The sequence below is a fragment of the Fulvivirga sedimenti genome (genome assembly GCF_020328055.1).
This window is the reverse complement of record NZ_JAIXNE010000002.1, coordinates 1211103-1268773: the sequence shown is the minus strand read 5'-3', so window position 1 is coordinate 1268773 and position 57671 is coordinate 1211103. Positions and strand designations below refer to the sequence as shown.

The following is a 57671-nucleotide window of genomic DNA, read 5'->3' as shown; positions in this document are numbered from 1 at the left end:
CATAATTGAAAAAGACAATACCGGTTTTACCCCGGGCAATCTCCTGATCACTTTCTGTATTTTCAAGCTTGTAAAAGAAATCCATCCCGTAGGCATTGAAATCATCCACGGCAATGGAAACCCTGATCTGATCACCATGGAAGGCTTCTGCACGATAAACAACTACGGAATCGGTGACGATCATGCCTGTTTCATGTGCCATGTCAACCTCATTTTTATACCCCATTTTCTTAAGCATCCTGAGCCGGGCCTCATGCATGATGGTAAGAACGCGGTCATTACCCAGGTGGCCACCATAATTTATGTCGCTTATCTGTATAGGGATGATCGTTGAAAAAACTCTTTTTTCCGGGAGGATCAGCGTAACACGGGCCATAGTTTAATGTTATGAATTTGTAACAAAAGTGTTTAAATCTGGCCGTTATACAAAATCATACTAAATTTGCTGCTTCATGAAAAAAATTGTTTCCATACTGCTGTTACTCATGGTAGTCCTCACCACCTCTTCCCTGGCACAGCGTCAGAAGAGCTTTGGATTGGCCTATCGCAACGGCTGGCTGCTGAAACATCATGAAGAACTGCGTACCGCGTTTGTTGACGCACACCCTGTCGGGTTTGAATTTACCTACCTGTCGAAGACCACCGGTGATGATGAATGGGAGCGGGTCTGGAATTATCCCGATATCGGTATCAGCCTTGCATACCTGAATTACGGGGATTCACGGCTGGGGCAGGCATTAGTTACATCCTTCTTCATTCAGAAATATATCGGAAACCCGGATAACAGACTTCGGTTCAGTTTTAAGATAGCTCCAGGCGTCTCATTTTCCGACGAGAAATATGATCCCGAAACCAATCCTGAAAACACTTTCATTTCGACAACCATTAATGGCGTTATGGAAGGTAATTTTCTGGCACATTATCAGCTCACACCCCATATGGCTGTGAATGGCGGGATTGTTTTTACGCATTATTCGAACGGGGCCGTACAGGTACCCAATTCAGGTTTTAATATTCCGTCGCTAACGGTCGGAATGCTATATACGCCCAACCCCGATCAGTACAAGCGAAATACTGATCCTGTAGGGGCCTTCCAACGACGCACACGATTTTCGGTGCAATTCGCTCCTTCGGTTAAAGCATACAATGAAGAAGATCCTAAAAAGTATTTTGCCTTTACAGCATCGGTCAATGCCATCCGGTACCTGAATCACAAAGTGGCATTAAACGGGAGTGCCGACGTATTTTACAATTCATCAATCCCGGATCGCACCGGTGATCCTGGTGCAAACCGTTTCCGTCTCGGACTTGCCCTTGGGCCTGAGCTTACCACCGGTCCGAATTCTGTCGTATTCCAGCTGGGTTATTATGTTTATCGCCCTGAGGAGGTTGATAAGTCATTTTACTGGCGAATTGGCATTAAACATCATTTCACAGATCATTTCTTCACCGGCTTCGCTCTCAAGGCACATTTGGGAAAAGCGGATGTGATAGAGTGGGGGGTTGGTTACAGACTTTAGTCAGTAGTCAGTAGTCAGTAGTCAGTAGTCAGTAGTACCTGGCTTGCGTCATTTTTATTTAGAGACTTTCAGGAATTAATCCTGGAAGGCAGTACATTATTTCTTGATGGCTAAACTGCAAAATCACCTGAATATTCCAGCCTATCTACATCCCCTACTCCTAACTCATAACTCTACACTAAAACTACTGACTACTGACTACTGACTACTGACTACTGACTACTGACTAATTTTAAATTCCTTCGGTGGCTCCACACCCTGCAGATGCTCGACAAAGTAATCCCAACGGCGGCGCATCATGTAGTATGAGTCGGCACCGAAACCATGGCGGGCATTCGGGAAAATGATCAGATCAAAATCTTTGTTCGCCTTCACGAGTGCATCGACAACAAGATATGTATTGTACGGAGGTACATTATCATCCAGTCCGCCATGTGCCAGCATAAGTTTGCCCTGCAGGTTTTTGGCGTAATTCTGATTGGCCTGTTCCTCATAGTTATCACCCTGGATAAGTCCGATATAACGCTCTCCCCAGTCATCCTCATAGTTTCTGTTGTCATGATTTCCTGATTCGGAAATTCCCACTTTATAGAACTCAGGATATCGGAACATTGCCGCTGCGGTTGCAAAACCACCTCCTGAATGCCCCCATATGCCAACACGGTCTGTATCGATGTACGGATGCCGTTCGGCCAGCTGTTTTATGCCTGAAATCTGATCTTCGAGGGTATTGTCGGCCATATTTCCGTAACATACGTCGTGGAATGACTTCGAACGACCCGGGTTACAGGTTCCGTCGATCACGATCACCACGAAACCCAGCTCTGCAAGAGCCTGGTGGTCACTGCGTGATGCAGAGAATGATCTGCGGCCAACACCACCGCCTTGCGGACCCGGATAGATATAGTTTACCACGGGATATTTTTTCGATTCATCCAGTGTGGTTGGAGTGAACATCAGTCCGTATAAATCCCACCTGCCGTCACGCGATTTCACCTTAACGGGTGTAGGAGCTTTCCATCCTGTAGCGGCAAGTGCAGAAATATCAGCTTTTTCAAGAACCATGATCTCCTTGCCTTTGCTGTTACGCAGTACCGACACGGGCGGAACATCCGGCTGTGAATAGGTATCAACGAAGAATTTTCCATCACCGGAGATACTTACTGAATGGTGACCGTTGTCCGGGGTTAGCAATGAAAGTTTTTTCCCATTGAAATCAATGCTGTAGAAATGTGCAAAATAGGGATCACGTCCTTCTTCCCGTCCCTGCGCATAGAAGTAAAGCATTCGGTTTTTCTCATCTACCCTGATAAGTTCCGTCACAACAAAATCCCCGCTGGTGATCTGATTTTTCAGTGCTCCTGTTGTAGCATCGTACAGATATAAATGTCCCCAGTCGCTGCGCTCGGAGTACCATATGATCTCGTTGGTTGCATCGAGGTAATGCCAGTTCACCGTTCCCTGGCCGGATTCGTACTGGGTGTCTACCACCTCTTCAAAAATATCACGTACTTCACCTGTTGTGGCATCCGCCATGCGGACTTTCGCTTCTTTATGATCGCGCGAGGTAGAAACAAATACCAGTTTGCTCCCGTCGGCGCTCCATTCATTGTCATCAAAAGCTCCGGTGCAGGCGATGTCGTCGCACAGCGTTCCGCGGCGTGCATCCGGCTCCATTTTCAGACGGATTACTTTTGGCTCATCCACATTGATGATCACGCGGTGAATGCGAATTATATCCTCATCCTGTGGTATCGGATACTTCCATGCCTGCAATTCCGGCTCTCCAACCTTTGTTGAAACCAGGTACATATCACTCACATGGCGCTGGTCCTGCTGGAAGGTGACCAGCTTTTTTGAATCCGGTGACCAGAGAACTACCGGACGGTCACTTTTTCTCCATCCCGCATTATCCGTGGCATACCCGAAGTTTTCGGTGCCATCCGTCGTGAGTTGTGTTTCCTTATTGGTTTCAAGATTGCGCATCCACAGATTCCAGTCACGAATAAATACGACCTTCTTTCCGTCGGGTGAGGGAATCTCATTCCTGTTGATGGGTGGGGTTGTATTCTGTGCGCCATTATTTTCCTCTCCCAGCAGTTCGGCACGGGACGAAGCTGTTTTCTTACTTTTTTTAGCCGGATTGACCAGAACGAACTGATCTCCGCCTGGAGTGGAGACATTATACCAGAAGGTGCCATCTTCCCGCCATACCGGGCGGACACCATCATAGTGTACCTTGCTGTTGGTGTTGAACCAGAGGAATTTAGTCGCCTGCTCATAGTCGGCAGCGGTTTTAGCCTCCTGGGCGTGGGCACCAAATACGGAAATGATAAGAAGTGCCCCCAGGCTAATGCGAAGTGTTGTTTTGTTGATTTTCATTGTTGCTTTGTCAGATCTGGTCCTAATATTAAGATTTCTAAAGCTGAATTCATTACACTCTGATATGAACGTTGGTTTTTTGATGCTGAACGGAAACATACTAGTCAGTAGTCAGTAGTCAGTAGTCAGTAGTCAGTAGTATCTGGCTTGCGTCATTTTTATTTGGGCGACCAATTAGAAATTATCCGGAAAGACTAAACAATCATCAGGGAATCCCAGCTTATTCGCCACGACCTATTCATTACTTGCTACTCCCTACTCACTACTCCCTACTAATTACTCCCACTACTGACTACTGACTACTGACTACTGACTAAAAAAGCGTTGTTCATTTTCGGACAATATGTCTACAATAAGTGGTTTACCATCGTCAAATTCAGACAGAATGTCCTGAAATTGGAAGTGGAACCTAATTTGATCGTATGGGAATAGAGTAAAACAAGTGATATGAATTTTAATAATTATACCATAAAAGCACAGGAAGCGATTCAGAAAGCTGCTGAAATTGTTTCCGCAAATCAGCAGCAGGCGATTGAGCCGGGGCATCTGCTCAAGGCCATCCTGTTGTCGGATGAAAATGTGATTTCGTTCATCATTAAAAAGCTGAACGTAAACCGTGCTGTCCTTGATTCAAAGCTCGAGGACATTATCAACAGCTATCCGAAAGTTACCGGACAGCAACCATATTTATCAAATGATGCACATACCGCGTTGCAAAAAGCGGAGTCTTTCCTGAAGGAATTTAAAGACGAATTCATCTCTGTTGAGCATCTTATCCTGGGATTATATGAAGGCAAAGAGAAAGTTGCCCAGCTCATGAAGGATACAGGGTTTGAGAAAAAAGGACTCCTGGCAGCGATTAAAGAATTGCGGGGCGGCAGTTCGGTGACCGACCAGAATGCGGAATCAAAATACCGCTCACTGGAAAGGTATTCAAAGAATCTGAACCAACTCGCTAAAGCGGGCAAGATCGACCCTGTAATCGGACGGGATGATGAGATCCGCAGGGTGCTTCAGATACTGTCGAGACGTACGAAAAATAACCCGATTTTGATCGGTGAACCCGGTGTGGGAAAGACCGCCATCATCGAGGGTATGGCTCAGCGGATCGTTGACGGAGATGTACCCGAAAATCTTAAGGATAAAATCCTGATTTCCCTCGATATGGGATTGCTGGTTGCCGGTGCCAAATATAAAGGTGAATTTGAAGAAAGACTGAAATCGGTGATCAAGGAAGTAACGGATTCCGACGGTCAGATCGTCCTCTTTATTGATGAAATTCACACATTGATTGGTGCAGGTGGGGGTGAAGGCGCAATGGACGCGGCCAACCTGCTCAAACCGGCACTGGCCCGTGGCGAACTGCATGCAATCGGTGCGACCACACTGAAGGAATATCAGAAACACATCGAAAAGGATAAAGCCCTTGAAAGGCGATTCCAGACTGTTGTGGTTGATGAGCCGTCTCCGCAGGATGCCATATCAATTCTTCGCGGGATAAAGGACAAGTACGAACTGCACCACGGTGTGCGTATCAAGGATGATGCGGTAATTTCGGCCGTAGAGCTTTCACACAGGTATATTTCCGACCGCTTTTTACCAGACAAGGCTATTGACCTGATGGATGAGGCGGCAGCGAAGCTTCGCCTGGAGATGGACAGCATGCCTGAGGAACTTGATGAATTGAACCGGAAGATCATGCAGCTCGAGATTGAGCGCGAAGCTATCCGCCGCGAAAAAAACAAGGAAAAGGAATCGATCCTTTCCAAGGAGATTGCCGACCTGTCTGAAACCCGTAACGACCTGAAGGCCAAGTGGGAAAATGAAAAGCAGGTGGTGCATGGTATCCAGCAGAAGAAGGAGGAAATCGACAAGCTGAAATTTGAAGCTGAGCAGGCTGAAAAATCTGGTGATTTCGGACGGGTCGCAGAAATCCGCTATGGCAAAATGCTGGATACACAAAAGGAACTGGAGAAGCTGCAGGAGGATATGAAAGCCATGCAGGGTGAAAGTTCACTCCTCAAGGAAGAGGTTGACAGCGAAGATATCGCTGAAGTGGTAGCCAAATGGACCGGAATACCCGTTTCAAAGATGCTGCAGAGCGACCGCGAGAAATTACTCCACCTGGAGCAAGAGCTGAGCAAGCGGGTTGCCGGACAGGAAGAAGCGATTGCCGCGCTGTCAGATGCAGTCCGCAGAAGCCGGGCAGGGTTACAGGATCCAAAGCGCCCGATTGGTTCGTTCATTTTTCTGGGAACCACCGGTGTCGGTAAAACAGAGTTATCAAAAGCCCTGGCGGAATACCTGTTCAACGACGAGAATGCCATGGTTCGAATTGATATGTCGGAGTACCAGGAACGTCACTCTGTGAGCAGACTCGTAGGAGCGCCTCCCGGTTATGTGGGTTATGATGAGGGCGGACAGCTTACTGAAGCCGTTCGCAGAAAGCCTTACTCGGTTATTCTGCTCGATGAGATTGAAAAGGCGCACCCTGATGTATTCAATATTCTGCTGCAGGTGCTGGATGATGGTCGACTTACAGATAATAAGGGACGTGTTGCAAACTTCAAGAATACGATCATCATTATGACTACGAACATGGGTTCGCAGATCATTCAGGAAAATTTTGAATACATGAATGAGGAGAACGAGGAAGAGGTGATCGAGAAAACAAAACAGGATGTATTTGAACTTCTGAAAAAATCAGTTCGTCCGGAATTTCTCAACCGAATTGATGAAACCATCATGTTCCGTCCGCTTTCCAAAGAGGATATCCGCAAGATCGTTGGAATCCAGATAAAACTGGTTCAGGAACGACTCGCAGAGAACGGTGTAAATCTGGAGGTTTCAGACAAGGTGGTGAACTACATTGCCAAAAAGGGATATGATCCTCAATTTGGTGCCAGACCACTCAAGCGGGTTCTTCAGCGTGAAATACTCAATGAACTGTCGAAGGAAATCCTTGCCGGTAAAATTGATAAGGACTCGATTGTTGGAGTTGACATGGGAGACAACGGAACGATAGAGTTTCTGAACCTGGATAAGGTTGAAATTGAATAGTGTTTTCACCGGGCGTGTGCCCGGTAGATTGTGTTAGTCGAGCCCCTGCAATTTGCAGGGGCTTTTTTTATCTACAAATTCGTATTAGCGACATCCGGCGGTGTTACACAGTGTCCCGTATTTTAACAATTCGTTATCCCCTCTTTCCAGGCAGGCAGGCGAACTCAATTCAGGATGACGAGTGAGGGTAGTCTTCTGTTGGGGATTCCTCAACAATATTTCACAGTCTTACAAATTGTAATCCGTCTACACTAAAACCTGTAATAATATTTTCGTCGTTTCGTTCAAAAAATATGCTTTGCCCGTCCTGATCATCGAAAAACCGATCCGTATCTTCCGGATAAAGCGTAAATACATTAGTGCCAACTTTACCCTTGAGCAGTTCCCCTTCCATAAGTATTTCGACCTCAATACCCCGTTCTTCTGCCACATAAGTACCGGCATAGGAATTTAAATCTGCTGTGCTCATATCAATGACAGTCCGAACATCCGGAAGATAAACATTCCATCCGTAAGCGGCATCCACGGAACGGGCAATTTCATTCATCAGTGGACCACCAAGATCACCATTCGTCATGATCGCCATACCCTGACCGCCGGGACCCGCGAATGAGAACAGCATGCAGCGATATCCTTCATTCGCGCCTCCATGCCTGAAATACAACGAGTCTCCCTCACCTCCGAGGCCCGGACCCAGCCCCCAGTCATTGATGTGTTTGGTAAGGATCATTTTGGCAGTTTCCGGCTGAATGAATTCCGTCTCACTACCGTTATAAGCCCTTTGAACAGCCATGGCCCACCTGCCGAGATCCGAAGGTGTTGTCCATAATCCGGCAGCAGCCATCTCAGGATATGTATGCCATTTCCCGGTTACAGGTTGTCCGTCAGGGCGGTGTCCGACTGAAGTATTTTGGTGCATGTCCTCTGGTAAAGGCTGCTGATAGATACTTCTTTCCATACCTGCGGGATCCAGTACATTTTCCTTCATAAATGCGGAGAACGAAGAATTGAAATTTGTTTCGATCACATATTGCATCAGCGTATAGCCTCCGCCGGAATAACGCCATATTGCCCCGGGAATCGTATCCGGAAGTATGGCATCAGAATTCGCCGGCGTTTCCCCTAAAAGAATTTCCATGGTACCGGGAACAGGTTCGTCCGAGGCATAGCCCCGAAAACCATGAACTGTAAGGCCGGCATTGTGGGTAACTAACCTGCGCAATGTGACGTGTTCATTCGGATCATACGGGTTTTCCGGAAGCTTCCATCCGGTAAGGTATGTATTGACATCTGCATCCAGATCCAGGTCTCCCGATTCAATCAGTTTCATCATACCGGATGCGGCAACGGGTTTTGAGATCGATGCCGCCTGAAACCGGGTATTTTCATCCACTGCCTGGGTTCGTCCTGAATCCAGAAATCCATATGTCCGGGTCCATTGGATCTCGTTATTTTCGAAAAACGCAATGCTTACTCCCGGCACCCTGTAATGTGCCATCCGCTCCGAGATCGTCCAGGCAGGCAGCTCGGATCCTTTGATGACGATACCTGGGATCAGTCCGTTTTCTATTGCGGTTACATCGGGCTGATCCTGGATTTCCGCGGGCTTTTCGCTACATGAAAATGTGAGAAGGATGACCACGAGAAAAAGATTGTGGAATTTCATAGCATTGATTTTTCGAACAAGTTAAGGGAATTTGTTTTTCTTATCATTGGATTCAAAGAAAAAGAGCCCTTCAAGGTCAGAGGCTTCGTACTATTTCCTAACTTTCGGAAAGAACTAACATTTTTATTCATTGCGGAACAGATTAGTCTACGAAGGAGCCAGTCAGCTCGAATATGAGATCCGGCAGATTGTACGGAAAGCGGAACAGATCGCAGCACTGGGTATTCCTATTACCTGGGAAAATATCGGTGATCCCATACAAAAACACAATACGATTCCCGGCTGGATCAAGGAGATCGTATCGGGTCTTGTTATGGAAGATTCCAGTTACGGGTATTGTCATTCGAAAGGTGTTCCTGCCACAAGAGAATTCCTTGCAAAGCGCAATAATGCTTTGGGAGGCGTACAGATCACTGCAGAAGATATTCTGTTTTTCAATGGGCTTGGCGATGCCATTTCAAAGCTATATCAATACCTTCCCCCGACATCCCGGATTATCGGTCCGTCACCGGCCTATTCAACCCATAGCTCGGCGGAAGCAGCCCATGCCAACAGTGCACCGCTCACCTATCTGCTGGACCCTGAAAATTCCTGGTATCCGGATCTGGAGGACCTTTACAACAAGGTTAAATTCAATCCAAATATCTCGGGTATCCTGATCATCAATCCGGATAATCCGACAGGCATGATCTATCCCCATGAATACCTGGAGCGAATCGTGTCGATTGCCCGGGAATTTGATTTGCTTCTCATTGCCGATGAGATCTATTCTGCCATCACTGCAAGCGGAAATCAAACAGAACTTCTTTCCCGCATCGTTGGTGACAGACCTGCGATCTCCATGAAAGGTATTTCCAAGGAGTTGCCATGGCCAGGGTCCCGGTGCGGATGGATGGAATTCTACAACCGAAAGAAAGACCCGCAGTTCGATGGTTTCTGCACGGCACTTGAAAATGCCAAGATGGTTGAGGTATGTTCGACAACCTTGCCGCAAAAAGCCATCCCGGCTATCTTTACCGATTCCCGCTACGAGGATTACCTGTGTACGAAAAATCAGGCCATCGCCAGCAGGGGCGAGATTCTCAGCAATCTCTTTAGCAACATGCCGCAAATTTATTTTTCACCCACGCGCGGAGCATTCTACAACACCATCATTTTCAATCCGGCCTTTTTGAATGGAAAACAGCGCCTGGATGTACAGAATGCCGCGGCCAGAGAATTGGTGGAGTCCTGGGTGAACCCGGAGATGCCTCCGGATCGCCGGTTTGTTTATTACCTGCTTGCTGCTACCGGAATATGTGTCGTTCCGCTTTCTTCTTTCCAGTCCGACCTTTCGGGATTCCGTATGACCTTACTCGAACAGGATGAAGAGACCTTCACAACGACCTTTACCCGGATCCGGGAAGCAATAATCGAATTTACCTCGGAAGGCTGACATTATTTGTCCGCATCAGGTATTTACTTGCCTGCATGCACCTGTTACGAAGATCTTATCGTCGAGCTATGAATTACCTGAAATTCGCGATGGATTTTTCTATGGCTGAATTTCGGGGTATCCTGGGATTGGTGATCATCGTGGTCATTATTGATGCATTGAAATTACTGAATTTTCAATGGCCTCTTTCCGATCAGGAAGCATCCCTCTTTACCCGTTATATTGTAGAATCCGCGCCGTTAACTCCCGCGGTCAGCCGGCCGGTTGAGCCGTTCATGCCGGATACCGTCTCCTTTCAGGGACTAACATCAATGGGAATGCCTGAAAATGTGGCTTCAAACCTGATTGCCTACAGAACCAAATCAGGCGGATTTCGTGATAAGGAGCAGATAAGGTCCATTTACGGGATGACCGACAGCCTTTTTGGAATGATTAGTGATCATTTGGTTTTCAAAGAACGGCAACGAATCAACCTGAAAAAGGACCGTAATAGTCAGCCAACGAACCGTCCAGGATGTCCCGATCCGATGGATGTAAATCTGGCAGATTCGCTGATGCTGAGCCTGCTGCACGGCATAGGTCCGGTTCTATCTTCCAGGATCATTTCCTATCGTTCGTTATTAGGCGGGTACGTTGATATTCGTCAATTACTTGAGGTATACGGATTAAAAGACGAGACATTTGAACATATCCGTAGCCGTATTTACGTAGACACGGATTTCAGACCCAGAGCAATTCCATTGAAAACAGGAACTTATCGCGAATTATATAGTCATCCCTATCTCAACTCAAGGCAGGCGGTTATGTTGCTTCGATACCGTCAGCATCACGGAGATTCCATATCTTTTGAAGCACTCCTGGATAACCCGCTTTTTTCAGCTGATGAGGCAGAACGGTTACGGCCATACCTCATTATTACAGACACAGTCCCCGCTTACCGTTAGTTTACTCCAAATCTATTACTGCAATGATCGACAGGTAATCTTGCCGGGTACTGCTAAAAATAATATTTAGATATACCATTAATCGTTCGGCACCGTTCAATAATTCAATTAATTTCCTAATTTTCGAATTCGTATTGAAGGTAGCATGCAGGAAATTCTCCGTTCATATTTAAACAGGCTTACGAATCTCTCGGGCAATAACAGGTCACTCTTATTGCTGCGGTTGCCGGCAAATCAGTTCATCGACCTCCGTGATTTTGAGTTCCTGGTCAAGGATGGTTCCTTCAAAATAATTGAATCACTTATTTCCGGGAAAGAACAGCCGTTATGTCCATTGATGGATTCGCGCGACGATGAAGCCAATGCGATGAGCCGGAAGATTCGTAAACTTGACCGTGAAGACCGGTTCATTTTTGATGAGCGTGGCTCAAAAGATCTCTATGTAGGCTGGCCGTTTGTACATGGAAAGCTTGCTAACGATACGATTGTCCGTGCACCCCTCTTGTTCTTCCCCGTGGAAATCCAGCTCAAAAAAGATCAGTGGGTGCTTGTGCCGCGCAATGACAGTGGAACGATGTTCAATAAGTCATTTCTCCTGGCGTACAGTCACTATAACCAGATCAAGCTGGATGAGGACTTGCTCGAACGCACCTTCGATGACTTCGAAATGGACAGTGCAGTGTTCCGTACCTCCCTGTATCAGCTGCTCAAGGAAAGCAATGTGGAGTTGCACTTCAACCAGGATACCTTTATGGATACCCTGATCAGCTTCGAGGATTATCGCAAGGACGATTATGAAAAGAATCATTCCACCGGTAAGCTGAAGCTTTATTCTGAAGCTGTGGTTGGAATCTTTCCACAGGCCGGATCCTACCTTGTTCCCGATTACCTGCATTTGCTTGAAAATGAGCAGGTAGAATCGATGGATGAATTCTTTGAAAAGCGGGCGGTTTTCACCGAACGTGCCGGAGGTGGTCAGGTTCACGAGGAAAAGGTTCTGAATATTTTTCCAATGGATGCCCACCAGGAAAAAGCGCTGCAGGCAGTGAAGCAGGGTTTCTCCCTGGTAGTGGAGGGACCTCCGGGAACCGGAAAGTCACAGCTGATCTGTAACCTGATCGCCGATCATATGGCGGCCGGCAAAAAAGTACTCGTGGTTTCCCAGAAACGTGCTGCACTGGATATCGTGTATCAGCGGCTAGCCGAGCGGCAGCTGGGTAATTTTGTAGGCCTTGTACATGACTTCAGAAACGACCGAAAAGAAATTTATGGTAAAATAGCCGGACAGATTGACCGGTTGGAAGAATATCAGTCGCGCAACAACGGACTTGATGCTATCCAGCTGGAAAGAAATTTCCTTCAGACCAGCCGTAATATTGATCAGCTCAAGGAAGAACTTGAAGAATTCAGATTTGCCCTGTTTAATGAACAGGAGTGCGGAGTATCGATTAAGGAACTTTACCTGACTGCACACATTCATGCGCCTTCAGTGCCACTGAAACAGGAATATACCCAGTTCAGGTTTGATGAGTTGAGTGAATTTGCACGAAAGCTCAATACATATAGTGAATACCTGCTCCGTTTCCGGGGGACTGATCATATCTGGAACGACCGCATCTCCTTTGCCAGGCTTCAGGCAGGGGAGCTTAAAAATATCCGGGATATTTTGGACGACATTCCGAAGTTCCATAAGCGGATTGAAGATCGGGTAGAAAAAATATTGGGTCACCGGGTAACATTGCAGGATTGTGAATTGATTTATTCACGCAGGGATTTCATTGTCGAGATGCTGGGTATTTTAAAGAAGCCCAGGGCCTACCGGTATTTCAGGCATATGATGAATTATCCTGATCAGGACACCAACCATTTATGGCTTTCCAATATCGAACGTGTGATGATGGAATGCTACACAGGAGATGGCCCGGAAAAAATCCTTAAAACGGAAGAATTAGGTCATTTTCAGGAATCATTGCAGCAGGGCCTTGAAGCCCATGAGAATATTTTCAAGAGAATTCAATGGCGTCTTTTCTCGCGGGAAAAGGCTTTCCTGATCAATACTATCCAGAAAAACGGACTGGATATCAATCGCGAAGGCTTCAATGCAATGGCCCAACGGATCGATAACCGGCTTAACCTGGAACATAACCTTACCAAACTGCGGGATCAGAAATGGTTAAGTGAAATTCCGGACACATATGATAAGGTAGATTACCAGAATTGGTTTCATGTCCAGAAATTGAGTGTTAAAGCCAAACTGGTGTTTAATTCACTTCGAAATTTCAAGGAATTTCTGAACGTACAGGTACTTTCATATGAGGAACTGAGAGAAAAGCTGGAGGAGCTTTTTGTCGTGCTGAAGGATATTCCTGAGAAAAAGGCTGCCTGGCTCACCTATCTCACACCCAGTCAGGTAGGAAAACTGATCAGTGCGCCCCAACTGGCGAATGATCTTTCCAGTGCCCTCGATGAAGACTTTGATGCACTTTGCGAGTATGACCGCCTGAGAGATTCGATGCTGAATGTTGAAATTCAGGTAATCGAGCGCATCATTGAGCTTGATGAGGTGGAGACAGCGAAGGATGTTGAAGACGTATTCATGAATAGTCTGCGCCTGGCGTGGATCGATCATATCGAAACAAAATATCCGGTCCTTCGAACCGTCTCATCGCGAACATTTCAGAAAAAGGTGGCAGAGCTGCAGCAGCGTGTTGATGAAAAGCTGGATATCAGCAATGACATGCTTCTGCTCCGCGCACGTGAGCGCATGTACGAGCATGTTGAATACAACAGGCTCAATAATCGTGTGACCTACCGGGATCTCTATCACCAGGTGACCAAGAAGCGGAGAATATGGCCACTGAGAAGGGTAATCAATGAATTTCAGGATGAGCTTTTTGATTTGATGCCTTGCTGGCTGGCATCGCCGGAGGCGGTTTCTTCTCTATTTCCCATGAGGCCTTTCTTTGATTTGGTGATTTTCGATGAGGCATCCCAATGCTTTGTGGAGAAGGGTATACCTGCGATGTACCGTGGCCGTCAGCTGGTGGTCGCCGGTGATGATAAACAGCTCCGGCCAAATGACCTTTACCAGGTTCGCTTTGAAGGGGAGACGAATGATGTACTTGAGCTTGAAATTGATTCATTGCTGGAGCTCGCGTCTAAACACCTGATGCAGGTTCACCTCAAGGGTCATTACAGGAGTAAATCACTGGACCTGATCGACTTTTCCAACCGTCATTTCTATAAAGGCAATCTCATTCTCCTTCCCGAATACCAGGTTGTCAATTCAGGAATTCCGGCGATTGAATACAGGAAGGTTGAAGGTATATGGGAGAATAATACAAATGATGCTGAAGCGGTCGAAATAGCAGATATTCTGCTGGAAATGATCCGGAAGAAGTCTAAAAAGGATGTAGGGGTAGTTACTTTTAATGCACGACAACAGGAATATATCCAGGATATGCTGGATGAACGGCTGCTGGAAAGCGGTTTAATCTGGCCGGAACACTGGTTTGTAAAAAATATTGAAAATGTTCAAGGTGATGAAAAAGATGTGATCATCTTTTCGGTAGGCTATGCCCCCGACAAAAAAGGTAAAATGAGCCTTCAGTTCGGAAGTCTGAATGCCGCAAATGGCGAAAACAGGCTTAATGTGGCCGTGACCCGCGCACGTGAAAAAGTCATTCTTGTGAGTAGTATTTTGCCACAGCAACTCAAAACGGACAAAACCAAAAATGAAGGTCCGAAGTTGTTAAAAAAATACCTGGAATATGCCTGGGAGGTTTCTGAAGGCAGGTTTGAGCCGTTTGTGAAAGAACAAAAAGCACATCCGGCGGAATGGTATCTGAAGTCGAAGTTGCTGGAATTCGGTGAAGAATCCCTTGAGGATGTGACTCTTACAAATGAACTGCCATTTTCTGATCTCACAGCGAAACAAGGTAAAAAGTATGTGGGTCTGGTTTTAACCGACGATGAACGATATTTCCAGTCCGAATCGGTAAAGGACAGCCACGTCTATTTGCCAAGAATTCTGTCTGATAAAAACTGGTATTTCACTTCATTCTTCAGCCGTGAATACTGGCAAAATCCCGGTAAAGTAAATGAAGCACTTGTGCACTTTGTTAATCTGCATAAAGAGAGTCACGAATAATTACATCTCAGAACCACATTTGTAGCAATAGGAAGCTTTGTCACTGTGCTCTTCGGCACCGCAGTGCTGGCATGACCGGGTATTACTGTGAATGATATTTCCTTTTTTTGCCATTTCTGATGTTACAATTCCCGTGGGAACTGCAATAATCCCGTAACCCAGGATCATGATCAGTGTTGCGAGACCCTGTCCAAGTGGGGTTTGCGGTGCGATATCACCATATCCTACGGTCGTGAGTGTAACAACCGCCCAATAGATACTTTTAGGGATAGAGGTAAATCCATTTTCACCGCCCTCAATGATATACATCATTGTTCCAAGGATTACCACCATGATAAAAACACTGCCCACAAATACGATGATCTTGGCGCGGCTGGCCCGTAATGCTTCCTTAAGCACCGAGGCTTCGCCCAGGAATCGGACCAGCTTGAATACACGGAAAACCCGGATAAGCCGAATGCTTCGGAGGATCAGGAAAGCCTGTGCACCTGATATGAATAAAGCGATGAAAGCCGGCAGGATGGAAAGGAGGTCAATTACACCATAGAAACTGGTGGCATATTTCCAGGGTTTGTTAACAGACCAAAGACGAGCAATATATTCAACTGTGAAAAGCGCAGTGAAAATCCATTCGGCAATGAAGAGGATATTGCCGTACTTGAGTCTGATTTCCAGAACGCTTTCGAGCATTACGGCGATCACACTCAGCACAATCGCAACCAGCAGAACAACATCGAAAGTTTTACCCCAGAATGTATCAGCTTCAAATATTACCTCATGGGTTTTCTCCCGCAAGCGCTCATATCGAGATTCATGCTTCATGGGTGTAATTTCTAAGATTACTAGCTTAAATACAAATGGCAGAAAACCTGTCAGTCAATCAAAGAGTGCGGCCGGTAATTTCTAGTCCATCAGCTTCTGAAGGATTTCAATGGCCGCTTTAGAGATTACCGTGCCCGGTCCGAATATCCCGCCAACGCCGGCATCGTACAGGAAATCGTAATCTGCCGGAGGAATTACTCCCCCTGCAATGACCGTAATATCATTCCTCCCCATTGATTTTAAGGATTCGATCAACGCGGGAATCAGGGTTTTATGTCCGCCCGCCAGGCTTGATGCTCCGATAAGGTGCACATCATTTTCAATTGCTTGTTTCGCCACTTCCTCGGGGGTCTGAAAAAGCGGACCAATATCAACGTCAAATCCGAGATCGGCAAAGCTCGTGGCGATAACCTTAGCGCCACGGTCATGGCCGTCCTGACCCATTTTGGCCACAAGGATTCTTGGCCGGCGTCCTTCTTTTTCCGCGAATTTATCAGATAGCTCGCGTGCTTCGTGAAATTTCTTGTCCATTTGCAATTCAGATGAATAAACCCCGCTGATGGCACGGGTGGTGGCCTTATGCCGGCCGAATACTTTTTCCATGGCATCGGATATTTCGCCAAGGGTAGCACGTGCCCGTGCAGCTTCAACCGCTGCTTCGAGCAGGTTGCCTTTTCCTGAGGCAGCTATTTCACTGATATTGTCCAGGGCTTGTTGTACCGCTGCATCATTCCGTTCTTCTTTCAGCTTTTTCAGACGGGCGATCTGCTCATCACGTACACGCGTATTATCGACTTCCAGGATCTCAAAATCCGGCTTCTCATCCGTTTCGTATCTGTTTACGCCTACAATGATATCCTTGCCTGAATCAATTCTTGCCTGCTTACGTGCAGCTGCTTCCTCAATGCGCATTTTGGGGATCCCGCTCTCAATAGCAGCCGCCATACCCCCGAGAGAATCAATTTCCCGGATGTGTTCCCACGCCCGTCCGACGAGTTCGTTGGTAAGATTTTCGAGGTACGCCGATCCACCATATGGGTCAACAACTTCCGTAATACCTGCAACTTTTTGTAAAAAGAGCTGCGTGTTCCTGGCAATGCGTGCGGAATAGTCGGTAGGTAATGCAATGGCCTCGTCAAGCGCATTCGTGTGGAGAGACTGTGTTCCACCCAGCACCGCGGCCATGGCTTCAATGCATGTACGTGTTACGTTGTTGTAAGGATCCTGCTCGGTGAGGCTCCATCCTGAGGTCTGGCAGTGTGTGCGCAATGCCATTGATTTTTCATTTTTTGGATTGAATTCCTTCACGATCTGCGCCCACATCAACCGGCCTGCACGCATTTTTGCTACCTCCATAAAATGGTTCATGCCAATTCCCCAGAAGAATGACAGTCTTGGTGCAAATGCATCAATATCAAGCCCTGCTGCGATACCGGTACGCAAATATTCCAGTCCGTCTGCCAGGGTGTATGCCAGTTCAATATCCGCAGTGGCCCCGGCTTCCTGCATGTGGTACCCACTGATACTGATGGAATTGAAGCGTGGCATCTTTTCAGATGTGTACTTGAAAATATCTGATATAATGCGCATGGATGGCTTGGGCGGATAGATATACGTATTCCGCACCATGAATTCCTTTAGAATATCGTTCTGGATAGTGCCGCTGAGCAGTTCCGGTTTCACGCCTTGTTCTTCCGCTGCGACAATGTAAAATGCCATAATCGGGATAACAGCACCGTTCATGGTCATAGATACCGACATCTTATCCAGTGGGATCTGATCAAACAGGATCTTCATATCCAGTACGGAATCAATAGCGACCCCGGCTTTTCCCACATCCCCGGTAACCCGCGGATGATCGGAATCATATCCACGGTGGGTGGCCAGGTCGAAGGCTACTGAAAGGCCTTTCTGACCTGCCGCCAGGTTTCTGCGGTAAAAAGCATTTGATTCCTCTGCAGTAGAAAAGCCCGCATATTGGCGAACCGTCCAGGGCCTTACCGTATACATGGTTGTGTAGGGTCCCCGCAGATATGGAGGTATTCCGGAAGAAAAACCGGTGTGCGGCAGTTTTTTAGTGATGTTGTATTCCGACATTACCGTAATTTTCTCAGCCGCCTCCCATTCAGATGCAGGTGAAGATGCCGGGGCAGGTTGATACGTATCGAAATCAATATTTTTAAAATCTGGTTTCATTCGGCTGAAAGTTTTTGAAATTTCTCCCAAACGGCTCTTCCGAGCTGTTCTGTGAGTGATTCAATGTAGTAGGCTCCCGCGAGGGCATCCCTTGTCTTATCCAGGTATGATTCTTCCTTGAGAATGATTCCGGTATTTCTGGCGATCCTTTTCTGCAACAGGCTTTCGGCATCCTCCGGCATCACCGTTAGTGCATGGACACCTCCCAGGACCCCGGCCATTGCCGATGAAGCCGATTTAATAAGATTACCCATGGGTTGATAGTTTTCCTCAATCCACGGTGTGGATATTCCATGAATCAATATATCGTCCGGATTAATCCTGCTTCCCCAGGCATGAACAAGCTTATACATTAACATGCGAATGGCACGCAATCGGACAATTTCATGAAAATATGCCGGCCCCAGTTTGATGCCAAAGACAAGTTCACCTGCCACCTGATCCGCTGTATGTCCCATACTGATAAACTTATCCAGGTTATCACTTACGTTAATCATCAGGTTTGCCAATGAATCTATGACGCCTTCACCACTTTCCGGTTGTTCAAAATACTGGCTCCGGAATTTTGGCCAGGGCTCAAACAGACTGATCAGGTGATCAGTGTTATCTTTTGATTCCTTCAGATGAATATAACCGGTAACGTCCTGCCGATCCACATCCCGGGAATCGAGCCACGCACGGATGGCGTCGGCCTGCTTCATTTCTTTCACGGTGAAGGACAGGAAAATATATTCCGGCAGCACATCCTGGAGAAGGACTGAAATCGAAACAGGCTTCCGGATGTCAAAATGTATTCCTTCGGCCCCATTCATCAGGAGTTCGAGCGCTTCGGCATTTGCGGTGGAGGCATCATCCACGACAATACGAACTACATTATACCATCCCCGCGCTGCCATACCCTTGCCGTCCCCGGGGGTCAGTTGATTGCTGAATGTCAGGATTTTATCATTCAGATCACCCGAATCGTAGTATGGCTTGATTTGAAGGTCGCCCCAATTTTTGAACAGTGCTTCAAAAGCTTCCGCCGATTTTAAATCATTGATGGCGTGTTTTTGCCACTCGTCGAAATTTACTGATTTAAATTCTGTCATAATTGTTGGATCACGCAGTAAAGTTACTAATTTGATAAGAAACACCGATTGTAAAAAGGGTCTCTGCAAAAAGACACAAACAGGCGATTAGAGGGCATATCTAAAAAACTCAGAATATCCCTCACGTTAATCTTTCATGTTCCTGTTTTTTTTGCCAAATTTGTTTCCCTTTTTAAATCAGAAGTTACATCTGAACAAAAGTTTATATTCTTATTACATGAAGATTGATTGTGGAACAGTTTGGGGCGATTGTCTTCGAGTGATCAGGGAACATGTGCCGGAGCAGAGTTTTAATACCTGGTTCAAGCCCATTATCCCTTTGAGTTGCTCGGATGACGTGCTAACAATACAAGTGCCCAGTCAATTCTTTTATGAATGGCTTGAAGAGCATTATGTACAGGTTTTAAAAAAGGCGATTACCGCCGTAATGGGCCCGCAGGCCCGCCTGGAATATTCGGTAATTGTAGACAGGGGCAACAGTAGAACCTCGCCCTTATCGGTAAACCTTCCCAACAGACCGAATAATAAGAACAGTAACGGACAAAATTCATCTACTGATTATTTTTCTCCGTTCCACCTGAAAAATGTGGATACACTTTACCAGGAATCGCAACTTAATCCGAATTATACCTTCGATACCTATATTGAAGGGGATTGCAACCGGCTGGCCCGATCTGCCGGATTTGCAGTTGCCCAGAAACCAGGAATCACTTCATTCAATCCGTTGATGCTTTATGGCGGGGTGGGATTGGGCAAGACTCACCTGGTTCAGGCCATTGGAAATGAGATCAAGTCGAATATCGGTGACCGGTTTGTGCTTTATGTTTCATCGGAAAAATTCACAAATCAGTTCATAGAGGCACTTCGAAATAATAAGATCCAGGAATTTCAGAACTTCTACATGCAGGTAGATATCCTGATCATCGACGATGTGCAGTTTCTGGCAGGAAAAGAAAGAACCCAGGAAATATTCTTCCATATTTTCAACCATCTGCACCAGGCGGGTAAGCAGATTATTATGACCAGTGACTGCCCGCCGCGGGATCTGAAAGGTTTACAGGAAAGGCTGCTCTCGCGGTTTAAATGGGGACTTACAGCAGATCTGCAGCAGCCTGATTATGAAACGCGCGTTGCCATTATTCAGCGCAAGATGCAGGCCGACGGGATCAATATTCCGGATAATGTGATTGAATACCTTGCTTACAGCGTCGACACGAATGTCCGGGAACTGGAAGGAGTACTCATTTCGCTGATTGCGCATGCATCCTTAAGCAGGGCGGAACTTGACCTGGAACTTGCAAAGCAAATTCTGAAAAATATTGTCCATGATATTGACACTGAAGTAAGCATCGACTACATCCAGAAGACGATCTCTGAATATTTTAAAGTTGATGTTGAAGATCTCAAGGATAAAACCCGCAAGAAGGAGATCGTTATCGCGCGCCAGGTTGCGATGTATTTCTCCAAGGAATACACCGATCATTCACTGAAGGCGATCGGATATCATTTCGGGGGCCGTGATCACAGTACAGTGATACATGCGGTGCAGTCTGTGAATGACATGATGGATACCAGCAACAGTTTCAAATCCCAGATTGAAGAGCTTAAGAAAAAGCTCAAGATGAAAGCTATCTGATTTAATTTTTATCTTTTTGTAACGCCGCATACCAACACCCCGTACCTTTAAGGTATGAGTAATTCCTATCCCATCAATTCACGAAATAAGGTGAAACGTGTCCCGAACCGGGGTCACTATGATCAGAAAACGGTTTTTGAAGTCCTGGATGCAGGAGAGATTGCCCATGTGTCATTTGTTGCCGACGGACAGCCATTTGTTATTCCTACCCTGTACGGGCGAAGCGGAGAAGTAATTTATATCCATGGTTCTGCGGCAAGCAGAATGTTGAAAGCGCTTGAGGTGGGGATTCCTTGTTCAGTTTGCGTTACCCTGGTGGATGGCCTCGTACTTGCGAGATCTGCATTCCATCATTCAATGAATTACCGGTCTGTTGTTTTATTTGGTACCGCCCGAAAGGTGGAGGGCGACGAAAAGAATGAAGCTCTTCGAACGATCTCCGAACACCTGATCCCGGGTCGCTGGAATGAGGTGCGGGAGCCTACCGACAAGGAATTGAAGGGAACCATGGTACTTCGGCTTGAAATTGATCAGGCCAGCGCAAAAATTCGTACGGGTGGACCGAAGGATGACACGGAAGACTATGACCTGCCGATCTGGGCCGGGACCGTTCCGTTCAAACGGCAGGTATTGACTCCGGAAACAGATCCGGATTCAAAGGCTTCCTATGATGTGCCTGAATCGGTACTGAATTATCTCAAATCAAAGGAATAATACCCGCGGCGCCCCTGTTTATTGATACCCTCCATGATTACGCGTCCGCGGATTTTGGTTAAAATATCCACCAGTTCCTCGGGGGTTTTGATCTTATAATTATTGATCTCCGTAACTACGAAGTCTTCGGTGACACCGATGCGTTTTAATAAGCCGTTTTCAATATTGAATACCTTCACGCCATATTCAATTTCCAGGATATCCCTTTCCACCTTTGATACAGTTTCAAATTTTGCTCCCAGCACCTCTGAGGAGAAGATCTGTCGGCGAAGAATCGATGTCGTTCCCTCCCGGTTGGTGAGGGTTATTTTCGCCGCCTTTTCAGTACCGTCGCGCTCGTACACTACGGTGATCACGTCGCCCGGCGAATTGTAGCTGAGATCTTCCTCAAATTCCGACCGGCTGTTAACCGGATCATCGTTGATGCTTAGAATGATATCACCTTCTTTCAGACCGGCACGTGCTGCTGCTCCGTCTTCCTGAATATATCCCAGCACCACTCCCTTGAATTCTTTGTCGGCATCCACCTTAATATCAAGGCGGTCGGCAATTACAGAATTAAAGTCTACGACTTCACCTCCGAAAAATGCTTTCTGAACTTCTCCGTATTCAATAATATCATCTACCACCTTTTTTACGATGTCGATGGGAACAGCGAAGCCATAACCGGCATAGGAGCCTGTTTGCGACAGAATTGCTGTATTAATCCCAACGAGTTCGCCCGCACTGTTAACCAGTGCTCCTCCGCTGTTTCCCGGGTTGATGGCCGCATCAGTCTGAATGAACGATTCAATGGGGAAGTTGCTTTGAAGTATATTGATCTCACGGCCTTTGGCGCTCACTATGCCGGCTGTAACCGTGGAGGTCAGGTTGAAGGGATTACCTACCGCGATTACCCATTCGCCAACCTGCAGGACTTTTGAACTTCCCAGCCTGATGGCAGGAAGATTTTTATCCTCAATCTTAAGTACTGCAAGGTCGGTGGAAGGGTCCACACCGATCAGGCTCGCTTCATATGTTTTTTTATTGTAGACTACTTCCAGCTTATCGGCCTGATTTACAACATGATTATTGGTAACGATATAGCCATCTGCTGTGAAAATCACACCTGATCCGCTGCTGATCCGTGTTTCCGTTCCGGGATCCCTGTCAAATAGGTAATCCAGGTAGCTGCGTGAATAAACCTGCTCGCTGATATTTTTTATGTAAACCACACTTTGGGTAGTCAGACGGGACGCTTCCACGAAATCTTCGGCGGGAAGAACCGTGCGTGATTCAGATATTGCAGGTTCGTTTTCAGAATAATTTGCGACGGTTTGAACCGGAATATTGGTCTCGCTGGCCTTTGAATCCAACGCAAGTTGATCATAGACAAACGATCCCCCGATTCCGGCAATAAATCCGATCAAAATGGTTGCAATGGTTTTCCTCATGGTCAGTACATTTTTCAGGTAAATTTACAACACTTTATAACGTGACAAAAATCCGGAAGTTGTGCCTGTATCTGGTTAAATCTTGTTAAAATTGTCGTTATCGGAAGATAATCTATGGGGTTCAGATCAGTTTTAAGTAAACCTTTTGCCGCGTATATAGCAGCACAAACACGTAAGTGGGCAAAAGATCCGGTGGGTTCCCAGGAACGCATTTTACAGCAACTCATATCCACGGCACGCGATACAACATTTGGAAATGATCATGGATTTGCTGAAATCAGGAATCATGATCACTTCAAATCGGCCGTTCCGGTTCGTGATTATGAGGAGTTGAAGCCCTATGTCGCTCAGATCCTCGATGGGGATCAGGATGTTTTATGGCCGGGCAAGCCAACTTACTTTGCCAAAACCTCCGGTACCACCTCGGGCACAAAATATATTCCAATAACAAAGGAATCACTTCCAAACCACATTAATAGTGCGCGAAATGCGCTGTTGAGCTATGTGCACGAGACCGGAAATTCAGCCTTCCTGGATGGCAAGCTTATCTTCCTCTCCGGTAGTCCGGAGCTGGACATGCGGGCAGGTATTCATACAGGGCGTCTCTCCGGAATTGTAAATCATCACGTGCCAGGCTATTTGCGCACCAACCAGCTTCCCAGCTTTGAGACCAATTGCATCGATGACTGGGAAACGAAGCTCGACCGAATTATTGATGAGACGATTGATGAGCGAATGACATTGATCTCCGGAATTCCTCCATGGGTTCAAATGTATTTCGACCGGATCGAAAAACGCACCGGAAAGAAGATAAAGGATGTATTTCGTGATTTTTCACTCTTTGTTTATGGAGGGGTAAACTTTGAGCCTTACCGCGCAAAATTATTTGAAAGTATCGGTAAATCAGTCGACTCCATAGAAACGTATCCCGCATCTGAGGGGTTCATCGCTTACCAGGACAGCCAGCACGAGGAAGGTCTGCTTTTATTACTTAACAGCGGGATCTTTTTCGAATTTATCCCGGCGGATCGCTTTTTTGAAGATAATCCGCCGCGTCTCACGATTGGTGAGGTGGAGACAAATGTGAATTATGCCGTAATAATCAACAGCAATGCCGGATTGTGGGGGTATAACCTGGGAGATACGATCAAATTTGTATCGACAGACCCTTACCGAGTTATCGTCTCCGGCAGGATCAAACATTTTATTTCGGCATTTGGTGAACATGTGATCGGGGAGGAGGTTGAAAAAGCCATGCGTGAATCCCTCACCAGGCATCCGGAGGCGGAAATAGTTGAATTTACGGTTGCGCCCAATGTCACCCCAACGGATGGAAGAATGCCCCACCATCAATGGCTTATCGAATTTTCAAAAATGCCGTCGGATTTGGATGCATTTATTGAGGATCTGGATCATGCCCTGCGCAGGCTGAATTCGTACTATGATGATCTGTTATCAGGAAATATTTTAAAGGTCCTGGAAATAGTTCCGCTCCGGCGAAGCGCATTTATTGATTATATGAAAGATCAGGGTAAGTTGGGCGGTCAGAATAAAGTGCCCAGACTGTCGAACGACCGGAAAATTGCCGGAGAGTTAATCAAATACAGGAAAAACGATTAGTGATGAATAATACAGAATTTGCCGGCAAGAGGGTTGCGATTCTCGGTTCTACGGGATCGATTGGCACACAGGCACTTGAAGTGATTGAAGCAAATCCTGATCATTTTGAGGTGGAGGTGTTATCAGCGCAGAATAACTGCGAATTATTGATCCGCCAGGCTTCGAAATTCAGACCGAATGTAGTGATCATCGGGAATGAGGATCGGTATGATGAAGTTTTTAATGCGCTGGATCCGTTGGGTATCAAGGTGTATGCAGGAGCCAATGCCCTGGCAAGTGTGGTTGAGATGGATTCGATTGACCTCGTGCTCACTGCGCTGGTAGGTTATGCCGGATTGCAACCAACCATGCATGCGATCCGTTCGGGTAAGAGCATTGCGTTGGCGAATAAAGAGACTCTTGTCGTTGCAGGGGAGCTGATCACTGCCATGGCCCGCGAAAAAGGCGTGAACATTTATCCCGTGGATTCCGAACACTCAGCGATTTTTCAATGCCTGGTGGGTGAATTCCATAATCCGATAGAAAAGATTATTCTCACTGCTTCCGGCGGACCGTTCCGTGGGAGGACGAGGGATGAACTGGCTGAAGTTACAAAGGCACAGGCACTGAAACATCCAAACTGGGATATGGGGGCGAAGATCACGATAGATTCCGCGTCACTTATGAATAAAGGGCTGGAGGTTATTGAGGCGAAGTGGCTATTCGGATTGCGTACCGACCAAATTGAGGTAGTGGTTCATCCGCAGTCGATCATTCATTCGATTGTTCAGTTTGAGGACGGATCGATGAAAGCACAGATGGGGTTGCCCGATATGAAACTGCCGATACAATACGCCCTGGCATTTCCGGAGCGATTAAAGTCGGATTTCAAACGTTTTGATTTCAGTAATTACAGTTCTCTTACTTTTGAGGCGCCCGATACGAAAACTTTTCGTAATCTTGCACTTGCTTATAAAGCGCTTGACGATGGCGGAAATATGCCGTGTGTGCTGAATGCAGCAAATGAAATAGCGGTGGCCTCCTTTTTGGAAGACCGCATCAAATTTTTGGAAATGTCGGACGTTGTAGAACATTGTCTGGCTAAAGTTCCTTTTATAAAAACACCGGCATACGAAGATTATGTTGAAACTGACCGGGAAACACGACGCATAGCGTTAGAAAAAATTAAGTAATGGAAGGATTTATCATGGCGGCTCAGATCTTACTGAGCCTTTCAATATTGGTGGGATTGCATGAGATGGGTCACTTGTTGGCGGCCAAGTTATTCGATATGCGTGTGGAGCAGTTTTCCATCGGTTTTCCACCCAAAGTATTCAGTTTTAAGTACGGAGAAACAGAATATGCGCTAAGTGCTATTCCATTGGGGGGTTTCGTGAAAATTTCAGGGATGATCGATGAATCCCTCGATACAGAAAAAATGAAGGAACCTCCGCAGCCCTATGAGTTCCGCTCAAAACCGGCCTGGCAGCGACTGATCGTGATGCTGGGGGGTATTATTGTGAATGTGATCACAGGTGTGATCATCTTTATTTTCCTCACTTATATCTACGGGGAGACCTACATATCAAAGGACGCCGTAAATGAAAATGGAGGAATTGTGGCACTTGAACTGGCTCAGGAGCTCGGGCTGGAGACCGGTGATCAGATTCTCAAGATCAACGGGGAGGATTTTCAGGACTTTCAGGATGTGTTGAAGTCACAGGTGTTCCTTGGAGAAGATGCATTTTATACCGTAAAGAGAAATAATCAACTCGTGGATGTTTCGATTCCCGACGATTTTATCGAGAAGATGAACAGTTCCGACGCGATCTCTAGTTTTCTCTACCCCCGTTACAGATCGATAATTGGCGAGGTTAGTCCGAATACCATCGCCGAAAGGGAAGGCCTCAGAGAGGGTGATGAAGTTGTCGAGATTGCCGGCATTCCGGTTCAATATCAGGATCAGGTGAGCTCGGTAGTGAAAGGATTTCATGAAGATTCAATTACCGTAGCCTATAAGCGTGATGGTGAAATATATCGTTTCAAGGCAGATTTCAGGTCAGACTCCGTGATCGGGTTCTTCCCGGCTGATAATCTTGTTCGCGAGACTATTAATTACTCTTTTGGTGAAGCCATTCCGCATGGTACAAAAAAAGCGTTCAATATTGTTTTTCTGCAGGTGAAGGCATTTGGAAAGATGCTCAGCGGGGTGATCAATCCCGCCAAATCATTGGCAGGCCCCTTCCGGATTGCACAGGCATACGGTGGAGAATGGATCTGGGAACGTTTCTGGTTTATGACAGGTTTGCTGTCGATGGTACTGGCATTTATGAACTTATTGCCGATTCCGGCTCTCGATGGAGGTCATGTGATGTTCCTCACCTATGAGATGATATCGGGGCATAAGCCTTCGGATAAATTCCTTGAGAATGCGCAGAAGATCGGGATGATCCTACTGCTGGCACTCATGGTCTTCGTGATCTTCAATGATATTTTCTCCTTTGAGTTTGTGAGGAATTTGTTCGGGCTGGATTAACTTTTAGTCAGTAGTCAGTAGTCAGTAGTACCTGGCTCATGGCAATAGTATATGGGTTATTTACGGTAAAATATTTTTGGGAAGCTCTGCTTCTTTCTCAATTCAAAGACTACTAATACCAACAGAAGATTCCGGCCCACTCTATACTCCCTACTAATTTCTACCACTACTGACTACTGACTACTGACTACTGACTAAGGACTTATCCCGCATACCTGGGATCATCGATAAAAATGGCTTTCTCCATTCTTTCGACCTCGAGTGTATAGTATTCAAACTCTTCCACTACTTTTCCGGTGAGGCTGTATATCCCGCGTCCGCGGAACGGATAGCGGGCCGCGACAGGAGGAAAGTGTACCGTGTCGATAAATGCACCCTCATGGTCCAGGAACGTCCCGAAATGCATGCGCTTTTTATTGGTCGTGTTTGTGTTTTTTACCGTAACGAGGTATCCATAAATGGTGATCTGCTGACCGACGAGTTCTGGGAATTGACGTACGGCCGTCATGGATAACGGTGGTTCCCGAAGCAATTCAAACGGGTTGGTGAGCGGAAAGCCCAGCAACTCAAATTCATCAAAGGCATCCTCATAGGTTTCGAGCGCCAGCTCCGGAAGCGTGAAATTTGGTTTCGGGGTTTTGAAAAGGCTTTTTTCGGGCTGACTTTTTTTTGCGTGCCCCAGCATGAAATGTGCTTTCCACCGGAGTTCCTTTTTATTCTTGCCGGTAAACAAAAAGGCGCCGATACGTATGAGAAGTGTAAGCTGCTCAAGGGACACCGGAACACGATCCACAAAATCTTCCATATCGCTGTATAGGCCGTTCGCCTCGCGTTCGGCGACGAGGGCATGTACTACTTTTTGCTCCAGGTCCTTCACCAGGATAAACCCCAGATAGATTTCCTTTCCGAATAGCCGGGTGTCCATCGTGCTGTGATTCACGCAGGGCGGGTGGAGGGTTGCCCCGTGCAGCCTTGCCTCATGTGCATAAAATTCCGTTCGGTAAAATCCGCCGAAATTGTTAATAGTAGCCACCATGTACTCGAGTGGATAGTAGGCCTTGAGAAAGAGGCTTTGATAGCTTTCCACCGCATAAGAGGCAGAATGCCCCTTTGCGAATGCATAACCTGCAAAACTTTCGATCTGTCGCCAGATCTCACGTGTTTCCTCATCGGAATAGCCTTTTTCCCTGCAATTGGAAAAATACTTATCCTTCACCTTATTAAATTCCACCCTTGAGCGAAATTTGCCCGACATGCCCCGGCGCAGTACATCGGCTTCGGCCAGCGTGAGTCCGGCGAAATAATGCGCCACCTTGATCACATCTTCCTGGTATACCATCACCCCGAATGTTTCGGGCATAATCTTCATCAGCACCGGGTGCGCCTCCTTGCGTTTTTCGGGGTAGCGGAAACGGAGAATATACTCACGCATCATGCCCGACTGCGCGACACCCGGCCGGATAATTGAGCTGGCGGCCACCAGGCCCAGGTAGTCATCAACGCGAAGTTTTTTGAGCAGCATTCGCATAGCAGGGGATTCCACATAGAAGCACCCGATCGCCTTTCCTTCACGCAGCAGTTCCTTTACCGGCTCATCATTTTTGAAGCGGTTGATGTCATGAATGTCGGGTACTTCGTCCGGGCCTCTCGATTCCCCGATGATATCCAGCGTTTCCCGTATTTTACTGAGTCCGCGCTGACTCAGAATATCAAATTTGTACAGGCCCACATCTTCGGCGATGATCATATCGAAGTGTGTGGTCGGGTATCCCTTTGGCGGAAGGTCTGTCGCAGTATAGTAATGGATGGGTTTTTCTGAGATCAGTATCCCGCCGGCATGCACACTCAGGTGGTTTGGAAAGCCTTCGATAAGCTTACCGTAGCGGAGTATCAGGCGGGCATAGTAGTCCATCTGTTCATCCCTGCTGCCGGGGAGCCGGCCCTCTGCCAGTGCGTCTATCTCATGGGAAGGCAATCCGAATACCTTACCCAATTCACGTACCACCGCACGGTACTGAAAGGTTGTATAGGTTGCAAGCAGGGCAACATGGGGAAACCGGCTGAAAATATATTGAGTTACATCTTCCCGGTCTTTCCATGAAAAATCAATATCAAAATCCGGCGGATTTTTCCGGTACAGGTTGATGAAACGCTCAAAATACAGGTCCAGCTCAATGGGATCCACATCGGTGATGCGCAGCAGGTAGGCCACAACGCTGTTGGCGCCGCTTCCCCGGCCTACATAGAAATACCCCTTACTGCGTGCGTAGGAAGTGATATCCCAGTTGATGAGAAAGTAGGATACGAATCCTTTTTCACGTATGATCGATAATTCCTTCTCCAGCCGCTCATGGATGCGCGGGGAGGGATTGGGGTACCGGTACCGGAGTCCTTCTTCACAAAGGCGAAGAAGCAGTTCATCGTCAGATGCCGCTGATCCCGTATAGGTCTGCAGGTTCTTATGCGGATGGCTGTCGCCGAATTCAAACTCAATCGTGCAGCGGTCCAGGACAGACCGGGTGTTACGGATCATTTCGGGATAGGCGGCGAACGATTTTTCCAGGTCCGCCACGTTCATCATTACATGTGCCGGATCCCCCTCTTCGCTTTTCGGAAGTTTGCTCAACAGGGTATTGTTGTCGATGGCACGCAACAACCGGTGCGCATTGAAGTCGGCCTTGTTCCGGAAGGTTACGGGTTGAAGTATTACTGTCTTGCGGGGTTGTGCCGACCACGGGAGGAACGGGAAACGGCTGAGATCGCCGGTAGATACCCCGATATATTCGTGATCCCCCAGCGGTCTTTCCGGTATGTTATGGAGCGGGTAGACAATAAAACAGTTTCCCAGTGGGGGAGGTGCCTCCGGCAGTGGCGTTTTGCTGTGTAGGTATTCCGAAAGGAAGTCATTCAGCTCTTTAAAACCCTCGTTGTTTCGTGCAAGTCCGACATACAGCTGCCGGGCTCCGTGGCGGAAATCAATTCCCAGCACCGGCCGGATCCCATACTGTTCCGACAGCCGCACAAAGTCCAGGCAGGCGGCTGTAGTGTTAATGTCTGTGATGGCCAGCGTATCCATACCTTTTTCAGCAGCCATCTTCAGCAACTCCCGTATGGGAATGGTGCCGTAGCGGAAGGAGTAGTAGGTGTGGTTGTTTAGCATCACTTTGTAGTCAGTAGTCAGTAGTCAGTAGTCAGTAGTGGGGTTGATAGTCAGGTTTTAAGTCAATAGTTTAAGTTCAGTAATCAGCAAGCCTCTGCCGATAACTACTGACTACTGACTACTGACTACTGACTACTGACTAGTTATGCCTGTTCGCCAGCAGTGGCGGTGGTTCTCCGCTGAACGGGTTGAACCTGCCGATGGTGCGCGCTTCCATGCCTGATGCGCGGAGTATTTTCCGGTCCCCGTGTTTCTCCCGGATGCGGTCCATTGCCTGGTACAGGCTGATCATTTCCTCGGCATCCTCAAACAGGCTGATCTGATGCCCCCCGTATACCAGGTGACTGTATTTTATACCGATCAGCCGTACCAGCAGACGCCGGTTGTAAACCCTGTTGAAGAGTTCCATTACCCGGGGGATCAGTATGTGATCCGCTGAAGTGTAGGGAATGCGTGACTGCAGCGTATAGGTGTTGAAATCGGAATAACGGATTTTGACCGTTATACATGCCGTCACTTTTTTGCCCCGCCGCAGCTGAAACGCAAGATTTTCAGCCATAGCCAGTATGATCCCCCGCAGCTTCTCCATATCCGTCGTGTCCCTGTCAAAGGTCCGTTCCGTAGATATCGATTTTCGTTCCGAGTAGGGGATTACCGGGGAAGTATCAATCCCCTGCGCCTTTTTCCAGATACTGATCCCGTTCTGCCCGAATACCTTTTCCATCAGCTCCATCGGCATTTCCTGTATCGTGGCGATCCGCTTAATTCCCAGTCCGCACAGCGATTGATACGTCTTTTCGCCGATCATCGGGATTTTCCGTACTGATAATGGCGCGAGGAATGGCCGCTCCTGCCCGTAGTCGATCTTCAGCTGATTGTTGGGTTTGGCTTCACCGGTGGCAATCTTCGAAACAGTCTTGTTTTCAGAAAGCCCGAAGGATATCGGCAGCCCGGTTTCCCGGATGATCCGTTTCCGCAAATCCGCTGCCATCCTGAAACTGTTGAAAAACCGCTCCATCCCGGTAAGATCCACATAGAATTCATCAATGGAGGTCTTTTCATATACCGGTACAGATTCCCGGATGATCTCCGTTACCTCACGCGATTTTGCGGTATATGTACCTGTATTTCCCCGTATGATAACCGCTTCCGGGCATAATTGCCGGGCCAGCTTCATCGGCATGGCCGAATGAACCCCGAATTTTCGCGCTTCATAGCTGCAGGCCGCTACCACACCGCGGTCTGTTACCCCGCCCAGTAAGATAGGTTTGCCCTCCAGCCGGCTGTCCAGCAACCGTTCACATGACACAAAAAATGTGTCCAGATCCAAATGCAATATTGCCCTCCCTTGCATACCTTTTTTACTAATTTCATGTATGCTAAAATAATTATTAAATACTAAAAATATTAGTAATTACTAAAAATAAATTTCAGAGGTGACAAATTGCTGAAACCAAAAATGGCAAAAAACAGGTTACAAAGCAGGGTTCTGTATAATAGATGAGCAGGGAAAATCACTTAAAGTCGAACCATGAAAGGAAAATCATATATCCCCATTTTTTGGTATGTTTCCATATTGAAGCAATCACTAATTTGGTGTAACCGAAAAATTCGTTGATGTCTAAAGCCGGCTTGTTAATTTTAGTATTGGTTATACTGGGTTTTTGTTTTTCCTGCAAATCAAAGCAACAGAATGGGAGAACGGAAGCTAAGGTATACATAGATCAGCATGAAGGCCGCTACAGACTTATCCGTAACAGCGAGCCATTCTATATCAGGGGGGCAAATGGAACCGTTCAGCTTTCACGTCTGCATGAAATTGGTGGTAATACCATTCGCACCTATGATACACTCCAATTAACCAGTATACTTGATGAGGCCCATGCAAATGGGCTTGCCGTAATTGTCGGACTCCCGATAATCCGCAGTTATCATTATAACACCTATTATCACAATGATTCGCTTGTTCAGGGACAATACGACGCCGTTAAGAATACCATTCGGAAATACAGGGATCATCCGGCACTACTCATGTGGTGCCTCGGCAATGAACTTAATTTTACATTCGGTCCGAAGTATGGTAAATTCTATGAGGCCTTAAATCAACTCATCCAACTGATTCACAGTGAAGACCCCAATCATCCTGTAACCACTACCATTCAGAGCTTTGGAGAAGGGTATGTGGCCAATATAAAGTGGTATGTTCCGGATATTGATATCATTTCAATCAATACATTCGGGAAATTACGACAACTGGAAGAGGACCTTTCCTATTATAAGTGGTTCTGGAATGGTCCATATATCATAACAGAATGGGGAGTTAACGGACATTGGGAGAGTGATAGTACGATTTGGGGAGTCCCTGTAGAAGAACCCAGTTCCAAGAAGGCAGAATTTATCAAAACTGCTTACAGCGAAAAGATTATTACCGAGCAGCGTCGGTGTCTGGGTTCACTCGTTTTTTTCTGGGGTTCCCGGCAGGAAAAGACTGATACCTGGTATCCTCTCATTACTGATGACGGTTTGGAAACCCAGTCGGTAGAGGAGCTTCAGTATCTGTGGACGGGTAAATACCCGGAGAACCGTGCTCCCGTCGTTGAATATGCATTGTTGAATGAAAAGGGGCCGAATTCTGATATATTACTCAGGCCAGGGGCAACATATCCTCTCGAGGTACTGGTTCATGATCCTGATGGGGATTCCCTTCAGTTTGAATGGTATCTTTATGCTGAAAATTGGTATAAACCTACCTTTGATCAGGAGCGGGAAATCATCCCGCTTTCAGGACACATTGTTGACCCAAAGGCCCGGAAAACGACTTTTCAGACTCCTGATCATGAAGGAGCGTTCAGGGTTGCGGTAAATGTTTTCGATAACAAAGGACATCTTGGAACGGCAAATGTTCCTTTTTATGTGGTAAAATAGAATGGACCATACGACAGTTAAATCACCAAAAAAGCATGAGATCCGGATCCTTCGGGCGATGATCATTATTGGGGTGATCAACATGGCGTATTTCTTCATCTGGTTCATTCAACCTGACCACATTTCTTATTTGCCACTCTATGTGATCATCGTGCTGGTATTGCTTTTTCAATTCCTGAGAATTCTGCACGAATGGTATCATTATTTTAATATTAAAATGCCCGCAAACGTTCCGATGCCACCGGGTTATCGTCCCACTGTAGACGTTTTCACAACCTATTTCCCGGGTGAACCGTATGAAATGACCGAACAAACGCTGGAGGCAATATTATCAATCCGGTACCCGCATGAAACGTGGCTTTGTGATGAGGCAAACGATCAAAGGTTGAAGGAGTTCTGTGCCAGCCGGGGCATACATCATGTAACGCGCAATTCACGGAAGGATGCAAAAGCCGGAAATATCAATAATGCACTGCAGTATGCTTCCGGTGAAATATGTGTGATCATTGATCCAGATCATGTTCCGCATCCTGATTTTCTTGATCCAATCGTTCCGCATTTTGCAAATACTGAAATTGGGTATGTTCAGATCGTCCAGGCATATTACAATTTTGATGAAAGTTTTGTAGCCAAGGGAGCTGCACAGCAGACCTTTCAGTTCTACGGTCCCATGATGATGTCGATGAACCATTATGGAACAGTCCTGGCCATTGGTGCCAATTGTACGTTTCGAAGGGAGGCGCTTGACTCAATTGGCGGTCATGCGCCAGGATTGGCCGAAGACATGCATACATCCATGTTGCTGCATGCAAAAGGATGGAAGTCTGTTTATGTTCCTAAAATTCTGGCCCGGGGCCAGGTTCCTTCCACCCTGCATGCCTATTTTATGCAGCAATTGAAGTGGTCAAGGGGAACCTGGGACCTTCTCGTACATGTTTTACCAAAGATTTTCACTGATCTGTCGTGGCGGCAACGTCTTCATTACCTCACCGCACCCTTCTATTATTTTTCGGGCATCATCTATTTTCTGAATTTTCTGATCCCTATCATTTGCCTTGTCTTTGCCATCTTACCATGGAAGGGTGATTTTTTCACTTTTGCTCTGCTGATTCTACCATTATTCGCGTCGACCGTTTTGATCCGTCATTATGTGCAGCGGTGGGTGATGGAAGAAAAAGAGCGGGGGTTTCATTTATTGGGGGGAATCCTTCAAATCGGAACCTGGTGGGTTCACTCCCTGGGGATACTCTATACCTTTATCGGTAAGAAAGTCCCCTATTTACCTACCCCAAAGGATAACCGCGACCAGAGTCACTGGACCCTGCTGTTACCGAATATTCTGGTAGGATTATTTTCTGTAGCAGCGATTATCTACGGATTGCGCTACGACTGGAATCCGTATTCAATCATCATGGCCGGAATTGCGCTCACCAATTTCACGAGTATGTCTATCGTTACATACATCGGCATAAACAGCCGGCGCATGCAGCATTCAGCCGGCCGAATCACACCGATGAGTGTATTTCTTTGGACCAAACGACAGTTTTGGTATTTGAGGCATTTTCTCTACCGGGGACTGCGTCTGGGTGGACTGATGATACTTCTGTTACTCACCCTTGGAATGTTCGTGGCGCAGCGTAACGATAAACAAGCCTTTCAGGATCCTCCAAAAGCGCAGCAGCATACCGGTAGGTTAATTACAGGTGAATTTTCGCCTTACGGGGACAGGGGATTATCGGCAACAGGTCCGTCTGACCTGGCATCGGGGATTGTTTCCTTCTATTCATCCTGGACTGATTCGCTTCCAAATAAAGAGTACTTTGCCAGTATTTATAATACCGGACGGATACCCATGGTGACATGGGAGCCCTGGATTTCAGATTCAAAAGAGGATTTACATTCCATATCGGTTTTTTCGCTCATTAACCAGGGTGAATTTGATGAATACCTTACCGAGTCGGCAAAGTATTTCGCTGCACTGGAACGTCCCGTTCTTATACGGTTTGCACATGAAGTGGATAACCCGTTCTACCCATGGTCAGAAGAAGGCAGTGTTTCCCCGCAAAATTTTAAAAATGCCTTTAGAAGAGTTGTGTCTGTATTTCGGAACCAGGGGGCGAGAAATGTAACATGGGTGTATAATCCATGGAAGGCATCAGCACTTGACCAATATTACCCCGGAGATGATGTGGTAGACTGGATCGGTGTAACATTGCTGGATTATGGTCCGCACCTTCAAAATCGTTCTTATTCCTTCAATGAGCTGTATGCTCCGTTTCACGAGAGATTAATTGCCTATCCCGGCAAACACGTCATTTTAGCTGAAATGGGAACTTTGTCGGAAGACCGTTCAAAATGGTTAAGCAATGCTTTTTCATCCATTTATGAACGCTATCCCGAAATTTCAGCCCTTATATTTTTTCAGAGTGATAAGGATCAGAACATTCCTCCCGGAGTCTCAGATGTTGAATTCCTGAACTGGAGTATTAACAATACGAGTCAGGTAAGTGCATTGTTGTCGGATAAGTTTGATGTTCAGCAGTGGTCCAATCAACTGATTAATACCAGGAAACCGAATGGAGCATTCAAAAAGCAACCGATGGATGTTAGCGGTATTACCTATAACAAAGCCCACCAGTGGTTTCGAAATGTGCATTCTCTCAACCGTCGGGTTCTCGAAGAGGATTTTGCTCAAATAAGATCGCTGGGCTTTACTGAAATTAAACGCCAGGGCCCTGGAATGTATGATCAAAATGTTCTTTCGGTTGCGCAGGACATGAATATGAAAGTCCATTATGCCTTTTGGCTGGAGCCGGATTCTATATATATACAAGAGCAGGAACTGGATATTATGGATAGGGTGCGGGAATTGAAGAATGACCGGTCAATCGCCTCCTGGAATTTAACAGGAGCCGTTTTTAATCAAATCGATCTGCTGTATGATCCGGTGGAGCGTGTTATTCAGGCCGACTGGTGGGCCCGGAGAGTCAATGAAATGGCGGGGAGATTGCATAGTCTTGATCCGGAAAGACCTGTAACAATCGATTATAAACTCGGGGTTTCCGGTGTTCATGAGTTTCTGCAGATTGCAGGCATGATCCCTGAGATAGATCAGTGGGTATTGTATCCGGCAGATTCCTTGGTGCTAACAGTAGTTTCAGACTCTCTTAACAAATGGAAAGTTCCATATTACTGGGAGGGGCCTGCTCCTGAGATATTTTGTGATTATAACGGATTCATGCCCTGGCAGGACAGGTATCAACGGGAACTGGTTGTTTTCGATGGTCTTGTAGATATCTGGGGAAGGAGAAAACAGAACTATCTGAAAGTTGATCAATGCCTTAATGGAAACCGGGTAGATGTTGACATTCCTGCATGGAATTTCATTCTGCCGGCCATACCTGCCTGGCCGCAATCCAGCTTTCCGCTTCAGGCAATTCAATACCGAAACGGTGAACCGGAAGCATTAACAGATTCAGGCCCATGGACAATTGATTGGTACCTTGTCCAGGTAGATGTATTTGGTAATGAAAAGGCCATTATGCCGGTTGGAAAGGGACCCAGCGTACAATTGGAATTGCCATGGAATGCTGATTATTTTAAGGTCCTTATGGTAATTCACAACACATCCATCAGTAAACACATTACAAAACCCCTGGTACTTCCGGTACATCCTTCACAACGCGATCAATATACTTCACTGAAATAAGTATCTTGCTCTATGAACTTACCCATTTATCAGATAGATGCATTCGCCAGCGAGGTTTTTCAGGGTAACCCGGCAGCGGTTGTACCCCTGAGCGACTGGTTGCCGGATCCCGTTCTTCAGAACATTGCCCTGGAGAATAACCTGTCAGAAACCGCTTTTTTTGTTAGAAATGAAGATGGTGCCTATCATCTGCGCTGGTTCACACCAGTAAATGAAGTGGATCTTTGCGGTCATGCAACGCTCGCCACGGCCTTCGTTCTGTTTGAACACCTCAACTATCAACAGGATGTCATCCGGTTCGATACACGCAGCGGGCGCTTAACCGTTGCAAAATCAGCAACAGGATTTCAGATGGATTTTCCGTCCGACAACCCAAACACAGTACCTGCTGGTGAATTTGAAGCCATGATCGGTTGCCCCATACTGGGCGCATACAAGGGCGTTTCTGATATGCTTATTGAGGTTGAAAATCAGCAGATTGTCCAAAATGTGCAGCCTGATTTCAGGGCCATGACCGCCTTTCCGGTGCGTGGGTTTATCGTAACCGCCCGGGGTGAACAGACCGATATCGTTTCCCGGTGTTTCTATCCCGCATATGGTGTTGACGAGGATCCTGTAACGGGTTCAGCCCATACCACGCTTTTCTCCTTCTGGGGGCCGAAACTTGATAAAACTGAAATGACTGCTCAGCAGCTTTCAGCTCGTGGTGGCATGTTGCGGGGAAAAATACAAAAGGACCGGATATTGCTCGAAGGGAATGCTGTATTATACCTCCGGGGCGAGATCCGGACACGCTGAGGCATTTTCGATCTGCCGTCTCTTTTTGGAAAACCATCGCTTTTTGTGTATATATTTAAGCAATTAAAAATAGGACCGTTTGAAAATAGAAAAGTACAAGATCGACGATCAATTTGATGAAATGTTCGAGGCGGAGGACAAATGTCGTCCGCAATACGACGTGTTTCGTCAACATTTAAATTCTTTATCCCGAAAGAAGCTTCAGCAGCTGCAGCATTCCACGGAAAAGTCACAACTTTCCATGGGTATGACCTTCAATGTATATCATGAATCTGAAGGCGTAGAGCGCATCCTGCACCTGGATATTATTCCCAGGATTATCAGCGGGGAAGAATGGGAGCGGGTGGAAGAAGGTTTAAGGCAACGCATTAAGGCGCTCAACCTCTTTCTGGAGGATATTTATAATGACCGGAATGTGCTCCGGGATGGTATTGTTCCCGAAGAACTGATCCTCGGAAGTAAAGACTACCTGGAGCCTTGTATCGGTCTTCATCCTCCCAAAGGGATCTGGTGTCATATAACAGGTACGGATCTGGTCCGGAATAAGGATGGCCGGTTTTATGTACTGGAAGATAACCTGAGGTGTCCTTCGGGGGTATCATACATGCTTGAAAACCGGGAAATAGTTAAAAAGGTGTTTCCTCAGGTGTTCCAACAGATTGGTGTGAGGCCCGTGGTAGACTACCCGGCACACCTGTTTAAAATGCTCCAGTACCTGAGTCCGAAAAAGGATCCGGTAGTAGTGGTCCTGACCCCCGGAGTATTCAATTCGGCTTACTTCGAACATTCCTACCTGGCCCAGCAAATGGGCGTGGAATTGGTGACTGGTCAGGATCTCGTGGTAAAAAATAACAAAGTATTCATGATCACCACACATGGCCTTAGTCCGGTAGATGTCATATACCGAAGGATCGATGATACCTTCCTGGATCCTGAAGCATTCAATCCCAACTCCATGCTGGGTATACCCGGTCTTTTTGAGGCATATAAGGCCGGAAATGTCGCCCTCGCCAATGCACCGGGAACGGGCGTGGCAGATGACAAGGCGGTTTATGCTTATGTCCCCCGCCTGATCAAATATTACCTGGATGAAGAGCCCATCCTTGAAAATGTTCCCACCTACCTTTGCAGGGAGGAGGAAGACCGGAATTATGTGCTTGAAAATATTGCCGACCTGGTGGTGAAGGAGACCAATGCGGCTGGTGGTTACGGCATGCTCATCGGACCCAAATCGACCCCACAACAACACGAACTTTTTCGGGAAAAGATCAGGAATAATCCCAATAATTATATTGCCCAGCCTACACTTTCATTATCTACGGTGCCAACCCTTGATAATGATCAAATCGAAGGAAGGCATGTGGATCTTCGTCCCTACATATTATATGGACCGGATATCCATGTAATCCCCGGAGCCCTCACGCGCGTGGCGCTGGTAAAAGGGTCCCTTGTCGTCAATTCATCTCAGGGTGGCGGCAGCAAAGACACCTGGGTTTTATACAAGGAAAATGAACTTTAATTTATGTTAAGTCGCGTAGCAGATTCTTTATACTGGTTAGGAAGATATATTGAACGGGCGGAGAACTATGCCAGGTTTATCGATGTGAACTCGAACCTGGCACTTGATCTGCCGCCCCAGTTAAATGAGCAGTGGGAGCCGCTGATCGCCGCAACAGGTGACCTCGAGTCGTTTAAGGCCCGGTATAAAACCTGTGACCGAACCACGGCGATATATTTCCTTGCATTTGATCTCGATAATCCCAATTCCCTGTTTTCTTCCGTATCTAAAGCACGTGAAAATGCGCGCATTGTACGTGAGAACCTGACAAAAGAAACATGGGAGGTGTTGAATGAGCTTTATCTTCGTATGAAAGAAGGTAATTTTAAGAAGATTTGGAACCAGGAAGATCCCCGTCCGTTCTTCATCGATGTAAAATACAGGATTCAGTTACTCTATGGAATCGCTTATAACAGTGTAGCGCGGGCCGAAGGCTGGTACTGGGTAACACTGGGGCAATACCTCGAACGTGCAGACAAGACTTCCCGTATCCTCGATGTAAAATACCATTATTTACTGCCATCCCCTGAAGATGTGGGAAGTCCGCTGGACCAGCTGCACTGGATGGCGCTGCTTAAATCGGTGAGCGCCTTCAATACCTACCGTCGTGTATTTGGGAATATCAGTCCGGAAGGGGTGGTGGAATTTCTGGTGCTCAACCGTAAATTTCCACGCTCCATTTACTTCTGTCTTACGGAAGCTGAAATTTGTTTGCATGAAATATCAGGTCATCCTGCCAAGGGTTTTGGAAATAAAGCGGAGAAGTTGATGGGGGAACTGCGGTCACAGCTTGAATATGATGATATTGCCGATGTGATCGACCATGGATTGCATGAATACCTTGATCATTTGCAAATCCGGCTCAATCAAATTTCCACGGCGATTTATGATTGTTTTATCGGTATTAAGGATAACTTTAATGTTCAAATCAGCGAACAGGAATGACCTATTGTCTTGGAATACGAACACGGGAAGGAATTGTAGGGCTGGCCGATACGAGGCTTACCTCAGGAACCGACACAACCACTGCTAAAAAGATATTTACAGTTAAGCGACAGCAGCATTCCTTCTTTATTATGACCTCCGGATTACGTTCGGTGCGTGATAAGGCTATCACATACTTTAAGGAAGTTATCGAAACCCAGGATCAGTCCTTTCACCGGCTCTATCAGGCGGTTAACAAGTTCGGAGAACAGGTGAAGCGTGTGGCCGCAGAAGACAAGCAAAACCTGGAAGATAGCGGTATGCAGTTCAACCTGTATGCCATTGTGGGCGGACAGCTGGAAAAAGATAAAGAGCCCATGCTCTATATGCTGTATCCCCAGGGTAACTGGATTGAAGTGGGGGAGAATACGCCCTATGTGATTATTGGGAATTCCGGTTTCGGACAGCCCATACTAAAACGTTCCATAACCTATAATTCAGGGCTGGAATTTGCCCTGAAGAGTGCCTTCCTTTCGTTCGACGCCACGCGGCTTTCGGCGAACGATGTCGCTTACCCGATCGATACAGTTGTATTACCACGCGACGCCTATGACCTCATGGAGCACCGCTTTGAGGAGCGGGAGCTGGGTCACGTTTCCGACTTCTGGAATGAACGCCTTCGTCAGGCAATTCAGGAATTGCCTGTGGAGGTTCTGGATCGCGCCTTTACCAAGTCGGTCTTAAGAAAATCATCCTGATGGATCTCTTCATCCGGCATGAAACGGATTATATTTATTCTGAACCGGTATCTCCCGGTGTGCATTACCTTAATTTCCATCCACAAATCCGCTCGTATCTTCAGACAAAGTCTTTTGATATTTTCATAGACCCCAACCCTGACTCGCTTTCTTCGCGCCTTGATCCGGAGAATAATCTCTATCATCAGCTGTGGTTCTCAGGCGAAACCAGGAAACTGTCGATCCGTGTGGATCTGAAGGTGGAGATAATGCCCTTCAACCCATTTAATTTTATAGTGGATACTCACGGACCGCAGAGTACCAGTGAATATCAGAGGAATTCGGCTTCATTCCTGGAAATTTACAGGAAGGAAGATTTGGCGACTGAAAGTATTACAGCATTTGCCCGTCAGTTTATAAAGGATGATCTGATTGAGTTCTTCGCATCCCTTAATCTCGCAATTTCTGATGCGTGGAACCACCATGAACGCTTTGAAATGAATATCATGAGCCCTGAGGAGTGTTTTCAGAAGCGTGCCGGTTCTTGTCGGGATCTGGCCCGAATGCTGATGGCAATGCTCAGGTCTCTTGGGTATCCGGCCAGATTTGTGAGTGGCTACTGCTACGCGCCCGGGGAGGAGGAAGGGCATGAGCTGCATGCGTGGGTAGAGGTTTATATTCCCGGGGCAGGATGGCTCGGCCTGGATCCCAGTCTTGGTTTACTTACCACGGAAAAATATATTCCCGTTGCAGCCAGTTTTGAGCCTTCCCGAACCATGCCGGTTCAGGGTTTCTATCATGGAAGTGCGACTTCCGATTTAAGGACCACTGTCGTTATCCAGGAATCACCGTTTAACTAACCGTATATCGCGTTGAGAACACCGGCTAGCCGGATTCCGGCCTGGTGCAGGCGATACTGAACCGTGCCCCAGTTATCGTAGACATATTTATAATTCAACTGGCCATCTTCCGGAATGTCATAAACCTGTTTCCGGTAGGTCATTGATTCGTAGGCCCAGTCACGTACGGTGGCCGCTTGCCATGTGGCCAGTACTTCCTTGCTGGTGTGATCAATGGCTTCCGCCAATTCTGTGTAGCTTAATTCCTTTTCGTTGATGATCCGTGAATCCCATACTGAATGTAGATTAGTAGGAGTGTTCCAGAACCAGGTCACCCTGGCATCGTTACCACCGCGATCCAAACCGGTGCCGACGTGCAGGGGCTGATGTATATCACCTATCAGATGGGTTAGAATCCGGATATATTCCTTTTGCTTTTCAATCGACATCGTTTCGTGTCCCGCTTTTAACTCATCGATCAACCGTTCGATCGTCGCAATGATATCACCATTCGGATTCTTTTCAGCCTGCTCGTATGTCATACCATCCGGAATGGTTACCCAGTGCCAGTCGGTCATGTAATCATACTGATCATCTGATCGTACTTCATCCATCCATGTGCTGGCAATGGCAAGTGATTCGTGCCCCATGATCTGGGCCAGGGCACGTTTGGTTCTTTTTGAGAGGTGTTTACTGGCAATTTTACCAATAGCCCGGTGTCCGGTTTGTCCCCAGCCAAAGCCGCTCAGGGAGATAGACAAAGAAAGAATCAGGATCAAAAGTTTTTTCATCGCAGAAATTTTGTTGCAAATAACGGAAAATGCCGCTAATCAGACATTTTTCTATATGAACTTTATGTGAAAGATTAGTTGTTGGTGTTGGCCGATTGCTTCTCCAGATCGAAAAGATCATTAAGAATGTCAATCAGGTTTTCAGCATCCCCTCGCTGGCAGGCGGCTTTGAGCTGAAGAACCGGGTACTTCATGATTTTTTGTACCATGGATTTTGTGGCCCTGTCGATGATCTCAACCTGTTCCGGAGTGGCGGTGCGCAGGTATTTCTCCATTTCCGACTGCCGGATCTCTTCCAGTGCGTTCTTGAGTTTTTTGATGGTTGGTGATACGATCATCTCCTTCGACCAATCCCTGAATTCAGCGATAGACTCATCAATAATCCTCTCAACCGATTCAATTGAATCGATTCGTTTTTGTAGTGCCTCGCTGGTCTTTTCCTGAATGTGGTCAATATTATATACTAATACTCCCGGAACTTCTTCTGCATGAAGGTCGATACTTCTGGGTACAGAAAGGTCGATAAAAAACTTCGGGGTCAGAATCTCGAGATTAGCCACCATTTTTCGGGTGATTAGGGGCTCATGTGAGGATACTGAAGAAATAATAATATCCGAATGATCGATGTGATACATCAGATCTTCGAATTTGCCCGTCTTGAAACCGCACTCTGCCGCCATCTCCTCTGATTTTGCGAATGTCCGGTTCACAATGGTAATGTCTTTTAATTTAGAGTCTACCAGGTTCCGGCAAACATCGAGTCCGATCTCCCCCAAGCCAAGGATCAACACACGGGGATCAATGATCTCCCTGGTCACGTCTTCTGCCAGTTCTTTAGCAGCATAGGAAACAGACGCGGCACCATCTCTGAAGGCTGTTTCCTGAACTACCCGTTTGTTGGTGAAGAATATGGTATGCATCAACCTGTGCAAAAACGGTCCGGCAAGATTTACATCTGCACTTTGCTGGTACGCTCGTTTTACCTGGTTGGAGATTTGAATGTCACCTATCACCTGTGCTTCCAGGCCCATGCTCACACGAAATAAGTATTCGATACTTGCTTCGTGGTCGGCCTTGTGCTGAAAGAACTTTACGATATCCTCAAAGGAAAGACCTTTTATGGTGGCAATGCCCTTTATAATGTCATTAGCCTGGCCGTCTTCAGATGAAAAGAAAACTTCCGTACGGTTACAGGTCGACAACACAAGCGCTTCCTGCACAGATGTGAAGTCGGAAAGAAACTGCAGTAATCGCTGAACTTCGCTTTCATCCAGCGCAAGCTGCTCCCTGATCTCTATGGGAGTTCCTTTGAATGATAATCCTATGACGTTAAAATGTACGGACATTTTTTTAAAGCAGTTACAAAACTAATGAGAACCACCAGAGTATGAAAGTAATTCTCCTCAAATTAACAACTGATTTAGATCAGAAGTTCTGGTGAAAATACCGTTGGCAACCATTTTTCGATCGGTGCTGCAAGTGATAAACAGGTAAATGACTGATTTTCCCAGTCAGTGAGCGTAAAATAAACTCCGGTTGAAAATTCTGTAAACCTTCTACGAAAATTTTCGTAATTAAAGTTGGCGGAGAGAATTTTTCTCCGTACCATTGAAGTACGAAACAATTCGTAATAAGATTTTAACTCAAAATAAATTACAACAATGGGAAAGAAGTCAAAGCCAACCGAGAAGGAATTCGAGATCCTTCAGGTATTGTGGGGGAGGGGTCCGTCGACCGTTCGGGAGATCAACGATGAGTTGTCCCGGGATCGTGAGATCGGGTACACCACCACGCTGAAATTTTTGCAGATCATGTTCGACAAGGGTATTGTCGGACGTACGCGCGATGGTAAAACGCATATTTACGAAGCAGCCATCTCTGAGTCAGATGCCCAGCAGTCCCTGGTGAATGAATTACTGGACGGGGCTTTCAAGGGCTCGGCGATGAAGCTTGTAATGGGCGCGCTTGGAAGCCGCAAGTCATCGAAAAAGGAACTGGATGCTATTCGCAAGTATCTGGATGATCTGGAAGGGGGTGTGAAATGAATGTCATGATCCCTGAAATGTATAAGGAGGCTGTCGGTATGGCATTACTTCATTCGCTCTGGCAGGGCGCCATCTGGTCAATGGCCCTGCTGATGATTCGGCAGTTATTCAAAGATGCCCACAGGCGTTACCTGGGAGGATTGATTGCCTTTGGTGGTTTTTTTATTTCCGTTGCGGTAACGACATTTATTATTTGGCCCACTGTAAGCTTACAGGCTGCCGATGAATCGATGGATATCCTGCTGCTGGCCGGTTCAGCAGTTCCTGCCGAATCGATCTTAACCGATTTCCGGACATTGATGCCCTGGTTTATTAATTTCTGGCTGGTTGGCACATCATTATTTGTTCTTCGCATGATCGCGGGTTTTCATTACCTGGGAAGACTTACCGCTCTGTCCAACACCGATGTTCCTTCTGTTTGGGAGGATAAAATACACCGCATGGCAACGGATCTTGGTATTACGCGGAGGATCAGGGTTCTGAATTCTGCGCATGTGGATATGCCCATGATCTACGGACATATACGTCCGGTTTTGCTGTTACCCGTCACGTTGTTGAGTGGTCTTTCAGCAACACAGCTTGAAGCCATATTTGCCCACGAGCTCGCGCATATTCGCCGGCATGATTACCTGGTGAATATTATTCAACGTAGCCTGGAGGCTATATTCTTCTTCAATCCGTTTGTCTGGTGGATCTCGAAAAGCATCAATAACGAGCGGGAACGATGCTGCGATGATCTTGCCGTGGATTTTTGTTCCGACCGTCGGTTATACGTTGAAGCACTGTCCAGTCTTGAGACATATCGTTTGGCTGGCACAGGACTGGCTATGGGTCTGGGGTCTGATAAAAGTGATTTACTACACAGGATCCGCCGGTTGCTTGAACCCGATTATCGTCAGGGTGGAAATTACAAATTGGTGGTAATGGCCATTATATTTACAGTCGGCCTGATTGGCTTCAATTTCATCAGCGTTAAGCCGGGTGATGATCAGGCACAGGCTCAAAAGGTTACAGCGGGTATTCTTTCGCAGTCCGTCTCAAGATCCATTTTATCCGACACTACCAAACCAGCCTCAAAAATCAATCGGGTGAAGGTTCCTGCGCAAACAACGATGCCAAATGTGGTTGCGGTGAATTCGTTGGATACCCTGGATCTTGATATTGATTTATCCGGATTTGCAGAAATAGATTTTGATCCGATCATGACCGCATCCATGGATGCCATGGCGAACATGGATATTACACTTTCGGGCGTTGCAGAGATCAATATAGAAAAGGCATTTGAGGTGATTGAAGACCTGGACATGAATGTGTTGACAGGCTCTGTGCAGGTTGCACTGGATACCAATATTCTGAGAAGAGATACCACATGGACCCGACTTAATGACCGCCAACGCGAAGAATTACGCCGTGCGAGGGAGGAAATCCGACGGGCCCAGCTTGAATTGAGGGAAGTAAGCCGTGAACAGATGATGGAAATGCGGGAGCAACTTCTTGAACAGCGCGAACAGATGCGTGAAGAGTGGGAACGTGTAAGGGAACAGGTCCGTGAAGAGTTCGAAAAAAACGGCGGTAAGCTGTCCGACGAGGAGCGTTTGCGTATCAGGCAGGAAATGGAAATTGCCCAGAAGCAGCTTGCCCAGGAAATGGAAATCACCCAGAAACAAATCGCGCAGGAGATGGAAATGGTGCAGAAGCAGTTGGCGCAGCAGATGGAGATCCGGGAGAAAATGATGGCAAGAGAACTTGAGATGGCTGAAAAGGAGATGGAGCGTGCACAGGTGGAAATGGATCGGCACAACCAGTTCCAGTCAATGATTGAAAGAATGTTGCGCAATGACAACTATCTGAAAAATGGTGAAAAACTGAATAAACTAAAGGTTAGTAAAGACAGTTTTCGGTTCAATGGCAAGAAGGTTTCCGATCAGGATCTTGACCGGTACCTGAAGGTGTTTCAGGAATATTTCGGTAGTATCGGTTCCGGAACCTATGAATACAATGATTAGTCAGTAGTCAGTAGTCAGTAGTCAGTAGTAGTGGTAGGGATTAACAATCGATTCTGGCTTTCTGACTAATAGTTTTTTGCATCAAAACCTTCGCTATTTGTTGTTGAATTTTAAGTTTGGAATACGATTCTACCTCAATGGCATAAACGAAATACTACTGACTACTGACTACTGACTACTGACCACTGACTACTGACCACAATTCACATTCCCAGGCCCATTCGCACTTCATCAGCCACACGCTGGTTAAATTCGAAGGTCATTTTCTGGTAATTCACCAGGTCAATGATGGAGCCGATAAAACACAGTCCGATTGTAAAAAAGAAAAGAATTCCCATTCCGATCTGGTTCAGGAAGAATCGTTGCAAGCCCGGAATCAGGAACAGGCCAATGATTGAGAAGATCAGGATATCTTCCGGCCGTTTGCGACGTGCGCGGTAAATATTAAGAAATTTGATTGCCTCCTCATCGGAAAGAGGACCAATTACGCTCTGGATATAATCCAATTCCAGCCCCTGTAATTCAGGAAATAACTCTATTGCTTTTGCCATAGGTGGTTGTTGTTAAAGGTTTGTTTGAACTAAATAAACGAATTATACGATGAACCAAAATGATCGCTGCCAGAAAACTTAAAGGATGTGTATTCCACGATTGTGACCATTCACCATGCAGCAGGTGCGATATGCCGCGACCCAGACCACATCCGGGGCAAAAATCAATACCTATATTTGCCAGCGGACACAGCGTCCAGTGATTATTTCCAGGATTTATAAATGCAAGCACTGCCAGTGCAGTGATCCAGATATATGCTTCAGGAAATGCTTTATGACGGACCAGGCGGTTCATAAAAGGAAGATACTAAAAAAGGGGACAGCTTCCGTTATCATTTGCCGGAACGGTCGATTTTGGCAGTGGTTGGTATTACCTGCGCAGCAATAATGCCACGTTCTCCACATGATGTGTTTGCGGAAACATATCGACCGGCTGGATTTCCATAAGATCGTACATCCCGGCCAGCAACGCAATATCCCTTGCCTGTGTAGCGGGGTTGCAGCTTACATAAACGATCTTCTCCGGTGCAGTTGTAAGCAGCACGTTGATTACATCCTGGTGCATTCCGGCTCGTGGAGGATCGGTGATTACCGTATCAGGCTTACCATGTTTCTCAATAAAATCAGCTGAGAGGAGGTCTTTCATGTCACCGGCAAAAAAGCTGGTATTTGATATTTCATTTTCAGCACTGTTCACACGTGCATCCTCAATAGCCGCTTCCACATATTCAATACCTATAACCCTTTTCGCTCCATGTGCGATGAAGTTAGCAATGGTTCCGGTGCCTGTATAGAGGTCATAGACTGTTTCATCTCCTTTGAGCGCGGCCATTCTGTAAGCCACATCGTAGAGCGTTTTCGCTTGCCGGCTGTTAGTCTGGTAAAATGATTTTGGTCCAACCCTGAAGCTGACTGTTCTTCCTGATCCGTCGGGTAAATCCATGGATTCCAGAATATAGGCTCTGCCTGAATAATTGACGACTTCCAGGTCATGGAAGGTTTCATTTTTTTTCTGATTGATTACGTAATTAAGAGAAGTGATTTCCGGAAAGGCAACTTTCATTGCTTCCATTAACGGGTTTAACAAGTCATCATTTTTTTCCGCTACCTGGACAATCACCATCACTTCACCTGTTGATGCGGTACGAATGATCAGGTTTCGCAAATACCCGGTCTGATCAATCAGATCAAAGAATGGGAGTTTATTTTTAATTGCATAGTCCTTAAGCCAGAGACGTATTTGGTTTGAAGGATCTGGCTGAAGATAACACTTTTCGATATCCAGGATTTTATCGAAGCGGCCGGGAATATGAAAGCCCAGCGCCTCGCGGCCCAGATCAGAACCTGATTCAATTTCTTCCCGCGTAAGCCATCGTTTATTGGAAAACGTATATTCCAGTTTGTTTCGGTAAAATCTGGTTTCCTTTGATCCCAGGATGGGATGAATGGTATGAACCGGAACTTTGGCAATGCGTTCCATCGCATCGATAACCTGTTGCTGCTTAAAGGCCAACTGTGTTTCATAGCCGATGTGCTGCCACTTGCATCCGCCACAGGTTCCGAAATGATCGCAAAAAGGTTGAGTACGAAGAGGGGAATAGGTATGAAAGTGCACCGGATTACCTTCGAGATAGTTGCGGCGTTTCTTAATGATCTGTATATCAACCACATCGCCGGGGGCCACCTGATTTACAAAAACAACTTTACCATCATGATGCGCAACACATTTACCTTCTGCCGCCATTCTTTCAATTTCTATGGCGGTTAATATTTTATTTTTTATCTTCATAGTTAACCCAACTACTACAAACCACTACGTACGATGAATCAGACAGCTCGCCGGTGTGTGCTTGTACTCCTAATGCTTTTTGCATTCAAAGGTAGTGCATTTGCCTCTCATATCGTAGGTGGAGAATTTGAATTGCTGCATAAGGATGGTTATAACTATCAATTGAACCTGATCCTGTATTTCGATCTTGTAAATGGAAGCCCCGGGGCCCTTGATAATTTCGTGACTGTTTACATTTACCGGAAGTCGGACAACCGGTTTATGCGGCAGGTGTTGTTACCCCTCTCGAATCAGTCAAATGTACCTTACAGCAATGTCGCCTGCAGTGAAGATTTTCTGCGCACGTCGCGCTTGCTCTACACCGCGGCCCTAAACCTGCCTCCGGAGGATTTTGATGATCCGGGGGGATACTATGTGGCCTTTGAACGGTGCTGCAGGAACTACCTGATTGATAATATATACAGCGACATTCCTGGTATGGGAATCTCGGCCGGCCAGACTTTCTATCTTGAGTTTCCCCCGGTAGCAAAAAATGGACAGCCCTTTGTAAATTCCACCCCACGTCTGTTTCCGCCCTTGCGCGACTACGGGTGCGTCGACAAATTCTATTATGTCGACTTCTCCGGGGTAGATGACGACGGAGATTCCCTGGTATATTCCATGGTTACTCCCTATTCAACTTTCAATACTTTTGATCCGTTGCCTGATCCGCCGAATCCGGGTCCGTATCCCGAAGTTCAGTGGAAAAATGGTTTCAATCTGACCAACATTATGCAAGGGGACCCTGATCTTCAGATTAGTAAAAAAGGTCTTCTAACGGTCACTCCAAAGAAAACAGGTCTTTTTGTTTTTGCTGTACAGTGTGAAGAATTTCGTGATGGCATAAAGATTGGCGAGATGCGGCGTGATTTCCAGATGCTCGTCGTGGATGGCTGTGTGAATAATGCACCATCCATACTTGCCAGGGAAGTGGGCAGCCAGGAGGTGTACAGGGAAGGTGATATCATCGACTTCGACTACACAGATGATGACAAATGTGTGGAATTTGAAGTGCGTGATATTCCTGTGAGCGGCGAGCTCGTCGAGAACGTCAGCATTCGCGCAATTCCAATCAATTTCGACGCGAACCTGGAAGACATAGTTATTGATTTCAGTGAGAATGTTCCGCTGCGCGGGGCAAATGATGTAGCCAGATTTACGGTTTGCTTTCCCGATTGTCCCTATGTGCCAAACCAGCCATATGAAATCGGTATCATTGCGATGGACGATGCCTGTCCGCAACCCGAACTGGATACAGTGATCGTCCGCCTGAATGTACGTCCGCCTCCAAATAACCGGCCATTCTTTGAAAATCTTCCGGCTGTATATTCCATTGAAGTGAATGAGGAATCGGGCGGATCGCTTGATCAGCTAATTGTCGGGGGGGATATTGATCTGGATGCCCTTACAATGGCTGTTGTCCCATTCAATTTCCGGCTTGAAGAATATGGAATGTCATTCATACAGGAAAAGAATGAAGCAGGACGTACAGAGGTCCGTTTTTTATGGGATTATGATTGTGCGAAAACAAGTTTCGCGGAGCGGTCGGAATTTACCATACAGCTGCAGCTGGATGATGAAGATCAATGTATGATCAGCGACCCGACAAGGCTCACTCTCCGGTTGAAAGTCAATCTTCCGCCAAATACATCTCCTGAGATTTATACCAACCGAACAGGAAGGGATGAACCGGAGGCTGTATTCAGGTTGTCACTGGGTGAGGAGATTAATTTTAATGTTCTCGGTATTGATGAAGATAATGATGAGGTGACCATTACAGGAAGAGGTCTGAATTTTAATTTCGGCGATTACGATATTTCCTTTGCGGGGGCTACGGGGCGCGGACTGGATAATCCATCTGCTCCATTTCGAATGGCCATTCCTTGTGACTACCCGCTGGAACAGCGTGATACATTGAACATGGCCTTTTTCATTGAGGATTTTGATAAATGCCAAGTTACGAACCGGGATACTCTAAGGGTGGATCTCATCTTGGAACCGCCAGCTGCCACACCTCTTGTGCTTACCGCGAGAAGTCTTACCCAAACCCAAATTGTAAATGCCCGCCTCGAGGCTGAAATTGGTGAAGAGATCAGAATACGAATCCAGGGAATTGATTTCGATAATGATGAAATGCACCTCGAATTGATTCAGTCAGACCCGCGGCTGGTCGGCAGATTTACATTTGAAAGTGTTCGCGGCAGGGAGCGAATACAATCGGAACTCATCTGGCTGCCTGAATGTGATGTATTCACGATAGGGGAGGAAGAAGATCTGTATTCCTTTACCTTCCGGTTGACGGATGACAACTGTTATGAACGTGGTGAAGAAATCCTGACGCTGGAATTATCGATTGCTGATATTGTTTCCCCGGATTCGGAATTTATTCCGCCAAATATCTTCACTCCCAATGACGATGAATATAATCAATATTTTGCCCTGGATGGTTTCACCGACGATAATCGGCCAATTGTAACAGGACTACCCCTGGATAATTGCGAACGAAAATTTGAAGAGGTGATCATCTATAATCGATGGGGAGAATCGGTCTTTCGGTCACCCGACCGGTATTTCAGATGGTATGGCGAGGGCGTTCCTGCCGGAATATACTATTATGTCGTTCGCCTGACCGACAAGGAATTTAAGGGAGCTGTAACCGTACGTTATTAGAAAGTGACCGGTTTGAGTTTGGAGGCCTTGATATAAACAGGCCTGTTATCCCAGGATGTTTTGATCCAGACGTCTTTTTTTCCATTGATTTCCAGCCGGTGTCCTTTCCCGATCACCTCAACCACGTCGGCACCAGCGGAAGGTCCTTCCATGAGGTAGGCGGTTGAGTCATTTACGATACCTTTATCATAAGACAGGCCGAAATTCAGCAGGTAAAACAGCACGGCAAGTACGGCAAGCATAAAGAAAGCGGGCACTTTCCCGCTTTGATTTAGCCGGAAGCGTTCCCGGTATACCAGGGCAAGCATCAGAATGGCCAGTGCCATGAGCGCACCGATCATGTACGGATAATAACGATAGAAAAAGGTATAGATGATGTCCTGATCGTTAACACTGTAGCCTCGAAGATTACGGGCCTGGGCAAGTTCATCCATCTTTGCGAGAACAGCCTGGTCTGCCGTTTTCAGGTAGTAAAGGTTCAGGTAATACAGGGCTTCGCTGTACTGATTGAGACCTTCCTTGATATAGGCCATCTTCATCAGCATGGCCGGTGAATACTGTTTGTTGGCGGTCAGGATTTCATCGTATATTCCAAATGATTCGGTGTACTTACCCGCAGTGAACAGCGAGTCTGCCCGGCTGAGTAATGCCGGCTGACCCAGTACTGTTTCTGCAGACAGCAACCAGGTAAAAAGGAATGCAAGAAGAATTAACCGTTTCATCCGACCACAATTATAAAGAATTTATCGGAAGACATCTGTGTATGTTTGATTGTGAAGGATCATCTGAAGATAATTCAGTAAAAATTTTGATCGAATTGGAAATTGGGTCTTAAGTATTTGTCTGATGCTAAAGAATTCTGCCCTGTGAAAAAATTTGTTCAGGTAACCTTTGCATTTTACGGGGGAGGTCTTACTTTTGCAACTCCATTTACAAAACGAACGATTTAAAGTTCGTTTTTTTAATAGGATTCCGTAGCTCAGTTGGTAGAGCATCTCCCTTTTAAGGAGAGGGTCCTGGGTTCGAGCCCCAGCGGGATCACATCAAAAAAGCCCGTCGCGAAGCGATGGGCTTTTTTAGTTTGGAAAGTGTAGAGTGAGTGTGTTATGAAACACAACTTTAATTTCATCCTTGACGGCTTACTTGCCTGAGTGATAATATAGCTGGACAGGCCGGAATCTCATCCTACATTTTAAGGCAATTATATTGCGTTTTAAAATATTTGCACTGAATACTACAGACTCTTTACCCACTGCTCCACTGCTCCACTGTCCACTAGTTTCAGGCTTCCTCCTTCTTCTTCGTCATCATTTTCTCCACCAGGTCCGGTATTTTTTCAAACGCGGCTGATATTCCCTTGCTGGATTTGTTTACGCCCAGGAAGGAAATTTCGTCATTCTTGGTAACCAGAAATCCGATGGGTTCAATGCCCATGCCTGCACCGGCGCCGCCGCCTTCACCCTGTCCGTTTTTCGGGGCATTTCCGCCGCCTCCGCCGCTTCCAAATCCAATGCCGATCCGGATAACAGGTACGCAATCAAACTCACCCAACTTAAAGGGTTTGCCGATCACTGTTTCAGAACGGGCTTCCGACTCGATGAACTTTGTGATCTTATCAAGTAATTCCGTGAATTGCATTTCCATGACTTTTGAGTTTTATGTTGAACATTTAATTTATGATTACACATTCAGATATGCCCTGCCCAGACGGAACAGGTTATTGGATGCATACAATTGTAATTGAAACTCGCCGGTGAAATTCACCGACAGATTATTCCGGTAACTTGTAATTGCCTGAAAAACAGGAACCAGCATGGCATTCCGTACATAATCGCCGGAATCGATCGTGCAATAAAATTCCCTAATCCGGAACGACCTGATCAGGGACAGCATCCGTGGGAACGTCATGCGTGATTTTTTCTTTTCCTTCTTTCCAGGTGTATCCTTTGCGGGCTTTGGAGATTTCTTCCTCTTCTCCGATAAACGAAATGGATGAATCACCTTTTTGTAAAATGGCAGCATAAGAATGAAAACAAGCTCACTTTCTTCGTGATCCATCTGAAACGCACCAATCCCGCTGACCTTCACAAGGTAGGTCTCGTGAACAGTGTCTATTTGAATCACGATCGGAACAAATAAGATTCCGAGGATGATAAGCAGCAATATCGTAATGACGATCAGCATGCTCCTGATATGTTATACGATTTTAGGAAGGAGACAGTTTATTAACAATGACCTGAATCTCTCCCTGAGGTGATTGTACTCAGCCAACGAGCTGAAAAGAGAATGTTTCAAAAAAAAAATTGAAAGTCTGTCCCCCCTGATGATAACAGCAACGTCTTTGCATTGAAAGTTTATAACAACACAAAAATTTATCATCATGAAAAAATTTATTGTTCTCTATCATGCACCGGCGCAAGCCCTGCAGCAATCAGCACAGTCGACACCTGAACAGCGGGAAGCGAGCATGCAGATGTGGTTCGACTGGAAAGCGAAACACGATGAAGCCATCGTAGATTTTGGCGCACCACTGGGAAACGGAAGCGCGGTTACACAAGATCTGAAATCCCGGCTTTCTGAAAAGGAAGTATGCGGATTTTCGGTACTTCAAGGTCAGAACCAGCAGGAAATTCTGCAACTCTTCAGTGATCATCCTCATCTGAACTGGCATCCCAATGCTACGGTAGAGGTCCACGAAGTGCTGGAAATCTAGCAGAAAACCTGAAATGTAACTATATTAAATAACGACAACTCATAATCTAAAACAACAATCAACATGAAAGACTATATGATGATTTTCCTCGGTGCCGATTACGGCGAACTCGGACTTTCCCCAGAACAAATTCAGCAGCGGATGGGTAAATGGTGGGGCTGGCATGAAAAAATGGAAAAAGCCGGAATTGTGAAGGAGGGCAACGCGCTGCACCCTGAAGTAAAACGAATCTCCGGTCCGAACCGCACAGTTACAGACCTGGCGGCTACTGAAGTGAAGGAACTCGTTGGAGGTTACTACGTAATCCATGTGGAAAACGCAGAAGCCGCGGCGAAGGTGGCTGAAGATTTTCCGGATTACGATATCGGCGGAACCGTAGAGATCCGTGAGGTGATGGTCTTCGACCAGCAATGAGCAACAACCAACAGCTCGACCATCTTTTCCGTCATCAATACGGAAAGATGGTTTCTTTGCTTGCAAAAATATTCGGACTCGAACATTTGGATACCATCGAGGACGCAGTACAGGATACGTTCATTACGGCATTCCGTTCCTGGCCCAATCAATATCCCGACAATCCCGAAGGATGGCTGTATAAAGCGGCGAAAAACCGTATGTTGGATATACTGCGTAAGCGCGCTTCAGAACAGAAGCGGTTTCCAAAAGTGATTCCTGATTTTGAAAATCAGTCGGAAACCGATCTGATCCTGGAAAACGAGGTTAGCGACAGCCAGCTCAGAATGATATTTACCGCCTGCAACCCCCGGTTAGATACACGGGATCAGCTCGCCTTTTCGCTAAAAACCATCTCGGGTTTCAGTGAGAAAGAGATTGCCTCTGCATTGCTGCTGAAGCAGGAAACAGTAAAAAAGCGGCTTCAACGTGCCCGCAAGACGATCCAGGCTGAGCAGATTGCGTTCGAGATCCCGGAGGGATCTTCATTGCCTCATCGGCTGGATCGGGTACATGATGTGATCTATCTGATATTCAACGAGGGATTTCATAGCGGCAAAAAGGAGCTCCTGATTCGGGAGGAACTATGCGGGGAAGCGCTCAGGCTCAGTAAAATGCTTCTAACGAATTCCTACACATCGACGGCGGCATCCCACGCGTTGTTTGCACTTTTGTGTTTTCATTCTGCCCGCCTTCGCAGTAAAACCAATGCAGACCATGAAGTGATAAGCCTGAGGGAACAGGACCGTACAGCATGGTACAGACCATTGATTGAACTTGGGCACTCGGCGATGAATAAGGCAGTCGAGACCGAAGAACTTTCCCGATTTCACTATGAAGCGGCTATCGCATCGGAACATTTGAAGGCACCGACATATGAGGAGACCGACTGGTCCCGGTTACTGATGTGGTATGAACGGCTGGATGCGGTTTATTCATCACCTTTGAATCACCTCAATATGGCGATCATTCATATTCAGCTGGAACAATTCACCGAAGCCATGAATATTCTCCAAAAGATTGAGCCCGAAGAGCTGGAACAGCGACGGTATCTGTATCATGGCTTACTGGCAGAATATTATTTCCGTCAGGGTATATATGAAAAGGCCCGCTCACAAATTGATATCGCGATCGAAAAGGTGAATAATAATTCAGAGAAGAACTTCCTCACGAAAAAGCGGGATAAAATCCTGGCGGCCATTCAGCAGGCCTGAATTGATTACTCTTCAACCTGATTTTTGTATCTTATGATACAAACCCTTGAAATCATGAACCAATCCCTGCTAAAGTCAGCCGCCATTATTCTGATACTCCTTGCACTGGCCATGTTCTATTTGTCCTATTCAGTTGGCGCCTATCCTCCCGGGATTACCGGGATCGGTTTTGTGGTGATTGCTGTCGTTTTTTTGCGGTTGAGGAGCTGATAAAAGAACGGGTAAACGGAAGTTACCAAGTATTCAGCGATCGTATACATATGCGGATCGATTAGCATTAATATGTATACCTATTCCCAACAAACTGGCGTAAAGTCTTCACAGCCCGTTATCACACTGGATAATACTTCAATTAAATGGCCCGAGGTTCTCAGTCTGGGTGCCCTCAATGCCGCGATTGCTATCTCATGGATCGCCTATCTTGAATATCAGCCTGTTTTACTGCAGCGTTTCGGGCTGACCGGATTGTCCACCCTTCTTGTTTTTGTAAAGGCGCTTGTACTTATCCTGGTGCCCGTTGTGGCAGGATGGATTGCTGACCGAAATCTCGCCCGAAGAAGTAAGTATTTCATGACCTATATGATCGGCATCAGTGCAACGGCAATGATTTTCATGATCGTTGCAAGCATTATCAGCCTGGGTCCTGAGCATGGTATCGCGGCCATATTGCCAGTGATGGTAGTTCTGTGGCTGATCGGCATGGCAGTATTTATAGCACCTGCCTATTCGATGCTTGTTAGTTTCGCGAACAAGAAAAACCTGCCCATCGCGATGGGTGTGGTTATTCTGATCACCGACCTGATCTATTCGCTGGAGCCCCTGGTTATTTCACTGATTCAGTTTTTTGGGGAAACACTTACATTCGTTGTCGGGGGCATACTGGTACTGGGAACCGGTTATCTTTTTTACCGTCTTACCACTGATGAAGTATACGAACGTGTTCAGCAAAGTGCAAATCCCGGATCAGTAAAAACAAGTGTTTCAACCATTCTTAAAATTGGTTTAATGCTCGGCGTTGGAAGAGCATTTCTGGTAGAATATATACCGGTCAATTCACCCCTTAAAATATTTAATGGAGATCAGTTTTCGTTCATGGCACTCGGCCTTGCAGCATTGATTGCATTTGTAAGCAGCCGTTATGTAATTCGGACGGGTATAAGAAGTGTACTTCAATATACCATAGGTATGATGATCATTGGAATTCTCATCATTTTAATGGCAGGGAATAATTCAGTTCTCTTTGTTGCAGGCAGTCTTTTGCTGGCAACCGGATTCGGACTAGCCAATGTTTCCGGACTTCCATATGTCTTTGGCAGGATCGCTCCCAGGCATATTACCATTGGAATCGGCGCGTTTTTAGGAGCTTCGGCTATTGCTGAGGGAATCTTTGAAATTTGGTACGCACTGTAAGTGCTGCGGGTTTCATGTAAAGGAAAATTTCACGTCCTTAGTGTTTCTTATGCGTGAAATTTTAATTCTTCTTACTACCGCGATTGTGTTGAATGCCTGTTCCGGAAGCGATACGGCACAAACAGAACTTTCTCCTGATGTCGAAAACTTTGTAGT

43 protein-coding genes and 1 tRNA gene (2 of these 44 cut by a window edge) are annotated in these 57671 nt (G+C 46.5%); 27 read left to right on the top strand and 17 right to left on the bottom strand.

Annotation, left to right across the window (positions count from 1 at the left end):
- Positions 1 to 376, bottom strand: the 5' portion of a protein-coding gene (locus LDX50_RS11870) for an acyl-CoA thioesterase (protein WP_225698665.1). 68 nt of this gene lie to the left of the window's left edge; 376 of the gene's 444 nt are visible here — the first part of the coding sequence; its start codon is at positions 374 to 376; the stop codon falls past the left edge of the window.
- Positions 377 to 452: 76 nt separating this feature from the next.
- Here LDX50_RS11870 and LDX50_RS11865 point away from each other — a divergent pair, with 76 nt between their 5' ends.
- Positions 453 to 1520, top strand: coding sequence for an acyloxyacyl hydrolase (locus tag LDX50_RS11865; protein ID WP_225698664.1), 1068 nt, complete (start codon positions 453 to 455; stop codon positions 1518 to 1520).
- A gap of 219 nt (positions 1521 to 1739) precedes the next feature.
- Here LDX50_RS11865 and LDX50_RS11860 read toward each other — a convergent pair whose 3' ends face one another.
- Positions 1740 to 3902 carry a S9 family peptidase gene (locus LDX50_RS11860; RefSeq protein WP_225698663.1) on the bottom strand — a complete coding sequence of 721 codons (2163 nt, stop codon included), beginning with the start codon at positions 3900 to 3902 and terminating at the stop codon, positions 1740 to 1742.
- A gap of 447 nt (positions 3903 to 4349) precedes the next feature.
- Here LDX50_RS11860 and clpB point away from each other — a divergent pair, with 447 nt between their 5' ends.
- Positions 4350 to 6962: an ATP-dependent chaperone ClpB gene (gene clpB, locus LDX50_RS11855; protein WP_225698662.1), complete on the top strand. Its 2613-nt coding sequence runs from the start codon at positions 4350 to 4352 to the stop codon at positions 6960 to 6962.
- Positions 6963 to 7182: 220 nt separating this feature from the next.
- On the opposite strand, the gene LDX50_RS11850 is transcribed toward clpB, so the two are convergent.
- Positions 7183 to 8628, bottom strand: coding sequence for a serine hydrolase domain-containing protein (locus tag LDX50_RS11850; RefSeq protein WP_225698661.1), 1446 nt, complete (start codon positions 8626 to 8628; stop codon positions 7183 to 7185).
- Positions 8629 to 8758: 130 nt separating this feature from the next.
- On the opposite strand from LDX50_RS11850, the gene LDX50_RS11845 reads away from it, so the two are divergent.
- The 3 genes from LDX50_RS11845 (at position 8759) to LDX50_RS11835 (ending at position 15157) form a co-directional block, all read left to right on the top strand.
- The gene (locus LDX50_RS11845; protein WP_225698660.1) at positions 8759 to 10063 is read left to right on the top strand and encodes a pyridoxal phosphate-dependent aminotransferase; all 1305 of its coding nucleotides are present in this window, start codon (positions 8759 to 8761) and stop codon (positions 10061 to 10063) included.
- Positions 10064 to 10131: 68 nt separating this feature from the next.
- Positions 10132 to 11007 carry a helix-hairpin-helix domain-containing protein gene (locus LDX50_RS11840; RefSeq protein ID WP_225698659.1) on the top strand — a complete coding sequence of 292 codons (876 nt, stop codon included), beginning with the start codon at positions 10132 to 10134 and terminating at the stop codon, positions 11005 to 11007.
- Between the two features lie 145 nt (positions 11008 to 11152).
- Positions 11153 to 15157 (top strand): AAA domain-containing protein, encoded by a 4005-nt coding sequence (locus LDX50_RS11835; RefSeq protein ID WP_225698658.1) that lies wholly within the window; start codon positions 11153 to 11155, stop codon positions 15155 to 15157.
- On the opposite strand, the gene LDX50_RS11830 is transcribed toward LDX50_RS11835, so the two are convergent.
- The 3 genes from LDX50_RS11830 to LDX50_RS11820 form a co-directional block, all read right to left on the bottom strand.
- Positions 15158 to 15979, bottom strand: coding sequence for an ion transporter (locus LDX50_RS11830; protein ID WP_225698657.1), 822 nt, complete (start codon positions 15977 to 15979; stop codon positions 15158 to 15160).
- An 81-nt stretch (positions 15980 to 16060) separates the two neighbouring features.
- Positions 16061 to 18175, bottom strand: coding sequence for a methylmalonyl-CoA mutase (gene scpA / locus LDX50_RS11825; protein ID WP_225698656.1), 2115 nt, complete (start codon positions 18173 to 18175; stop codon positions 16061 to 16063).
- Entirely contained in the window at positions 18172 to 19266 is a 1095-nt protein-coding gene (locus tag LDX50_RS11820; protein ID WP_225698655.1) for a methylmalonyl-CoA mutase family protein, read from the bottom strand. The genes scpA and LDX50_RS11820 overlap by 4 nt, the downstream gene beginning before the upstream one ends.
- A gap of 217 nt (positions 19267 to 19483) precedes the next feature.
- On the opposite strand from LDX50_RS11820, the gene dnaA reads away from it, so the two are divergent.
- Positions 19484 to 20902: a chromosomal replication initiator protein DnaA gene (gene dnaA, locus LDX50_RS11815; RefSeq protein ID WP_225698654.1), complete on the top strand. Its 1419-nt coding sequence runs from the start codon at positions 19484 to 19486 to the stop codon at positions 20900 to 20902.
- Between the two features lie 54 nt (positions 20903 to 20956).
- Positions 20957 to 21616, top strand: coding sequence for a pyridoxamine 5'-phosphate oxidase family protein (locus LDX50_RS11810; protein ID WP_225698653.1), 660 nt, complete (start codon positions 20957 to 20959; stop codon positions 21614 to 21616).
- Here the strand turns inward: LDX50_RS11810 and LDX50_RS11805 are convergent.
- Positions 21595 to 23049, bottom strand: a complete 1455-nt coding sequence (locus tag LDX50_RS11805) for a S1C family serine protease (RefSeq protein ID WP_225698652.1) — start codon at positions 23047 to 23049, stop codon at positions 21595 to 21597. The two genes, LDX50_RS11810 and LDX50_RS11805, sit on opposite strands and share 22 nt — an antisense overlap.
- A 114-nt stretch (positions 23050 to 23163) precedes the next feature.
- Between LDX50_RS11805 and LDX50_RS11800 the strand changes: the two genes are divergently transcribed.
- Genes LDX50_RS11800 through rseP form a run of 3 tightly spaced genes read left to right on the top strand, consistent with a single transcriptional unit; the run spans position 23164 to position 27184 of the window.
- Positions 23164 to 24669 carry a GH3 auxin-responsive promoter family protein gene (locus LDX50_RS11800; protein WP_225698651.1) on the top strand — a complete coding sequence of 502 codons (1506 nt, stop codon included), beginning with the start codon at positions 23164 to 23166 and terminating at the stop codon, positions 24667 to 24669.
- A gap of 2 nt (positions 24670 to 24671) precedes the next feature.
- On the top strand, positions 24672 to 25841 hold the full coding sequence (locus LDX50_RS11795) for a 1-deoxy-D-xylulose-5-phosphate reductoisomerase (RefSeq protein ID WP_225698650.1): 1170 nt from the start codon (positions 24672 to 24674) through the stop codon (positions 25839 to 25841).
- Positions 25841 to 27184 (top strand): RIP metalloprotease RseP, encoded by a 1344-nt coding sequence (gene rseP, locus LDX50_RS11790; protein WP_225698649.1) that lies wholly within the window; start codon positions 25841 to 25843, stop codon positions 27182 to 27184. Before LDX50_RS11795 ends, rseP begins: the two co-directional genes overlap by 1 nt.
- A gap of 202 nt (positions 27185 to 27386) precedes the next feature.
- On the opposite strand, the gene LDX50_RS11785 is transcribed toward rseP, so the two are convergent.
- Positions 27387 to 30344: a DNA polymerase III subunit alpha gene (locus tag LDX50_RS11785; RefSeq protein ID WP_255647364.1), complete on the bottom strand. Its 2958-nt coding sequence runs from the start codon at positions 30342 to 30344 to the stop codon at positions 27387 to 27389.
- Positions 30345 to 30483: 139 nt separating this feature from the next.
- Positions 30484 to 31698, bottom strand: a complete 1215-nt coding sequence (gene dinB / locus LDX50_RS11780; protein ID WP_225698647.1) for a DNA polymerase IV — start codon at positions 31696 to 31698, stop codon at positions 30484 to 30486.
- A gap of 263 nt (positions 31699 to 31961) precedes the next feature.
- On the opposite strand from dinB, the gene LDX50_RS11775 reads away from it, so the two are divergent.
- From LDX50_RS11775 to LDX50_RS11745, 7 genes are all read left to right on the top strand, one after another.
- On the top strand, positions 31962 to 33269 hold the full coding sequence (locus LDX50_RS11775; RefSeq protein WP_225698646.1) for a glycoside hydrolase family 2 TIM barrel-domain containing protein: 1308 nt from the start codon (positions 31962 to 31964) through the stop codon (positions 33267 to 33269).
- 1 nt (position 33270) lies between these two features.
- Entirely contained in the window at positions 33271 to 36978 is a 3708-nt protein-coding gene (locus tag LDX50_RS11770) for a glycosyltransferase (RefSeq protein WP_225698645.1), read from the top strand.
- A 12-nt stretch (positions 36979 to 36990) separates the two neighbouring features.
- Positions 36991 to 37776: a PhzF family phenazine biosynthesis protein gene (locus LDX50_RS11765; protein WP_225698644.1), complete on the top strand. Its 786-nt coding sequence runs from the start codon at positions 36991 to 36993 to the stop codon at positions 37774 to 37776.
- A 121-nt stretch (positions 37777 to 37897) separates the two neighbouring features.
- Positions 37898 to 39295, top strand: coding sequence for a circularly permuted type 2 ATP-grasp protein (locus LDX50_RS11760; RefSeq protein WP_225698758.1), 1398 nt, complete (start codon positions 37898 to 37900; stop codon positions 39293 to 39295).
- 3 nt (positions 39296 to 39298) lie between these two features.
- A complete protein-coding gene (locus LDX50_RS11755) occupies positions 39299 to 40279 on the top strand; it encodes an alpha-E domain-containing protein (protein WP_225698643.1) in 981 nt (326 codons plus the stop codon).
- Complete coding sequence (locus LDX50_RS11750; RefSeq protein ID WP_225698642.1) at positions 40276 to 41016, top strand: proteasome-type protease; 741 nt, start codon at positions 40276 to 40278, stop codon at positions 41014 to 41016. Before LDX50_RS11755 ends, LDX50_RS11750 begins: the two co-directional genes overlap by 4 nt.
- The gene (locus LDX50_RS11745; RefSeq protein WP_225698641.1) at positions 41016 to 41855 is read left to right on the top strand and encodes a transglutaminase family protein; all 840 of its coding nucleotides are present in this window, start codon (positions 41016 to 41018) and stop codon (positions 41853 to 41855) included. The genes LDX50_RS11750 and LDX50_RS11745 overlap by 1 nt, the downstream gene beginning before the upstream one ends.
- Here LDX50_RS11745 and LDX50_RS11740 read toward each other — a convergent pair.
- Together LDX50_RS11740 and hemA are read right to left on the bottom strand one after the other, a co-directional pair.
- Complete coding sequence (locus LDX50_RS11740; protein WP_225698640.1) at positions 41852 to 42625, bottom strand: S1/P1 nuclease; 774 nt, start codon at positions 42623 to 42625, stop codon at positions 41852 to 41854. The genes LDX50_RS11745 and LDX50_RS11740 overlap by 4 nt on opposite strands.
- A gap of 74 nt (positions 42626 to 42699) precedes the next feature.
- Positions 42700 to 43971, bottom strand: coding sequence for a glutamyl-tRNA reductase (gene hemA, locus LDX50_RS11735; protein WP_225698639.1), 1272 nt, complete (start codon positions 43969 to 43971; stop codon positions 42700 to 42702).
- A gap of 315 nt (positions 43972 to 44286) precedes the next feature.
- Between hemA and LDX50_RS11730 the strand changes: the two genes are divergently transcribed.
- Positions 44287 to 44670, top strand: a complete 384-nt coding sequence (locus LDX50_RS11730) for a BlaI/MecI/CopY family transcriptional regulator (protein WP_225698638.1) — start codon at positions 44287 to 44289, stop codon at positions 44668 to 44670.
- Between the two features lie 5 nt (positions 44671 to 44675).
- A complete protein-coding gene (locus LDX50_RS11725; RefSeq protein ID WP_225698637.1) occupies positions 44676 to 46676 on the top strand; it encodes a M56 family metallopeptidase in 2001 nt (666 codons plus the stop codon).
- 203 nt (positions 46677 to 46879) lie between these two features.
- Here LDX50_RS11725 and LDX50_RS11720 read toward each other — a convergent pair whose 3' ends face one another.
- From LDX50_RS11720 to rlmD, 3 genes are all read right to left on the bottom strand, one after another.
- Positions 46880 to 47227, bottom strand: coding sequence for a TM2 domain-containing protein (locus LDX50_RS11720; RefSeq protein WP_225698636.1), 348 nt, complete (start codon positions 47225 to 47227; stop codon positions 46880 to 46882).
- Complete coding sequence (locus tag LDX50_RS11715) at positions 47199 to 47522, bottom strand: DUF2752 domain-containing protein (RefSeq protein ID WP_225698635.1); 324 nt, start codon at positions 47520 to 47522, stop codon at positions 47199 to 47201. The genes LDX50_RS11720 and LDX50_RS11715 overlap by 29 nt, the downstream gene beginning before the upstream one ends.
- A gap of 75 nt (positions 47523 to 47597) precedes the next feature.
- Complete coding sequence (rlmD, locus tag LDX50_RS11710) at positions 47598 to 49016, bottom strand: 23S rRNA (uracil(1939)-C(5))-methyltransferase RlmD (protein WP_225698634.1); 1419 nt, start codon at positions 49014 to 49016, stop codon at positions 47598 to 47600.
- 33 nt (positions 49017 to 49049) lie between these two features.
- Here rlmD and LDX50_RS11705 point away from each other — a divergent pair, with 33 nt between their 5' ends.
- Positions 49050 to 51725 carry a T9SS type B sorting domain-containing protein gene (locus LDX50_RS11705; protein WP_225698633.1) on the top strand — a complete coding sequence of 892 codons (2676 nt, stop codon included), beginning with the start codon at positions 49050 to 49052 and terminating at the stop codon, positions 51723 to 51725.
- Here LDX50_RS11705 and LDX50_RS11700 read toward each other — a convergent pair.
- Positions 51722 to 52447, bottom strand: coding sequence for an SH3 domain-containing protein (locus tag LDX50_RS11700; protein WP_225698632.1), 726 nt, complete (start codon positions 52445 to 52447; stop codon positions 51722 to 51724). The two genes, LDX50_RS11705 and LDX50_RS11700, sit on opposite strands and share 4 nt — an antisense overlap.
- Positions 52448 to 52693: 246 nt before the next feature.
- Between LDX50_RS11700 and LDX50_RS11695 the strand changes: the two genes are divergently transcribed.
- Positions 52694 to 52766 (top strand) — tRNA-Lys (locus LDX50_RS11695).
- A 240-nt stretch (positions 52767 to 53006) separates the two neighbouring features.
- Here the strand turns inward: LDX50_RS11695 and LDX50_RS11690 are convergent.
- Both LDX50_RS11690 and LDX50_RS11685 read right to left on the bottom strand, forming a co-directional pair.
- Entirely contained in the window at positions 53007 to 53369 is a 363-nt protein-coding gene (locus LDX50_RS11690) for a GerW family sporulation protein (protein ID WP_225698631.1), read from the bottom strand.
- A 36-nt stretch (positions 53370 to 53405) separates the two neighbouring features.
- Positions 53406 to 53909, bottom strand: coding sequence for a hypothetical protein (locus LDX50_RS11685; protein WP_225698630.1), 504 nt, complete (start codon positions 53907 to 53909; stop codon positions 53406 to 53408).
- Between the two features lie 196 nt (positions 53910 to 54105).
- On the opposite strand from LDX50_RS11685, the gene LDX50_RS11680 reads away from it, so the two are divergent.
- The 6 genes from LDX50_RS11680 to LDX50_RS11655 form a co-directional block, all read left to right on the top strand.
- Positions 54106 to 54438, top strand: coding sequence for a hypothetical protein (locus LDX50_RS11680; protein ID WP_225698629.1), 333 nt, complete (start codon positions 54106 to 54108; stop codon positions 54436 to 54438).
- Positions 54439 to 54501: 63 nt separating this feature from the next.
- Positions 54502 to 54852, top strand: coding sequence for a YciI family protein (locus LDX50_RS11675; protein ID WP_225698628.1), 351 nt, complete (start codon positions 54502 to 54504; stop codon positions 54850 to 54852).
- Positions 54849 to 56105: an RNA polymerase sigma factor gene (locus tag LDX50_RS11670; RefSeq protein ID WP_225698627.1), complete on the top strand. Its 1257-nt coding sequence runs from the start codon at positions 54849 to 54851 to the stop codon at positions 56103 to 56105. Before LDX50_RS11675 ends, LDX50_RS11670 begins: the two co-directional genes overlap by 4 nt.
- 54 nt (positions 56106 to 56159) lie before the next feature.
- The gene (locus LDX50_RS11665; RefSeq protein WP_225698626.1) at positions 56160 to 56315 is read left to right on the top strand and encodes a hypothetical protein; all 156 of its coding nucleotides are present in this window, start codon (positions 56160 to 56162) and stop codon (positions 56313 to 56315) included.
- 72 nt (positions 56316 to 56387) lie between these two features.
- Entirely contained in the window at positions 56388 to 57515 is a 1128-nt protein-coding gene (locus tag LDX50_RS11660) for an MFS transporter (RefSeq protein ID WP_225698625.1), read from the top strand.
- A 49-nt stretch (positions 57516 to 57564) separates the two neighbouring features.
- Positions 57565 to 57671, top strand: partial view of an exo-alpha-sialidase gene (locus LDX50_RS11655; protein WP_225698624.1) — the start only. 1081 nt of this gene lie beyond the right edge of the window; 107 of the gene's 1188 nt are visible here — the first part of the coding sequence; it begins with the start codon at positions 57565 to 57567; its stop codon lies off the right edge, out of view.

Bases quoted from the DNA above. Each gene is read 5' to 3' on its own strand.
- LDX50_RS11865 (WP_225698664.1), top strand. From the start codon at position 453: ATGAAAAAAATTGTTTCCATACTGCTGTTACTCATGGTAGTCCTCACC.
- LDX50_RS11860 (WP_225698663.1), bottom strand. From the start codon at position 3,902: ATGAAAATCAACAAAACAACACTTCGCATTAGCCTGGGGGCACTTCTT.
- clpB (WP_225698662.1), top strand. From the start codon at position 4,350: ATGAATTTTAATAATTATACCATAAAAGCACAGGAAGCGATTCAGAAA.
- LDX50_RS11850 (WP_225698661.1), bottom strand. From the start codon at position 8,628: ATGAAATTCCACAATCTTTTTCTCGTGGTCATCCTTCTCACATTTTCA.
- LDX50_RS11840 (WP_225698659.1), top strand. From the start codon at position 10,132: ATGAATTACCTGAAATTCGCGATGGATTTTTCTATGGCTGAATTTCGG.
- LDX50_RS11835 (WP_225698658.1), top strand. From the start codon at position 11,153: ATGCAGGAAATTCTCCGTTCATATTTAAACAGGCTTACGAATCTCTCG.
- LDX50_RS11830 (WP_225698657.1), bottom strand. From the start codon at position 15,979: ATGAAGCATGAATCTCGATATGAGCGCTTGCGGGAGAAAACCCATGAG.
- scpA (WP_225698656.1), bottom strand. From the start codon at position 18,175: ATGAAACCAGATTTTAAAAATATTGATTTCGATACGTATCAACCTGCC.
- LDX50_RS11820 (WP_225698655.1), bottom strand. From the start codon at position 19,266: ATGACAGAATTTAAATCAGTAAATTTCGACGAGTGGCAAAAACACGCC.
- dnaA (WP_225698654.1), top strand. From the start codon at position 19,484: ATGAAGATTGATTGTGGAACAGTTTGGGGCGATTGTCTTCGAGTGATC.
- LDX50_RS11810 (WP_225698653.1), top strand. From the start codon at position 20,957: ATGAGTAATTCCTATCCCATCAATTCACGAAATAAGGTGAAACGTGTC.
- LDX50_RS11805 (WP_225698652.1), bottom strand. From the start codon at position 23,049: ATGAGGAAAACCATTGCAACCATTTTGATCGGATTTATTGCCGGAATC.
- LDX50_RS11800 (WP_225698651.1), top strand. From the start codon at position 23,164: ATGGGGTTCAGATCAGTTTTAAGTAAACCTTTTGCCGCGTATATAGCA.
- LDX50_RS11795 (WP_225698650.1), top strand. From the start codon at position 24,672: ATGAATAATACAGAATTTGCCGGCAAGAGGGTTGCGATTCTCGGTTCT.
- rseP (WP_225698649.1), top strand. From the start codon at position 25,841: ATGGAAGGATTTATCATGGCGGCTCAGATCTTACTGAGCCTTTCAATA.
- LDX50_RS11785 (WP_255647364.1), bottom strand. From the start codon at position 30,344: ATGCTAAACAACCACACCTACTACTCCTTCCGCTACGGCACCATTCCC.
- dinB (WP_225698647.1), bottom strand. From the start codon at position 31,698: ATGCAAGGGAGGGCAATATTGCATTTGGATCTGGACACATTTTTTGTG.
- LDX50_RS11775 (WP_225698646.1), top strand. From the start codon at position 31,962: ATGTCTAAAGCCGGCTTGTTAATTTTAGTATTGGTTATACTGGGTTTT.
- LDX50_RS11770 (WP_225698645.1), top strand. From the start codon at position 33,271: ATGGACCATACGACAGTTAAATCACCAAAAAAGCATGAGATCCGGATC.
- LDX50_RS11765 (WP_225698644.1), top strand. From the start codon at position 36,991: ATGAACTTACCCATTTATCAGATAGATGCATTCGCCAGCGAGGTTTTT.
- LDX50_RS11760 (WP_225698758.1), top strand. From the start codon at position 37,898: ATGTTCGAGGCGGAGGACAAATGTCGTCCGCAATACGACGTGTTTCGT.
- LDX50_RS11755 (WP_225698643.1), top strand. From the start codon at position 39,299: ATGTTAAGTCGCGTAGCAGATTCTTTATACTGGTTAGGAAGATATATT.
- LDX50_RS11750 (WP_225698642.1), top strand. From the start codon at position 40,276: ATGACCTATTGTCTTGGAATACGAACACGGGAAGGAATTGTAGGGCTG.
- LDX50_RS11745 (WP_225698641.1), top strand. From the start codon at position 41,016: ATGGATCTCTTCATCCGGCATGAAACGGATTATATTTATTCTGAACCG.
- LDX50_RS11740 (WP_225698640.1), bottom strand. From the start codon at position 42,625: ATGAAAAAACTTTTGATCCTGATTCTTTCTTTGTCTATCTCCCTGAGC.
- hemA (WP_225698639.1), bottom strand. From the start codon at position 43,971: ATGTCCGTACATTTTAACGTCATAGGATTATCATTCAAAGGAACTCCC.
- LDX50_RS11730 (WP_225698638.1), top strand. From the start codon at position 44,287: ATGGGAAAGAAGTCAAAGCCAACCGAGAAGGAATTCGAGATCCTTCAG.
- LDX50_RS11725 (WP_225698637.1), top strand. From the start codon at position 44,676: ATGATCCCTGAAATGTATAAGGAGGCTGTCGGTATGGCATTACTTCAT.
- LDX50_RS11720 (WP_225698636.1), bottom strand. From the start codon at position 47,227: ATGGCAAAAGCAATAGAGTTATTTCCTGAATTACAGGGGCTGGAATTG.
- LDX50_RS11715 (WP_225698635.1), bottom strand. From the start codon at position 47,522: ATGAACCGCCTGGTCCGTCATAAAGCATTTCCTGAAGCATATATCTGG.
- rlmD (WP_225698634.1), bottom strand. From the start codon at position 49,016: ATGAAGATAAAAAATAAAATATTAACCGCCATAGAAATTGAAAGAATG.
- LDX50_RS11705 (WP_225698633.1), top strand. From the start codon at position 49,050: ATGAATCAGACAGCTCGCCGGTGTGTGCTTGTACTCCTAATGCTTTTT.
- LDX50_RS11700 (WP_225698632.1), bottom strand. From the start codon at position 52,447: ATGAAACGGTTAATTCTTCTTGCATTCCTTTTTACCTGGTTGCTGTCT.
- LDX50_RS11690 (WP_225698631.1), bottom strand. From the start codon at position 53,369: ATGGAAATGCAATTCACGGAATTACTTGATAAGATCACAAAGTTCATC.
- LDX50_RS11685 (WP_225698630.1), bottom strand. From the start codon at position 53,909: ATGCTGATCGTCATTACGATATTGCTGCTTATCATCCTCGGAATCTTA.
- LDX50_RS11680 (WP_225698629.1), top strand. From the start codon at position 54,106: ATGAAAAAATTTATTGTTCTCTATCATGCACCGGCGCAAGCCCTGCAG.
- LDX50_RS11675 (WP_225698628.1), top strand. From the start codon at position 54,502: ATGAAAGACTATATGATGATTTTCCTCGGTGCCGATTACGGCGAACTC.
- LDX50_RS11670 (WP_225698627.1), top strand. From the start codon at position 54,849: ATGAGCAACAACCAACAGCTCGACCATCTTTTCCGTCATCAATACGGA.
- LDX50_RS11665 (WP_225698626.1), top strand. From the start codon at position 56,160: ATGAACCAATCCCTGCTAAAGTCAGCCGCCATTATTCTGATACTCCTT.
- LDX50_RS11660 (WP_225698625.1), top strand. From the start codon at position 56,388: ATGTATACCTATTCCCAACAAACTGGCGTAAAGTCTTCACAGCCCGTT.